Annotated in this window: 44 protein-coding genes, 2 tRNA genes, 3 rRNA genes, 1 other RNA gene and 5 pseudogenes (2 of these 55 cut by a window edge); 28 read left to right on the plus strand and 27 right to left on the minus strand. The window is 42.6% G+C overall.

What is annotated here, in order from left to right:
- The 4 genes in view from argC to argR are tightly spaced (at most 59 nt apart) and all read right to left on the minus strand, a layout consistent with a single transcriptional unit that may run on beyond the window.
- Positions 1-149 carry the 5' portion of an N-acetyl-gamma-glutamyl-phosphate reductase gene (gene argC / locus ACPYIV_RS00230; protein ID WP_293739665.1) on the minus strand. It extends 820 nt beyond the left edge of the window, so the window shows 149 of its 969 coding nt (coding positions 1-149); the start codon lies at positions 147-149; its stop codon lies off the left edge, out of view.
- Positions 146-1,345: an argininosuccinate synthase gene (locus ACPYIV_RS00235; protein WP_293732024.1), complete on the minus strand. Its 1,200-nt coding sequence runs from the start codon at positions 1,343-1,345 to the stop codon at positions 146-148. The genes argC and ACPYIV_RS00235 overlap by 4 nt, the downstream gene beginning before the upstream one ends.
- A gap of 59 nt (positions 1,346-1,404) precedes the next feature.
- The gene (locus ACPYIV_RS00240; RefSeq protein WP_293732023.1) at positions 1,405-1,983 is read right to left on the minus strand and encodes a GNAT family N-acetyltransferase; all 579 of its coding nucleotides are present in this window, start codon (positions 1,981-1,983) and stop codon (positions 1,405-1,407) included.
- Between the two features lie 28 nt (positions 1,984-2,011).
- Positions 2,012-2,455 (minus strand): arginine repressor, encoded by a 444-nt coding sequence (argR, locus tag ACPYIV_RS00245; protein WP_425884945.1) that lies wholly within the window; start codon positions 2,453-2,455, stop codon positions 2,012-2,014.
- Positions 2,456-2,637: 182 nt separating this feature from the next.
- Here argR and ACPYIV_RS00250 point away from each other — a divergent pair, with 182 nt between their 5' ends.
- Positions 2,638-3,429, plus strand: coding sequence for a M48 family metallopeptidase (locus ACPYIV_RS00250; protein ID WP_293739664.1), 792 nt, complete (start codon positions 2,638-2,640; stop codon positions 3,427-3,429).
- An 18-nt stretch (positions 3,430-3,447) separates the two neighbouring features.
- Entirely contained in the window at positions 3,448-4,065 is a 618-nt protein-coding gene (locus ACPYIV_RS00255; protein WP_425884947.1) for a porin family protein, read from the plus strand.
- Positions 4,066-4,281: 216 nt separating this feature from the next.
- On the opposite strand, the gene ACPYIV_RS00260 is transcribed toward ACPYIV_RS00255, so the two are convergent.
- The 3 genes and pseudogenes from ACPYIV_RS00260 to ACPYIV_RS00270 all read right to left on the minus strand — a co-directional run bounded on the left by ACPYIV_RS00260 (position 4,282) and on the right by ACPYIV_RS00270 (position 6,887).
- Complete coding sequence (locus ACPYIV_RS00260) at positions 4,282-4,698, minus strand: helix-turn-helix domain-containing protein (protein WP_293732017.1); 417 nt, start codon at positions 4,696-4,698, stop codon at positions 4,282-4,284.
- A gap of 11 nt (positions 4,699-4,709) precedes the next feature.
- Positions 4,710-5,002 (minus strand): annotated as a pseudogene (locus tag ACPYIV_RS00265) (type II toxin-antitoxin system HigB family toxin).
- A 73-nt stretch (positions 5,003-5,075) separates the two neighbouring features.
- Positions 5,076-6,887, minus strand: coding sequence for a MutS-related protein (locus ACPYIV_RS00270; protein WP_425884950.1), 1,812 nt, complete (start codon positions 6,885-6,887; stop codon positions 5,076-5,078).
- Between the two features lie 154 nt (positions 6,888-7,041).
- Between ACPYIV_RS00270 and ACPYIV_RS00275 the strand changes: the two genes are divergently transcribed.
- The 3 genes from ACPYIV_RS00275 to map all read left to right on the plus strand — a co-directional run bounded on the left by ACPYIV_RS00275 (position 7,042) and on the right by map (position 9,880).
- Complete coding sequence (locus ACPYIV_RS00275; RefSeq protein WP_293732015.1) at positions 7,042-7,902, plus strand: phospholipase A; 861 nt, start codon at positions 7,042-7,044, stop codon at positions 7,900-7,902.
- A 73-nt stretch (positions 7,903-7,975) separates the two neighbouring features.
- Positions 7,976-8,986 (plus strand): AI-2E family transporter, encoded by a 1,011-nt coding sequence (locus ACPYIV_RS00280; RefSeq protein ID WP_293739703.1) that lies wholly within the window; start codon positions 7,976-7,978, stop codon positions 8,984-8,986.
- A 33-nt stretch (positions 8,987-9,019) separates the two neighbouring features.
- Positions 9,020-9,880, plus strand: a complete 861-nt coding sequence (map, locus tag ACPYIV_RS00285) for a type I methionyl aminopeptidase (RefSeq protein ID WP_293732014.1) — start codon at positions 9,020-9,022, stop codon at positions 9,878-9,880.
- A gap of 80 nt (positions 9,881-9,960) precedes the next feature.
- On the opposite strand, the gene mscL is transcribed toward map, so the two are convergent.
- Together mscL and ACPYIV_RS00295 are read right to left on the minus strand one after the other, a co-directional pair.
- Positions 9,961-10,383: a large-conductance mechanosensitive channel protein MscL gene (gene mscL, locus ACPYIV_RS00290; RefSeq protein ID WP_293732013.1), complete on the minus strand. Its 423-nt coding sequence runs from the start codon at positions 10,381-10,383 to the stop codon at positions 9,961-9,963.
- A gap of 175 nt (positions 10,384-10,558) precedes the next feature.
- Positions 10,559-11,071 (minus strand): ferritin-like domain-containing protein, encoded by a 513-nt coding sequence (locus ACPYIV_RS00295; protein WP_293732012.1) that lies wholly within the window; start codon positions 11,069-11,071, stop codon positions 10,559-10,561.
- 632 nt (positions 11,072-11,703) lie between these two features.
- Here ACPYIV_RS00295 and ACPYIV_RS00300 point away from each other — a divergent pair.
- From ACPYIV_RS00300 to ssrA, 12 genes are all read left to right on the plus strand, one after another.
- Positions 11,704-13,230: ribosomal RNA gene (locus ACPYIV_RS00300) — 16S ribosomal RNA — on the plus strand.
- Positions 13,231-13,387: 157 nt separating this feature from the next.
- Positions 13,388-13,461: transfer RNA gene (locus tag ACPYIV_RS00305), tRNA-Ile, on the plus strand.
- 82 nt (positions 13,462-13,543) lie between these two features.
- A tRNA-Ala gene (locus tag ACPYIV_RS00310) sits at positions 13,544-13,617 on the plus strand.
- A 183-nt stretch (positions 13,618-13,800) separates the two neighbouring features.
- Positions 13,801-16,676, plus strand: a 23S ribosomal RNA gene (locus ACPYIV_RS00315).
- Between the two features lie 110 nt (positions 16,677-16,786).
- Positions 16,787-16,897: ribosomal RNA gene (gene rrf, locus ACPYIV_RS00320) — 5S ribosomal RNA — on the plus strand.
- The 16S, 23S and 5S rRNA genes sit together here with 2 tRNA genes alongside, the layout of an rRNA operon.
- Positions 16,898-17,347: 450 nt before the next feature.
- Positions 17,348-17,779, plus strand: coding sequence for a hypothetical protein (locus tag ACPYIV_RS00325; RefSeq protein ID WP_425884953.1), 432 nt, complete (start codon positions 17,348-17,350; stop codon positions 17,777-17,779).
- 181 nt (positions 17,780-17,960) lie between these two features.
- Complete coding sequence (locus ACPYIV_RS00330; protein ID WP_425883030.1) at positions 17,961-19,319, plus strand: transposase; 1,359 nt, start codon at positions 17,961-17,963, stop codon at positions 19,317-19,319.
- A 149-nt stretch (positions 19,320-19,468) separates the two neighbouring features.
- Positions 19,469-19,807: an IS66 family insertion sequence element accessory protein TnpB gene (gene tnpB / locus ACPYIV_RS00335; protein WP_425884955.1), complete on the plus strand. Its 339-nt coding sequence runs from the start codon at positions 19,469-19,471 to the stop codon at positions 19,805-19,807.
- A gap of 101 nt (positions 19,808-19,908) precedes the next feature.
- Entirely contained in the window at positions 19,909-21,489 is a 1,581-nt protein-coding gene (gene tnpC, locus ACPYIV_RS00340; protein WP_425884957.1) for an IS66 family transposase, read from the plus strand.
- 1,393 nt (positions 21,490-22,882) lie between these two features.
- Complete coding sequence (locus tag ACPYIV_RS00345) at positions 22,883-24,424, plus strand: arylsulfatase (RefSeq protein ID WP_293734485.1); 1,542 nt, start codon at positions 22,883-22,885, stop codon at positions 24,422-24,424.
- A 30-nt stretch (positions 24,425-24,454) separates the two neighbouring features.
- Positions 24,455-25,336: an alpha/beta hydrolase gene (locus ACPYIV_RS00350; RefSeq protein ID WP_293734484.1), complete on the plus strand. Its 882-nt coding sequence runs from the start codon at positions 24,455-24,457 to the stop codon at positions 25,334-25,336.
- A 59-nt stretch (positions 25,337-25,395) separates the two neighbouring features.
- Positions 25,396-25,796, plus strand: a transfer-messenger RNA (tmRNA) gene (gene ssrA / locus ACPYIV_RS00355).
- Between the two features lie 86 nt (positions 25,797-25,882).
- Here the strand turns inward: ssrA and ACPYIV_RS00360 are convergent.
- From ACPYIV_RS00360 to ACPYIV_RS00375, 4 genes and pseudogenes are all read right to left on the minus strand, one after another.
- Entirely contained in the window at positions 25,883-26,359 is a 477-nt protein-coding gene (locus ACPYIV_RS00360) for a GNAT family N-acetyltransferase (RefSeq protein ID WP_425886482.1), read from the minus strand.
- 114 nt (positions 26,360-26,473) lie between these two features.
- Positions 26,474-26,818, minus strand: a pseudogene (locus ACPYIV_RS00365) (GNAT family N-acetyltransferase); the annotation flags it as partial.
- Between the two features lie 23 nt (positions 26,819-26,841).
- Positions 26,842-27,153, minus strand: a complete 312-nt coding sequence (locus ACPYIV_RS00370) for a nitrous oxide-stimulated promoter family protein (protein ID WP_293734486.1) — start codon at positions 27,151-27,153, stop codon at positions 26,842-26,844.
- Between the two features lie 51 nt (positions 27,154-27,204).
- Positions 27,205-28,746, minus strand: coding sequence for a family 43 glycosylhydrolase (locus tag ACPYIV_RS00375; RefSeq protein WP_425884960.1), 1,542 nt, complete (start codon positions 28,744-28,746; stop codon positions 27,205-27,207).
- A gap of 82 nt (positions 28,747-28,828) precedes the next feature.
- Here ACPYIV_RS00375 and ACPYIV_RS00380 point away from each other — a divergent pair, with 82 nt between their 5' ends.
- A complete protein-coding gene (locus tag ACPYIV_RS00380; RefSeq protein ID WP_425884962.1) occupies positions 28,829-30,454 on the plus strand; it encodes a pseudouridine synthase in 1,626 nt (541 codons plus the stop codon).
- A gap of 18 nt (positions 30,455-30,472) precedes the next feature.
- Here the strand turns inward: ACPYIV_RS00380 and ACPYIV_RS00385 are convergent, their stop codons facing one another.
- Positions 30,473-31,306, minus strand: a complete 834-nt coding sequence (locus ACPYIV_RS00385; RefSeq protein WP_293734481.1) for an SDR family NAD(P)-dependent oxidoreductase — start codon at positions 31,304-31,306, stop codon at positions 30,473-30,475.
- Between the two features lie 223 nt (positions 31,307-31,529).
- On the opposite strand from ACPYIV_RS00385, the gene ACPYIV_RS00390 reads away from it, so the two are divergent.
- A complete protein-coding gene (locus tag ACPYIV_RS00390) occupies positions 31,530-32,381 on the plus strand; it encodes a TIGR01777 family oxidoreductase (RefSeq protein ID WP_425884965.1) in 852 nt (283 codons plus the stop codon).
- 15 nt (positions 32,382-32,396) lie between these two features.
- On the opposite strand, the pseudogene ACPYIV_RS00395 reads toward ACPYIV_RS00390, so the two are convergent.
- Together ACPYIV_RS00395 and ACPYIV_RS00400 are read right to left on the minus strand one after the other, a co-directional pair.
- A pseudogene (locus ACPYIV_RS00395) lies at positions 32,397-32,823 on the minus strand (TrmH family RNA methyltransferase); the annotation flags it as partial.
- A 94-nt stretch (positions 32,824-32,917) separates the two neighbouring features.
- Positions 32,918-33,064 (minus strand): annotated as a pseudogene (locus tag ACPYIV_RS00400) (alcohol dehydrogenase); the annotation flags it as partial.
- Positions 33,065-34,496: 1,432 nt separating this feature from the next.
- Here ACPYIV_RS00400 and ACPYIV_RS00405 point away from each other — a divergent pair.
- From ACPYIV_RS00405 to ACPYIV_RS00420, 4 genes are all read left to right on the plus strand, one after another.
- Positions 34,497-35,870: an ATP-binding protein gene (locus ACPYIV_RS00405; protein ID WP_425884967.1), complete on the plus strand. Its 1,374-nt coding sequence runs from the start codon at positions 34,497-34,499 to the stop codon at positions 35,868-35,870.
- A 907-nt stretch (positions 35,871-36,777) separates the two neighbouring features.
- On the plus strand, positions 36,778-38,169 hold the full coding sequence (locus ACPYIV_RS00410; protein WP_425884969.1) for an ATP-binding protein: 1,392 nt from the start codon (positions 36,778-36,780) through the stop codon (positions 38,167-38,169).
- 17 nt (positions 38,170-38,186) lie between these two features.
- A complete protein-coding gene (locus ACPYIV_RS00415; RefSeq protein ID WP_032539502.1) occupies positions 38,187-38,804 on the plus strand; it encodes a hypothetical protein in 618 nt (205 codons plus the stop codon).
- Positions 38,805-38,901: 97 nt separating this feature from the next.
- Complete coding sequence (locus tag ACPYIV_RS00420; protein WP_425884971.1) at positions 38,902-39,177, plus strand: hypothetical protein; 276 nt, start codon at positions 38,902-38,904, stop codon at positions 39,175-39,177.
- Positions 39,178-39,309: 132 nt separating this feature from the next.
- Here ACPYIV_RS00420 and ACPYIV_RS00425 read toward each other — a convergent pair whose 3' ends face one another.
- From ACPYIV_RS00425 to ACPYIV_RS00440, 4 genes are all read right to left on the minus strand, one after another.
- On the minus strand, positions 39,310-42,735 hold the full coding sequence (locus ACPYIV_RS00425; protein WP_425884973.1) for an HD domain-containing protein: 3,426 nt from the start codon (positions 42,733-42,735) through the stop codon (positions 39,310-39,312).
- 19 nt (positions 42,736-42,754) lie between these two features.
- A complete protein-coding gene (locus ACPYIV_RS00430; protein ID WP_286335201.1) occupies positions 42,755-43,432 on the minus strand; it encodes a hypothetical protein in 678 nt (225 codons plus the stop codon).
- A 5-nt stretch (positions 43,433-43,437) separates the two neighbouring features.
- Positions 43,438-44,478: a toprim domain-containing protein gene (locus tag ACPYIV_RS00435; protein WP_425884976.1), complete on the minus strand. Its 1,041-nt coding sequence runs from the start codon at positions 44,476-44,478 to the stop codon at positions 43,438-43,440.
- A gap of 317 nt (positions 44,479-44,795) precedes the next feature.
- Positions 44,796-45,017, minus strand: coding sequence for an antitoxin VbhA family protein (locus ACPYIV_RS00440; RefSeq protein ID WP_121772242.1), 222 nt, complete (start codon positions 45,015-45,017; stop codon positions 44,796-44,798).
- Positions 45,018-45,141: 124 nt separating this feature from the next.
- On the opposite strand from ACPYIV_RS00440, the gene ACPYIV_RS00445 reads away from it, so the two are divergent.
- The 5 genes from ACPYIV_RS00445 to ACPYIV_RS00465 all read left to right on the plus strand — a co-directional run bounded on the left by ACPYIV_RS00445 (position 45,142) and on the right by ACPYIV_RS00465 (position 52,019).
- Positions 45,142-45,345, plus strand: coding sequence for a helix-turn-helix domain-containing protein (locus ACPYIV_RS00445; protein ID WP_032539496.1), 204 nt, complete (start codon positions 45,142-45,144; stop codon positions 45,343-45,345).
- A gap of 1 nt (position 45,346) precedes the next feature.
- Positions 45,347-48,577, plus strand: a complete 3,231-nt coding sequence (locus ACPYIV_RS00450; protein WP_425884979.1) for a type I restriction endonuclease subunit R — start codon at positions 45,347-45,349, stop codon at positions 48,575-48,577.
- 5 nt (positions 48,578-48,582) lie between these two features.
- A complete protein-coding gene (locus ACPYIV_RS00455; protein WP_227073566.1) occupies positions 48,583-50,241 on the plus strand; it encodes an HsdM family class I SAM-dependent methyltransferase in 1,659 nt (552 codons plus the stop codon).
- Between the two features lie 94 nt (positions 50,242-50,335).
- Positions 50,336-51,337, plus strand: a complete 1,002-nt coding sequence (locus ACPYIV_RS00460) for a virulence RhuM family protein (protein ID WP_224203987.1) — start codon at positions 50,336-50,338, stop codon at positions 51,335-51,337.
- A 76-nt stretch (positions 51,338-51,413) separates the two neighbouring features.
- A complete protein-coding gene (locus ACPYIV_RS00465) occupies positions 51,414-52,019 on the plus strand; it encodes a restriction endonuclease subunit S (RefSeq protein ID WP_425884982.1) in 606 nt (201 codons plus the stop codon).
- Here the strand turns inward: ACPYIV_RS00465 and ACPYIV_RS00470 are convergent.
- The 7 genes and pseudogenes from ACPYIV_RS00470 to ACPYIV_RS00500 form a co-directional block, all read right to left on the minus strand.
- Positions 51,943-53,247, minus strand: coding sequence for a restriction endonuclease subunit S (locus ACPYIV_RS00470; RefSeq protein WP_425884984.1), 1,305 nt, complete (start codon positions 53,245-53,247; stop codon positions 51,943-51,945). The genes ACPYIV_RS00465 and ACPYIV_RS00470 overlap by 77 nt on opposite strands.
- Before the next feature lie 58 nt (positions 53,248-53,305).
- Positions 53,306-54,298, minus strand: a complete 993-nt coding sequence (xerA, locus tag ACPYIV_RS00475; RefSeq protein WP_425886483.1) for a site-specific tyrosine recombinase/integron integrase — start codon at positions 54,296-54,298, stop codon at positions 53,306-53,308.
- 183 nt (positions 54,299-54,481) lie between these two features.
- Positions 54,482-55,045: pseudogene (locus ACPYIV_RS00480) on the minus strand (restriction endonuclease subunit S); the annotation flags it as partial.
- Positions 55,046-55,119: 74 nt separating this feature from the next.
- Positions 55,120-55,518 (minus strand): hypothetical protein, encoded by a 399-nt coding sequence (locus tag ACPYIV_RS00485; protein ID WP_425884986.1) that lies wholly within the window; start codon positions 55,516-55,518, stop codon positions 55,120-55,122.
- A 35-nt stretch (positions 55,519-55,553) separates the two neighbouring features.
- The gene (locus ACPYIV_RS00490; RefSeq protein ID WP_425884988.1) at positions 55,554-56,495 is read right to left on the minus strand and encodes a relaxase/mobilization nuclease domain-containing protein; all 942 of its coding nucleotides are present in this window, start codon (positions 56,493-56,495) and stop codon (positions 55,554-55,556) included.
- Positions 56,485-56,793: a MobC family plasmid mobilization relaxosome protein gene (locus tag ACPYIV_RS00495; protein ID WP_425884990.1), complete on the minus strand. Its 309-nt coding sequence runs from the start codon at positions 56,791-56,793 to the stop codon at positions 56,485-56,487. The genes ACPYIV_RS00490 and ACPYIV_RS00495 overlap by 11 nt, the downstream gene beginning before the upstream one ends.
- A gap of 137 nt (positions 56,794-56,930) precedes the next feature.
- Positions 56,931-57,671, minus strand: partial view of a DUF6371 domain-containing protein gene (locus ACPYIV_RS00500; RefSeq protein WP_425884992.1) — the 3' portion only. It continues 339 nt past the right edge of the window; 741 of the gene's 1,080 nt are visible here — the last part of the coding sequence; its start codon lies off the right edge, out of view; it ends in the stop codon at positions 56,931-56,933.

Below are 57,671 nucleotides of genomic sequence, written 5' to 3' on the forward strand. Positions count from 1 at the left end.
TACAATCCGCTGTGTACGTCCGTGACCTTATTGCCGGCATTGCTCGTACTGTTCACAAATGCAATCTCGGCGTCCGGATGGTTCAGCAGCAAGCGGATCAATTCGCCTGCCGTATATCCCGCACCACCTATAATTCCTATCTTGATCATATCTCTTCTTCCTTGTGATTGTTATAATAAACACGCAACGGAGTGGAAGTAACCTTGATGAAGCCTTTTGCATCCTCGGCTGTCCAGCCCTTCTGCATTTCTCCGTATTCGCCGAACTTGGTCTTCACCAGGTCGTCTTTCGAGTCGACGCCGACGGTAGAGAACGACAGCGGGCGGAGTTCCAGGATCACCGTTCCGTTTACATTGCGTTGCGATTCCTGCAACATTGCTTCGATGTCGCGCATGACCGGTTCGAGGTACTGGCTTTCGTGCAGGAACATCCCGTACCAGTTGGCAACCTGGTCTTTCCAGTATTGCTGCCATTTGCTCAGTGTATATTTTTCAAGGAAGCGGTGAGCACCGATGATCAGCATCGGAGCGGCAGCTTCAAATCCTACACGTCCCTTGATACCGATGATCGTATCTCCAACGTGCATATCCCGGCCGATGCCGTAGGCAGCACCGATTTCTTCCACTTTCTGGATAGCGGCAATCTTATCTTCGAATACTTCGCCGTTCACAGCATGGATTTCACCATTCTTAAATTCGAGACGGAGCTCTTCGCTGCCGGTCTTCTTCACCTGTTTCAGGTAAGCGCTTTCCGGCAGACCTTGTGTGGAGTCGAGGATTTCGCCACCGCAGATGGAAGTTCCCCACAAACCTACATTATAAGAATATTTCAGTTTCGTGAAGTCCGCTTCAAAACCATGTTCTTTCAGATAGTTGATTTCGTAGTCGCGGCTCAACGCCATATCGCGTGTCAGGGTGATGATCTCGACATTCGGAGCCAGTACTAAGAATGTCATGTCGAAACGGATCTGGTCGTTTCCGGCTCCTGTGGAACCATGGGCGATCGCGTCGGCTCCGATCTCGTTTGCATAACGGGCGATTGCCAGCGCCTGGAAAATACGTTCCGAGCTAACGGAGATCGGGTAAGTCCCGTTGCGGAGCACATTGCCGAAGACCATATATTTCAGACTCTTTTCATAATATTCTTTTGTAACGTCGATTGTCACATATTTAGTTGCACCCAGTTTGTAGGCGTTTTCTTCATTCTGTTTCAGCTGTTCTTCACTGAAACCGCCTGTGTTGGCACAAGCTGCATACACTTCATATCCTTTTTCCTTTGCCAGATACATAACCGTAAAAGATGTATCCAATCCTCCGCTGAATGCGACTACTACTTTTTTCTTCATTTTCGTATATCTATTTTATTGTTATTCTATAATTATATGACCTCTTTATCATTGGCACATTATCTCTTTTCCCTTGCCTCCCTCTCGGCCCGATGAGGATCGTCCGGATCGAAAAGCATTCCTGTGCAAATGCAGTAACGGCGGCCGGTACGTTCGAGAACATCGTGGTTGACACAACCTTCACAGCCTCTCCAAAACGATTCGTCGTCCGTCAGGTCGGCAAAAGTGACCGGTACATATCCCAGCTCCGTATTCATTTTCATAACGGCAGCACCCGAAGTAAGACTGAAAATCTTGGCGTGCGGCCATCGCATACGGGCCAGCTGGAATGTCATCTCCTTGATCTTCTTGGCTATGCCCAGTCCGCGGAAGTCCGGATGCACGATCAGGCCGGAAGTGGTCACATACTGTTTGTTACCCCAAGACTCGATATAGCTGAAACCTGCAAATTTGTTGCCTTCCAGGGCAATGACGGCTTTTCCTTCCTTCATCTTCTGGGCAACGTATTCATGCGTACGCTTGGCGATACCGGTTCCGCGCACTTTGGCTGCGGCCTCGATCGTCTCGAGGATAATATCCACATATTCCTCGTGGCAAGCTTCAGCAATCATCACATCAATTTTTCTTTCTTGTTCCATTTTATGTTTGTTCTTTTATCTTCCGTTATTAAATGAAATGCTCCAACGCTTTGATTATCCTGTCTTTGTTAACCCCGTCGCGCGGGATGATCAGGATGGTGTCGTCTCCGGCGATCGTGGCCAGTATTTCATGGGGCGCATGCGTATCGATATCCGAAGCGATTCCCATTGCATATCCCGGACGTGTCTTGACGACGGCCAGGTTACCCGAAAACTCGATGTTGGGATGATGCTGCGTCTGCTCTTTCACAGGTCGCTTAAGTGCGGGATAATCGGGCAGACGATATACATAGTTCCCGTTTTCGTCATGTACTTTGACGACTTTCAGTTGCTTTATGTCGCGTGACAGGGTCGCTTGGGTAACCTGGAATCCGCTATTCTCCAATTGTTTAAGCAGCTCTTCCTGATTACCTATTTTCTCAGCCTGTATAATGCGGCAGATGGCATCCAATCGTTCTTTTTTTGTACTCATACTTGTATATTTATGCAACAAGGCTGCAAATATAAAGAGTATAATTGAATAATTATGCAATCTGCTGTTCTTTTTTTGCATAAATCACCATAATCATCATCTATTGAGCAAAAAGCCTTTGCGAATTGTTTATTATCAATAGAAATCATACTTTTGCAAACAGTATAAATAAAGGATAAAAAATGAAGAAGATTACAGGTTTATTCGTCGCAATGTTACTGTTGCTAAGCAGTTGCGGAAGTGTTCCGCTGACTGGAAGAAGACAAGTATTGCTTGTTTCGGATCAGGAAGTGTTATCGTCCAGCCTGACCCAATATTCCGATTATATGAAATCGGCTAAGAAGTCATCGTCAAAAGACGGAGCCGCCATGGTGACACGTGTCGGTAAAAGGATTGCTGCCGCTACCGAGCAATATCTGAAAAACAACGGATTGGAGAGTGAGATCAAGAACTTCGCCTGGGAGTTTAACCTCGTGAACGATCCGCAGGTTAACGCGTTTTGTATGCCGGGCGGAAAAATCGTTGTCTATGAAGGATTGATGCAACTGGTCTCATCGGACGACGAACTGGCTGTCGTGGTCGGTCATGAAGTGGCGCATGCCGTAGCCAAACACAGCAACGAGCGTATGAGTCAGCAACTGATGGCTCAATACGGTGCGCAGATATTGGGGCAGGCGTTAAGCAATAAATCGGCTGCCGTCCAGCAGATCGGCACTTCTGTTTACGGTCTGGGTGCTCAATATGGTGTCATGTTGCCTTTCTCCCGTAAACACGAATCCGAAGCTGATTATATGGGACTGGTCTTTATGGCAATGGCCGGCTATAACCCCGAAGTCGCCGTCAATTTCTGGCAAAAAATGTCCGCCGGCAAATCCGGCTCCACCCCCGAATTTATGAGCACGCACCCCAGCGACGCCACCCGTATCAATGAGATTAAGCGGCATTTGCCGGAGATAGAGAAGTACAGGAAATAAATATAAAACAGAGAGAGTATGAATGTAAGAAAATCATTGTTCTCAGTGATTCTCCTGTTTCTTTTCTTTCCTTTATATGCCCAATGGTCTGCTGGAGGTAAAGTTGGGCTGAATGGTTCAACTGTTCATTTCCCGGGTGGTGGCACGGAACTTGATAGTAAATACTGTATGGGGGTGAACGGTGGTTTCTTTGCCCAATATCACTTCAATCCTTATTTCAGCTTGCAAGCTGAATTGTTGTATATGAAGAATGGGTATAAGTTGAAAGATTGGATTTATGAATATGAAAATATAGATGAGGTTCCATCGGATATGGATATCGCCTTGCATTATCTGGAAATCCCTCTTTTGGCCAAATTTACACATAAGACAGGGCTGAATCTCCAGTTCGGGCCACAGATCGGTTTTCTGCTTAAAAGAAGGTTGAGGTATGGTGAAGAGGTACAGCCGCAGGAGTTGATGGGAAAGAAACAACCGATCGATTTCAGCCTCGTCTTCGGTGCAGGATATGAAGCCAACAACGGACTTCTTCTTGATTTCAGGTATTTATTGGGATTGACAAGCGTTTATAAAGATGTGGCAGGGTTCCAAAACAGGACTTTTTATATCTCATTAGGTTATAAGTTTGATTTATAAGAATACGAATCGTTTGGCATAAGCATGAGAAAGTTGTCATATAAGCATGGAACTGTTTTCTCGTAGGCACGGGTATGGATTCCCATGCCTATGAGAAAGTTTTCCCATGTCGATGAGTATTTATTCTCATGCCTGTGAGAAAAAGTTCTCATGCCTATGAAAACAGTGAGAATTGGGAATGCTGGCTGCCAGTCGTTTATGCTTTTGAATGTCGTATTAAGCAAATCTTAAAATCAGTGCAGGGTCGATATTTAGTTTTTCATATAACCGTTTTGCCATGCGCATGGAAACTGGTCGTTTACCTGTCATGATTTGACTGAAAGTTGATTCTTTCACCTCCAAAAATTCGGCTGCTTGGCGTTGTTTTAATGAACGTTTTTTTAGCTCTATTTCTATTGATGTTATAAGAGGCGATTTAAATTTCAATGATTTAGCCTTATAGTTCAGAGCCTCATAATCTGCACACATACTACCTATACGTTCGATCTCATGCGTATATTCGTTGTCAGTATCCGGATCACACAATGAGCCATTTGTAGTAGCTTCATGAATAAGAGTATCTACATAGGTCATTGCCTCGTCATATAATTCAGGAGTGTCTATACATTTAATATGTTCAAGTTTCTTTTCCATCTCTTTCCTTCTTAAATAGTTGAACAATTAATTCGATCATATTCTTCATGTGTTCCAATAAATTGTATCGTCAAAATACCAGCAACAAAGATAACTACTACTACCATTCTGTAACTGTTGCCTTTTATATTGAACACATACCTGCTATTTCCTACATAGTCGGCAGAGGGAAAATCCTGTTTTAAATCAGCGTGATTTTTCCAAGAAGCATCTTCTACGATATCCACCCAGCGCTGAAGACTTCTTACAGAATCCGCATGTTAACTGAAAATTTATCAATGCGTTCTCTATGCAGTATATTCATTTCATTTGTTCTTTACCTACAAAAAAAGAATAAACTTCACAAAATGTAAAGCCTTTGTGTCGAAAAAATCTCTTTATTCTTCTGAAGATTGAGCAATTGTTATCCCCATCTTCTTCATCAGGAAGCAAGCATTCATATTCTGGGCCACACCTTCCCGCAATTGGTAGGAAAAGGTCAGTTCGTTGTCTTGGATGTCGGCCTCGAAGCGGTAGTTCTTGATCTGATTGGGGAATTCCTGTTCCAATTCGCCTAATGCCAGATCATGTGTGGCAATGATACCGCAAGCCTGGTTCGCCACTAATTGCTTCATCAGGGCGAGAGAACCTTTCTGCTTGTCGATCGAATTGGTCCCTTTCAGGATTTCATCCAGAATGATGAAAAGCTTTTCGCCCTGTTGCAAGCGGTCGATAATCATCTTTAACCGTTTCAGTTCGGCAAAGAAATAAGATTCGTTGCTCACAAGCGAATCGGAAGTACGCAGGCTGGTCACCATCCGCGCCGGATACAAGGTCAACGACGCTGCACAAACCGGAGCACCGATGCAACCGAGCAGATAGTTGACGCCGATTGTGCGCAGGTAAGTGCTTTTTCCCGCCATATTCGCCCCCGTAATGATCAGGAACCAGGGACTTTTCCGGATGTCGATGTCATTCTTTACGCATACATCCCGGCGTAGCAACGGATGTCCGAGCGCCTTACCTTCCATTTTGAAATACGTGTCTGCTATCTCCGGATAAATATATTCCGGGTGATTGAAAGCAAACCCGCTCAGCGAACAGTAAGCATCGAACAAAGCCAATGCCTCGAACCAGTGTTCCGTGTCATCCCCATGTCTCATCTTCCATTTTTCCAGCTTCATCGCCATGCGGGTATCACGCAAAGTGAAAATATTCAGTATGACGCCGATTGTGCTGAAACGTTGGTTCAGCGCACCGATATGGGCGGATAGTTTTTTGATGATCGAGGAGGCCGTTTGCCCGTCGCGCGCAAAGCGGTTGCGGATGTCGGTTAACTCGGCGGATTGGAAATTTTCACACTCGATACATTTGATCAGGTTGGAATACGTGTGCAAGATCTGTTCCATCTTATCCAATGAATTGTGCACCGTTGTGATCTGCTTTGCATTGATGTAAGCGGCAAGGAAAGAAAATCCGAAAAACACGCCGGCTATCGATATCGGGAGCAGGTTCAGGGCGCATCCTATCGCGATCAATACCCAGATGGAAGGGATCAGGTAGATGAGCAGTTTCCACGTTTTGCTGTCCGTCAGGCTGGGGGCCGTTTTGCCTAATAAAGAGACAAGTTGTTGATCGCCCTTGTTTCCCGGATGGAGGACGCCTGTCACATAGAAATGTTGCCGGAGCTGTGTGAACGATTCCAGTTCGCGAATCGCTTCTTGGCGCCTTGCTATCATAGTCTTGTCGGTGAGCGGCTGCATAAACCAGCCGGCCAGTATCTCTTTTCCCATAAAGGTGACCGTACGGTTGATGGACTGGAAAAGAGAATGGTCTCCAAACAAATCCAGGTCAAGGCTGAACGAGTGTTCTGCGGAGCTTTTCTCCGGTGCTCCGTCGAACGCGCTGAAATCGTAATCCAATCCGTTCAGTTCGTTTTGGCAAAGTTTTGCCAGTGCTTCGGCATAGCATTTCTTGGCAAACAGTTTGGTGTGCCAGACCATCAAGGCGATAAACGGGATAATAAACAGGACGGCGATCCCGGCCAGCACTTTCCAGTCTTCGGATTTGAAAAACCAGATCATGGCGATCAAACCGGCTACTAACAATAAACGGATGCTTCCGAGCAAATGAATTTTTTTCTTCAGACTATCGGCTCTGCGGGTGTATGCCGTGACAATATCCTGGTAATAGTTTTTTATCTTTTCCATGCGTGCAAAGATAGAAAAAATGAACTAACCTTTCGGTAATTGGTTTTATTTAAAAGAATGATAACGAAATGACCAATATCGGTGCTAAACAGGCGAATTATCATTCTTTGATTCGTATATCTTTGCTGGAATTTTTATCGACTCAATAAACTTGATGCATTTTATGAAGAGAATCGTGATGCTCCTGCTTTTGTCAGTGATGGCCTGTACCTTGCCGGCACAGGAAAAGAAGGGAGAAACTATCGGAGAAAGAATTGTGGCGAATGCTTATAACGCCGACAGTATCCGGGCTATTTTGGACAAGATGCCGTATTTCACTTTGTTTAAAGACAATTATTTCATAGGAGGGACGACTCTCGGGCATAAACCGACTGCTGCCAATTCGGATGTGAAATTCCAGTTGAGTATCGCCCAGAGACTGACAAAAAGTAAATTGCCATTCGATTCTTATTTATTCATTCAGTACACCCAGAAGGCTTTTTGGAATGTCTTTCAGGAATCGTTGCCTATGAAAGACCTGAATTTTAATCCCGGCATCGGCTTGGGGCATCTGATCGTCTACCATAATAAATATATAGGTAAAGGATATCTTATGCTCGAACATGAATCGAACGGGAAAGACAGTACCGCTTCCCGAAGCTGGAATAAAGTCACTTTTGCGGTTGCGATCACCCTTTCGCCGAACTGGGAGGCACAGTTCAAGACCTGGATACCGATTGTGGACGGCAAATACAACAAAGACCTGCTGAAGTATAACGGGATCTTTCAGGTGGCGGCCAATTACCGGACCAATAACCGTCGCTTTAATTGCGGTGTGATCCTGACCAAGCGCAAAACCTGGACCAGCTTTAACACCCAGGTGGAACTGAGTTACAAGTTCAACAACAATGAGAATCAATATTTCTTCCTCCAATATTATAATGGCTTTGGAGAGAATCTCCTGGATTATAATAAGTTTAAAAGCATGATAAGGATAGGCTTCGTAATCAAACCCTCCGATTTCAGCCTATATTGACAGGTGCAAATAAACAACCGTTCTTCCGTATTGTTATGTATATATATGATGTATAATGATGCAAAATAACAAAATAAACGTAAAGGAACAATATTGGAAATACTCTTTGGTTACGATTATCATCGTGTTGGGAGTAATTCTTTTTGTTGAATTCATTCCTTTTCTGGGAGGTATACTGGGAGCGTGTACTATTTATATATTGGTAAGGAAACAAATGTTGTATCTGACAGAAAAGAAACATTGGCGGCGTAGTTTTGTCGCTATAATCCTGTTGTTGGAGACGATTCTCTGTTTCTTGATACCGCTTTCGCTGGCTGTCTGGCTGTTCATCAATAAGCTGCAAAATTTCAACTTGGACCCGACCCAATTGATGAAGTCGGCGGAGCATATCGCGAACCTGATCGAGCAACGGACCGGATATGACGTGCTCGACACTTCCAATATCATGTCTGCCGTCTCCATCCTCCCGAAGATAGGGCAGGCGCTGATGGGGGGAATCAGCGGTTTCGCCATCAATGTGGCCGTTTTGGTGTTGATACTCTATTTTATGCTGATCGGCGGCGCCAAGATGGAGAAATATGTTTATGGCATTCTGCCTTTTAGCGACGAGAATAAGAAGAACGTCCTGAGCGAAATCAATATGATCGTCACCTCCAATGCGATCGGGATTCCGTTGCTGGCCATCATCCAGGGGTTGATTGCCCTGCTCGGGTATTGGATCTTTAATGTGCCGAGTCCTTTCCTTTTCGGTTTTCTGACCTGTTTTGCCACGATCATTCCGGTTGTGGGTACCGCATTGGTATGGTTGCCGCTGGCTCTCTATATGGCGTTGACCGGTGATTGGGTGAATGCTGCCGGACTGACGGCTTATGCCCTGATTATTATTACGAATGTGGATAACCTGATTCGCTTTATCTTACAGAAGAAGATGGCGGATACCCATCCGCTTATCACCATATTCGGTGTCATCATCGGTCTGTCTCTGTTCGGTTTTATGGGGATTATCTTCGGGCCGCTCCTGATCTCGATCTTTATACTTTGTTTTAATATATTCAAGGAAAAGTATCTGGATAATGCCCGATAACCACTACCTTTGTATGGATAAATAAACAAAGCCATGCATAGCAGAAGAATTAAAAACAATTGGCACGTCATTAAAGGGCAGCCACTAACCGAATTAGACAAAAAAGTACTTTACTTTCAGAATAAAGGCCATCTCGTGCCGTCCCGCAAATTGATTAAGACAGCAGAGCAGATTGAAGGCATTCGCCGGAGTAGTGTGGTGAATACAGGTGTGCTCGATTTGGTTGCAAACGAGGTTAAGGCCGGTATGTCTACCGCCGAGATCGATAAGTTGGTATATGATTATACCGTTTCGCACGGAGCTATTCCGGCGCCTCTTAATTATGAAGGATTCCCTAAAAGCGTCTGTACTTCTATTAATGAAGTGGTCTGCCACGGCATTCCCAGCGAAGATGAGATATTGGAAGAAGGGGATATTATTAATGTAGACGTTTCGACTATCTTAGACGGATATTACTCGGATGCTTCTCGTATGTTTATCATTGGTGAAACGACTCCTGAAAAAGAAAAGCTGGTGCGGGTGACGAAAGAGTGCCTCGAGATCGGTATGCAGGCAGCGAAACCGTTCGGTTTTGTCGGTGATATCGGTAATGCCATCCAACGCCATGCGGAGAAGAACGGCTACTCTGTCGTCCGCGATTTGTGTGGGCATGGTGTCGGACTGGAATTTCATGAAGAGCCGGAGGTTTGCCATTTCGGGCGGAAAGGGACAGGGATGCTTCTGGTCCCGGGTATGGTATTCACGATCGAACCGATGATCAACATGGGAACCTGGCAGGTTTTTATCGACGAAGAAGACGGATGGACAGTCGTTACCGAAGACGAACTGCCATCCGCACAATGGGAACATACGTTCCTGATGACGGAAACTGGGCTTGAAATATTATCCTATTAATTATTTGCCGGCAGGAGTACTGTCTCCATGCCTTATGAGTTGGCGGAAGGATGCCCTTTTTCGGCATCCTTTTAAATTTATTATTTCTTGTCTTTTAGTAAATCACGTATTTCTGTAAGCAACTGTATATCGGCAGGAGGTGGAGCCGGAGCAGCCGGTGCTTCTTCTTTTTTCTTGTTCAGGGCGTTAATCCCTTTTACTAACATAAAAATAGAAAATGCGATAATGATGAAATCGAAAGTCACCTGCAAAAAGTTTCCATAGTTGATGGAAACTGCCGGCGAGACAACTTTGTCACCTTCCATTACAGCCTGTTTCAGTACGATCTTCAAATCGGTGAAGTTTACGCCCCCGATCAGCAAACCGATAGCAGGCATAATAATGTCGCCTACAGCAGATGATACGATCTTACCGAAGGCACCGCCGATAATGATACCCACCGCCATGTCGATCACATTGCCGCGCATGGCAAATTGTTTGAACTCTTGTAGAATCTTCTTCATAATTTAGCCTTTTTATATTATAACGACAAAAGTATACGTTTAGTTGTGGATATCCAAGACAATTCTCTGATTTGTACAATAATCAATCAGATATGGCAGTTAAGGTAAATAGAAAAATAACCCCGCCAATTCATAAATAAAATGACGGGGTTATTTTTCTGCAAAGTTCCTAAGTTTACTTGCCTAAGAGAGATTGCTTCATTCTTGCAATGTCCTGCAGATAATCCTGCAAGTCTTGTTCGTGTTCTTCTTCCATAGACAGGATATGCTTGGCGATGTCGCAGGTGGTGAAGTCTTTACCGTCTGTGAATTCGGCGATTTCCTGGTAACGTACGATAGCGCAACGTTCGGATGCAACATTTTGGTTTAGCAGATTAACTACATCAAAGTCTGTCGGAATACTGTATTTGCATCTGGCAAGATCAGACCATTTTTTCGGGTCTAATACAGGAACACCTTCCAGTTCGATAATGCGGTCTGCCAGCAGTTTGGCATGCCCCAGTTCTTCTTTGGCGTGTTCTTCAAATTCAGCCTGCACGTTTGCTCGCATAGCTCCTTCTGCTACAAGGGCGCCAATCCAATATTGGTAGTAAGCTAACCATTCTTCGGATAATGCAGCATTCATTTGTACTAACAAGTTGTCTACATCTAATTTGCCCTTAAGGATCTTAACACTTTCTTTTGCCATGATTGTAAAATTTAGTTTAGTATAGCGCATAAATACATTTTAGGAACAACTGGCAAATGTAATTGTTCATGCTTTGTACCAGATATTATTTTTAGATTGTTTCTGTTTTTCGCTTCTTTTTGCAGTCTTTCTTCTTTTGGATAAGGCCCGCTTTCTTCTTGCTTTTTTATAATAGTCTCCTGGCAAAGTAAAAAAAGAGCACAAAACCTTTCGTGTGTGCGTACCTTTAATAACCAATATCAGTTGTGGAAAAAAGATGAAAAAAAGTCTCCAAATTATTTGGATAGTATGTTTAGAAGTTCTACTTTTGCACCCGCATTCGAGAGAGAACGGCAGCAGTCAACATGATGATAGAAGGTAGCCCGGATAGGGGGATGAGGTTAGCAAAGCTAAGCGACATATTCAACCGACCGGCGGCTTGAAAAAAACTTTCCGAAATTTTTCTTCGAAAAAATTTGGCAGTTAAAAAAAAGTCCTTACCTTTGCAGCCGCAATCGAAAGATAGCATAAGTTCTTTGAAAGATTTACATATCAACAAGTAGTACAAGAGACGTAGTAGAAATACTAAACATACCGTCAAGGAACTACAATAAAATAACGAGATTCTGAGCGAAGATATAAAAAACAATTTAACAACGAAGAGTTTGATCCTGGCTCAGGATGAACGCTAGCGACAGGCTTAACACATGCAAGTCGAGGGGCATCGGGGTGTAGCAATACACTGCCGGCGACCGGCGCACGGGTGAGTAACGCGTATGCAACTTACCTATCAGAGGGGAATAGCCCGGCGAAAGTCGGATTAATGCCCCATAAAACAGGGGTCCCGCATGGGACTATTTGTTAAAGATTCATCGCTGATAGATAGGCATGCGTTCCATTAGGCAGTTGGCGGGGTAACGGCCCACCAAACCGACGATGGATAGGGGTTCTGAGAGGAAGGTCCCCCACATTGGAACTGAGACACGGTCCAAACTCCTACGGGAGGCAGCAGTGAGGAATATTGGTCAATGGACGTGAGTCTGAACCAGCCAAGTCGCGTGAAGGAAGAAGGTTCTATGGATTGTAAACTTCTTTTATACGGGAATAAAGTGCATCACGTGTGGTGTTTTGTATGTACCGTATGAATAAGCATCGGCTAACTCCGTGCCAGCAGCCGCGGTAATACGGAGGATGCGAGCGTTATCCGGATTTATTGGGTTTAAAGGGTGCGTAGGTTGTTTTTTAAGTCAGCGGTGAAAGTTTGTGGCTCAACCATAAAATTGCCGTTGAAACTGGAAGACTTGAGTGTGTTTGAGGTAGGCGGAATGCGTGGTGTAGCGGTGAAATGCATAGATATCACGCAGAACTCCGATTGCGAAGGCAGCTTACTAAACCATAACTGACACTGAAGCACGAAAGCGTGGGGATCAAACAGGATTAGATACCCTGGTAGTCCACGCAGTAAACGATGATTACTAGGAGTTTGCGATATACAGTAAGCTCTACAGCGAAAGCGTTAAGTAATCCACCTGGGGAGTACGCCGGCAACGGTGAAACTCAAAGGAATTGACGGGGGCCCGCACAAGCGGAGGAACATGTGGTTTAATTCGATGATACGCGAGGAACCTTACCCGGGTTTGAACGTAGTCGGACCGGCCTTGAAAGAGGCCTTCTAGCAATAGCTGATTACGAGGTGCTGCATGGTTGTCGTCAGCTCGTGCCGTGAGGTGTCGGCTTAAGTGCCATAACGAGCGCAACCCTTATCACTAGTTACTAACAGGTGAAGCTGAGGACTCTGGTGAGACTGCCAGCGTAAGCTGTGAGGAAGGTGGGGATGACGTCAAATCAGCACGGCCCTTACATCCGGGGCGACACACGTGTTACAATGGCATGGACAAAGGGCAGCTACACAGCGATGTGATGCTAATCTCCAAACCATGTCTCAGTTCGGATCGGAGTCTGCAACTCGACTCCGTGAAGCTGGATTCGCTAGTAATCGCGCATCAGCCATGGCGCGGTGAATACGTTCCCGGGCCTTGTACACACCGCCCGTCAAGCCATGGGAGCCGGGGGTACCTGAAGTCCGTAACCGCAAGGATCGGCCTAGGGTAAAACTGGTGACTGGGGCTAAGTCGTAACAAGGTAGCCGTACCGGAAGGTGCGGCTGGAACACCTCCTTTCTGGAGCTTGAATCTGGTTAAAGTAGGAGAATGACAAGTATGTAGTTCTCGTGTACTACGGTTGAATATGTATTCATATATGATCTTAAAACTGGACAACCAGTAAAGAGAAAGATGAAGCTGAGATGAGAAACTCTCAGGCAACACAACAGTTGACAGTCCTATAGCTCAGTTGGTTAGAGCGCTACACTGATAATGTAGAGGTCGGCAGTTCAACTCTGCCTGGGACTACTTATGAAGTTGAAAGTTAAGAGTTGAAAGTTGAAAGTTAAGAAACTGTCCACTTTTCCTTGTCCACTTTCACCTGTTATACGGGGGATTAGCTCAGCTGGCTAGAGCATCTGCCTTGCACGCAGAGGGTCAACGGTTCGAATCCGTTATTCTCCACATGAGATGAGTGGTTTTTAATTATTAATTATTAATTATTCATTAAACAAAAGATCTTTGACGTATTGGACAACTTCAAAAAAGTTAAGTAACGAATAAATAAGAGCAAACTGAAGATATATCAATCCGACGCGCGATGGATAAGTAATTGCAAAATTGCGAATCCGTCAAGTGTCAGTGATAAAGAAAGTAAGTAAGGGCAGACGGTGGATGCCTTGGCTCTCGGAGGCGATGAAGGACGTGATAAGCTGCGATAAGCCTGGGGTAGGTGCAAATAACCATTGATCCCGGGATTTCCGAATGGGGCAACCCGGCTGGTTGAAGGCCAGCCATTCCGTAAGGAAAGCGAACGTGGGGAACTGAAACATCTAAGTACCCATAGGAGAAGAAAACAAAAGTGATTCCGCAAGTAGTGGCGAGCGAACGCGGAATAGCCCAAACCGTCAATGTTTAGGCATTGTCGGGGTTGTAGGACCACGGCGTAGCAAGAAATTAAGGAAGTAGAATATCTTGGAAAAGATGGCCATAGACGGTGATAGCCCGGTATACGACTCCTTGACGAAGCTTAGTGGTATCCTGAGTAGCGCGGAGCACGAGAAATTCTGTGTGAATCTACGGGGCCCATCCCGTAAGGCTAAATACTCCCGAGAGACCGATAGCGAACCAGTACTGTGAAGGAAAGGTGAAAAGCACCTCGAACAGAGGAGTGAAATAGTCCCTGAAACCGTCTGCCTACAAGCGGTCGGAGCATCGTAAGATGTGACGGCGTGCCTTTTGCATAATGAACCTACGAGTTACTTTCTCCGGCAAGGTTAAGGACTTCAGGTCCGGAGCCGAAGCGAAAGCGAGTCTGAATAGGGCGCCATAGTCGGAGGGAGTAGACGCGAAACCAAGTGATCTACCCTTGGTCAGGATGAAGGTTAGGTAACACTAACTGGAGGTCCGAATGGGTATACGTTGAAAAGTGTTCCAATGAACTGAGGGTAGGGGTGAAAGGCTAATCAAACTTGGAGATAGCTCGTACTCCCCGAAATGCATTTAGGTGCAGCCTTTATTAAGTATAGTATGAGGTAGAGCGACTGATTGGATGCGAGGGCTTCACCGCCTATCAAGTCCAGATAAACTCCGAATGCGTGCTATATATTGATAAGGAGTGAGGGCGCGGGTGCTAAGGTCCGCGTCCGAGAGGAGAAGAATCCAGACCATCAGCTAAGGTCCCCAAATAACAGTTAAGTTGAACTAACGAAGTCAGACTGCAGAGACAGCTAGGATGTTGGCTTGGAAGCAGCCATTCATTTAAAGAGTGCGTAACAGCTCACTAGTCGAGGAGTCTGGCGTGGATAATACTCGGGCATAAACTGTTTACCGAAGCTATGGATGTAGTAATACATGGTAGGGGAGCATTCCATGTGCGTCGAAGGTAAGGGATAACCGTTGCTGGAGCGCATGGAAAAGCAAATGTAGGTATAAGTAACGATAAAGGGAGTGAGAAACTCCCTCGCCGAAAGACTAAGGTTTCCTGATCAACGTTAATCGGATCAGGGTAAGTCGGGACCTAAGGATAAGCCGAACGGCGATTCCGATGGAAGAATGGTTTAATATTCCCATACTACTTTATGGAGCGATGTGGAGACGGAGAAGTGACAGTCCTGCCATCTGACGGAATAGATGGTTGAAGGGTGTAGGCGTCGATCGGGGTAGGCAAATCCGCCCCGAGAGTTGAACCTGACAGTATGCCGAGTACTTGTACAAGGCAATATGGATGTAATCAGGCTCCCTAGAAAATCCGCTAAGCATATTCATAAAGTACCCGTACCGTAAACGGACACACGTAGTTGGGTTGAAAATACTGAGGCGCTCGAGTGATTCACGGTTAAGGAACTAGGCAAATTGACCCTGTAACTTCGGGATAAAGGGTCCCAGCTGTAAGGCTGGGCGCAGAGAATAGGTCCAGGCAACTGTTTAACAAAAACACATGGCTGTGCGAAATAGAAATATGAAGTATACAGCCTGACACCTGCCCGGTGCTGGAAGGTTAAGAGGAGAGCTTATCGCAAGAGAAGGTTTGAATTGAAGCCCCAGTAAACGGCGGCCGTAACTATAACGGTCCTAAGGTAGCGAAATTCCTTGTCGGGTAAGTTCCGACCTGCACGAATGGTGTAATGATCTGGACACTGTCTCAACCGTGAGCTCGGTGAAATTGTAGTATCGGTGAAGATGCCGATTACCCGCGATGGGACGAAAAGACCCCGTGAACCTTTACTATAGCTTTACATTGAATTTGGGCAATTGATGTGTAGGATAGGCCGGAGACAATGAATCAGGCACGCCAGTGTTTGTGGAGTCGCCGTTGAAATACGGCCCTTTGATTGTTTGAGTTCTAACTCTTGGAAAAGAGGACACTGTATGGTGGGTAGTTTGACTGGGGTGGTCGCCTCCAAAAGAGTAACGGAGGCTTCTAAAGGTACCCTCAGACCGATTGGTAACCGGTCGTAGAGTGTAATGGCATAAGGGTGCTTGACTGGGAGACTCACAAGTCGATCAGGTAGGAAACTAGAGCATAGTGATCCGGTGGTTCCGCATGGAAGGGCCATCGCTCAAAGGATAAAAGGTACTCCGGGGATAACAGGCTGATCGCTCCCAAGAGCTCATATCGACGGAGCGGTTTGGCACCTCGATGTCGGCTCGTCACATCCTGGGGCTGGAGAAGGTCCCAAGGGTTGGGCTGTTCGCCCATTAAAGTGGCACGCGAGCTGGGTTCAGAACGTCGTGAGACAGTTCGGTCTCTATCTATCGTGGGCGTAGGATATTTGAGGGGCTCTGACACTAGTACGAGAGGACCGTGTTGGACAGACCACTGGTTTACCGGTTGTTCCGCCAGGAGCACCGCCGGGTATCTAAGTCTGGATTGGATAAGTGCTGAAAGCATCTAAGTACGAAGCCAGCCTCAAGATGAGATATCCCTCAAGGGTCGTTGTAGACTACGACGTAGATAGGCTACAGGTGTAAGGGCAGTAATGTCGAAGCCGAGTAGTACTAATAGCCCGGGACTTTCAAATCATGTAAGGGTTGCTATATAGGCAGTATGCTTGAAAAGAACATAAGAGTTACAAGACAAATCCTTGGGGTTGTCCAGTCAAAAATCTTAATATATAAGAAAAAAAGATATTAAGGTGGTTATAGCGTTGGGGATCCACCTCTTCCCATTCCGAACAGAGAAGTTAAGCCCAACCACGTCGATGGTACTGCGTAAAAGTGGGAGAGTAGATAGCCGCCGTTTTAGAGCAAGAAAGCCGATCCAGTTTTGGGTCGGCTTTCTTCGTTTAAGAAGGTCGGTGGAACAGAAGAACCACCGATTAATATATTTCAGGAGTTAACAATCTTAATTTCGAATATTGAAAAATAAATTGATTTTAATTTGTTTATCCCAATTAAATAGTCGTCCTTTGTAACATCATAGAGGGAAGAGAATAAAATTAAAGATCTTCTCCACATTTGACCAAAGTCAGACTATGATTTGTAATGATTAAGAGGTGGGTAAGAGCGGGCCTTCAGATTTAAGTGAAGAGAACTTCATTTTAAGTCTGTTAATTTAGTCAAAACGATAACTATGAAGTTGGCGGGAGTATAGAAATTTTCTATCTCCCGCTTTTATTATATTAATCGTAAGCGTCTCCGCGATCCCCTCTTTTCCCCTTATAAAAGAGTCTCTACCTTTGTCTTAAAAAAAATGGAAAGAAGAAGTATTCAAGAGTATGCAGAAGAGTATAAAAATCGTCTAAAAGCAGGCGAAGATTTAGACTTTGTAGCTTATTGTCGTAGCTATGGCTTGCGTGCGGATAGCGTTCGTCAATGGATGCGCCGCCATGGCATGGATCCCAAGGCCATTCAACTGGGAATAGTATTGGAACGCTACCATTGTAAGCAGTTGGAAGATCAGGCCGTCTGCCAGAGTGAAGCGGGAGAAATGATCCCGCTTCAATTCACAGGGCGTGAAAAAGTAAAAGAGACCCGCTTAGTGGATGCAGAGAAACTGCTTAAAGGGATTCATATCACATTCCCCGACGGGGGAATCATCCAGATAAAAGAATGCGTTGCCGAAACATTGTGCCATTTTATCCACCTCTATTACGGAAGAAAGGAGGACACATGTTCGCGCTGACCGAGTCGTTAAATTACTATTTATGTCCCCGCTATGTAGGGATATTCAGTAAATCCTATAAAATTAGCCAACTAATTCATACTAAAAGTATTGCGAATTAGTTGGCTTTTTTGTATCTTTAGGTATTCCCCCGTAAAATACGGTTTGACGGCCAAAACGGGGGAAATATCCACACTAAGATATGGCGAAGATACAAAATATTTCAGAAATTCACCCTACTTTAGGGTTTACAGAATTCGATATTCTGGAAAAATATCGTAAGAGTTTTCATGCGAGTGAACTTGGCAGTCTTCATTCCGTGTTTCCGTTCGAGAGCATAGCCAAAGAGATAGGCCTTTCACAATCCCGCTTGGGTCGCAGGAACAGTTTCAGTCCTTCCTCGAAGATAGCCCTTATGGTACTGAAGGCTTACACCGGATTCTCTGACAGGTTATTGGTAGAACATCTTAACGGAAACATACACTATCAGTTGTTCTGTGGTATCATGATAGACCCGTCCTGCCCTATAACGAACTACAAGATAATCAGTGCTGTCCGTAATGAGATAGCATCCCGTCTTGACATCGACTCCCTTCAGAAAATCCTTGCCTCACACTGGAAGCCTTATCTTGAGAACCTTCACGTATGCATGACCGATGCCACATGCTATGAAAGTCATATGCGTTTCCCTACGGACATGAAGCTCCTTTGGGAAAGCATCGAATGGCTCTACCGGCATATCCGCATACATTGTGGGCAACTCGGCATAAGGCGTCCCCGTAACAAATATGCGGATGTTGCGGTATCCTATCTATCCTATTGCAAGAAAAGAAAGAGGAAGGCTTCAAGGACAAGGATGCTGAGGCGTCGCATGATCAGACTCCTGGAAAAACTCATCATACAACGGGATGACATTCACAGAGAATACGGCTCTTCACTCACATATACACAGGATTATCAGAAGCGGCTTTCCATCATCAGAAAGGTCCTTGTACAGGAAAAGGAACTCTTTGAAGGCAGGAAGGTCAGTGACCGTATTGTCAGTATTGACCGTCATTACGTACGCCCTATCGTAAGGGGCAAGGAGGTAAAATCTGTAGAGTTCGGCGCAAAGGTTAATAACATACAGATAGACGGGATCTCGTTCATCGAGCACGTCTCTTTCAAGGCATTCAATGAGGGCATACGCTTGAAGGATTGTATCCGTATGCATCAGAAGTTGATGAATGTAAGGGTCAGGTGTGTGGCCGCCGATTCCATATACGCCAATAATGCCAACAGGAAGTTCTGTACAAAATATGGGATATCAACCTCCTTTGTACGCAAGGGAAGGGTCGCGAAGGATGAGCGGGTGAGGAAGGTTCTCAGGAGTGAACTCTCAAGGGAAAGAGCCACCAGGCTTGAAGGCAGTTTCGGTACGCAAAAACAGCATTACTCGCTATCGAAAGTCAAAGCACGGAACAGGAAAACAGAAATCCTGTGGATTTTCTTTGGAATACATACGGCAAACGCCATATTGATGATTGATAAAATCAAAAACAGACAGAAGAGAGCTGCATAGCATAAGTATAAAGAATCTATTAGAAGAAGTCCCAGGCTTCTTCCGGAACATCGTGCCCGAAAGGAGAAGATTTTAGGTCAGAGAGAAAAAATTGATAATAAAAATGGCATATGAGATGATATGAACAAAGCATCTTCATATGCCATTTTATGTTTTTAAAGACATTTACTGAATGTCCCTATGTAAACATGTGTTCAGGGATCAATGCCTTGTCCGTGATTGTCCGGAACGATCTCAAGCGTAACCCCGTATCGGGTGAAGTATTCTTGTTCGTTAACAAATCCCGTACAATAATCAAGCTCCTGCACTGGGAAAAAGGCGGTTTTGTCCTTTATCAGAAACGTCTGGAAGAGGGGACGTTTGAAATACCTTGTTTTGACCCCGGCAGTGGCCGTTATCAGATGAGGTGGGAAAGTTTCTTTTTGATGATGGAGGGGGTGAGCCTGAAAAGCGCACGGTTCCGCAAACGCTTCAAGGGACCTGTCTAATGGCGTCCTTTATATCACATATATCTATGCCACAGTTATTTACAAGTAAAATAATTGTGGCATAATTATTTAATTCCATTCCCTTTTCATATCTTTGCGGCATGACAGGGAAACAGAGGACAAACATACTGCAGGATACCATTACTTTCCTCAGGGATCAACTTTTGGCTGCCGGCAGGCGGGAAGAAGAGTTACTTCGGCAAGTGGAGTCCCTGACATCCCGTGTGAGCGAACTTCAGGCAACCCTCCAGTCCTTAACCTCCTCTTTTCAGGAAAGCAAAGCAGACGCCAACAGGCTGAAAAACCAGAAACGCGCATTAGGCAAACTGCTGGAAAACAAGTCCGAAAAGATAAACCGCAAGCAAGAGGAAAAAGAGGAGGCAAAGAATATCCCGGAGGAACCGAAGTTCGATCCCAAAAGCCGCGGCAATAATGGGGTGAAACGTAAAGAGTATTTCAATGTGGAAACCCGTTTGCACGAGATCTATCCTTGCGATCCGGACTTCGACCCTCTTAAAGCCAGAATAATCAGTCACACTGATTCCATCCGTTACTCTTACCACCCGGGTTGGTTTGAGAAACATATCTATCGGCAGTACAACTGTGTGCAAGGCGATAACATATACAACGGCAAATCCCCCAAAGCTCCCCTGCAAAACTCTTCCTATGATGGCAGTTTCCTTAGCGGCATATTGCAATTGCGCTATATCTATTCCCTGCCGGTGGAAAGGATCGTCAAGTTGTTCAACGAGCAGGGCATAGCCCTTTGCAAACAAACGGCCCATGGGTTGATTGCGAAATCAGCCGGTTTGTTGGAGCGTATGTACGAAGTGCTGAAAAAGTCCATACTGGAAGATTCCTATCTGTCAATGGATGAGACTTATTACAAAGTGCTTGTCAATGAAAAGAATGAATCGGGCAAGAAAGTCCGTAAAGGATATCTCTGGGGCATGTATGCCAACCATACGGAATTAATCGCTTTTATTTATGAAAACGGCTCCCGCTCTAAAAGCATAGCCGAAAAGCTGCTTACTGATTATAAAGGGGCTTTACAGACAGACGGATATGCCGCTTACGCCGACTTTAGGAAAGAAGAATATCCTGACATCATCCCCCTGGCATGTTTCCAGCATTGTAAAAGGAAGTTCCTGGATATGAAGGAGGATAGGCAAGCGCAGGAAGTAGTCGATATTGTCAATGAATTATATCAGAATGAACATCTTATCCCGCCCGATTGGGAACCAAAACAGATACTGGCCTGGCGCAAAAAATACGCACCTCCTATCCTCGGACGCTTAAAGGCCAAATTGGAAAGTATACAATCCGATCCGCAAACTTTGCCCAAGTCGCTTATGGGGGAAGCGGTTCGCTATACCCTCAACCTGTATGATGTTTTATGCAATTATATAAAATCAGCGGACTACCAATTAGACAACAACCGCATTGAACGGATAAACCGTTACATCAGCCTGAGCCGCCGCAACTCACTTTTCGCCGGTAGCCATGCCGGGGCACAGAGAATGGCTCTTTTTTATTCTCTGGCTTGTTCGGCCAGACTTCACAATCTTAATACTTTTGATTATTTCACGGACTTGTTCAACAGGTTGGCCGATATACAGCCAACAGCACAGGATTCGGTCTTTAGAAATTTACTACCGGATAAATGGACTCCTTGTCATTGAATAACTAATATACAGGAGGGGATCGCGGAGACGCTTACTATTAATCCATTTTATCACATAATAAGAATCAACCTGAAAGTGTTTTGGCCCATACCGGAATCTTGAGGGAATGAAAAAAGATTATCTTAGCTCTAAACCTATGCATAAGGACTATACTAAATTTCTTCGCAATAGCCAGAAAAATATGTGAGCCGCAACTGGAAGTTTGTGGTGGAAGATATGCAAATCTCAGTGGATTTTACGTCTTTTTTAAGCATTAGATGGACTCTCGCACTAATGCGCATTAGTTCACTGGCAGATCACTATGGTATGAATAGTAAACAACTGGAGACTCAATACAAAAACCGTCTGAGTGATTTTAGGGGTTGGAATCGACTTCCACTTGCAGAGTATTGGTTTCTATTCGAGAACAATATAGGATACTATGTAGGTATGGATGGAACCTCTCTCTCTTCTGGTGATCTTTATACGATTTTAATCAATAAAGAGGCAAAGGGTAAGCGAGACAGTCATCATAGCCTAGATCAAAGAGATATGTGCTGAAAAAGTATCTGAAGTCCTCTTACTACTTTCTCGTCGTCATCGTTTTCAGGTTCGTGAGATAACATTCGACATGGCGCCCAATAGAAAGCTGCCTTTGTTTTCCTGCTGCTAAAAACTTCTTCTTTGTTTTTCGGTATGAGCCAGTGAAATCCAAATATTTTCAGGGTTTAATAATCTTAAATTCGAATATTAAAAAAATAAATTGATTTTAATTTGTTTATCCCAATTAAATAGTCGTTCTTTGTAACATCATAGAGGGAAGGTAATAAAATTAAAGATCTTCTCCACATTTGACCAAAGCCAGACTATGATTTGTAATGATTAAGAGGTGGGTAAGAGCGGGCGTTCAGATTTAAGTGAAGAAAACTTCATTTTAAGTCTGTTTATTTAGTCAAAACGATGACTATGAAGTTGGCGGGAGTATAGAAATTTTCTATCTCCCGCTTTTATTATATTAATTCATTTTATCGCACCTATAGTATTGTACTTATTAAGTGAAAGTATATCAATGTGTTATGTTTTACATCCCCCTTTTGAAATGTATATAGTGCGGAATATGCGAAAACTATAAGGGGCACGCATAAAAAAAACGCCGATAGTTTCTGGAAAACATGGGCGGTTTTATTCAGAAAGATGTAAGTCTTTTGGGAAAGATTTTTTTAGGAATTACTTTGACATAGGGGTATACAAAGGCTTCATTGTGGAATATCTTATGGAAAATGGGCTATAAAATTGAATATATTCGTTTAGTAGTAAGATGTCTCTGATAAATAATAACGTTTTAATGTAGAATTATCAAATAAGATATTTATCTTCGCTATTCAAATCTATATGCAGAAAAACATCTAAAATGAAGAGAAGAACGTTTCTTGAATCATCACTATTAATGACTTCCGGGTTAGGTTTAGATACTTACGCAAAAGGAGAAGCCAGAGAGGAAAGCGCGCAAGCCAAAAAGCCGCATGTTATCCTGATTATGACTGACCAACATCGCGGAGATGCTCTTGGCTGTATGGGAAATTCCGCTGTTATGTCTCCTAATCTCGATAATCTGGCGAAAGAGGGAACTTTGTTTGTCAATGCCTATTCTGCTTCTCCAAGTAGTACACCTGCCCGTACCGGGCTATTGACAGGTATGTCTCCTTGGCATCATGGCATGTTGGGATATGGCCAAGTAGCGGAAAAGTATATATATGAAATGCCGCAAATGCTTCGTAATCTTGGCTATTATACATTTGGTGTCGGGAAAATGCACTGGTTTCCACAAAAAACTCTTCATGGTTTTCATGCTACACTGATCGATGAGAGCGGACGTGTCGAATCTAAAGATTTTATTAGTGATTATCGGGAATGGTTCCAGCTCCATGCGCCCGGAGAGAATCCGGATTTGACTGGTATCGGTTGGAATGCTCACGCGGCCGGTATCTATAAATTACCGGAAAATTTGCATCCGACGGCCTGGACCGGTCAGACCGCTTGTGAATTGATTCAGAATTATAATTGTGATAAGCCTCTTTTCCTGAAAGTCTCATTTGCGCGTCCTCATAGTCCTTATGATCCTCCTAAGCGTTATCTGGATATGTATAAGGATGTCGATATACCTAAGCCGTCTGTCGGTGATTGGTGCGGTAAGTATGCAGAACGTTTGGATCCGGAAAAAGCAGACCCCACCGCTCCCTTTGGTAATTTCGGCGATGAATATGCCGTTAATTCTCGTAGGCATTATTATGCGAATATTACCTTTATCGATGATCAGATCGGACAGGTTATTGCAGCATTGAAGGAAAAGGGAATGTATGACAATGCGATAATTTGTTTTACGGCCGATCATGGAGATATGTTAGGCGATCATTATCATTGGCGGAAAACATATCCTTATGAAGGTTCCACCCATATCCCTTATATTGTAAAATGGCCTGCTGGAATGTCTAAGACGGTTCCTTCGGGTACAAAGATCGAACAGCCGGTCGAACTTCGTGATTTTTTGCCTACTTTTATCGAGTTGGCAGGTGGAGCCGTACCTCCCGATATGGATGGCAAGTCTTTGTTGAAGCTGGTTCAGGGCCGGCAAAACGAATGGCGTAAATATCTGGATATGGAACATGCCACTTGCTATAGTCCGGATAATTACTGGTGTGCATTGACGGATGGTAAGATCAAATATGTTTGGAATTTCCATACCGGAAAAGAAGAATTGTTCGATCTTCAGAAAGATCCGAAAGAATTGGTGGAATGTTCCGGTAAACCGGCCTATGTAGCCCGTCTTAAGGAAATGCGCCAAGCAATGGTCGAGCATCTTACGGAACGCGGCGAAACTTTCGTGAAAGACGGAAAGCTGGTCGCGCGGGAGACAACAATGCTCTATAGTCCTAATTATCCTCAAAAAAAATGATTCGTATAAATTCTTTAAATTGTGTATGCTATGGTAAGAAAATGGAAACTCCTGCTTGTAGGAGTGAGTTGTATAATGGGTACAACTATGGCACAAAATAATCCTATTTTGTTGTTTCCGAAAGGTGCGCCGGGCGAAACAACCAAGTTGATTGAAAAGGCGGATGCCGATGGTGGAAAGACCGGAGGCGAAACAGTTCTTCGCATCACGAATGTAAGCGAACCGACAATTACCGTTTATCCGGCTCCTGACGAAGTGGCAACGGGTGCAGCCGTTGTGGTTTGTCCGGGTGGTGGCTATAATATCCTGGCTTATGATCTGGAGGGTGACGAAGTTTGTGAATGGCTGAATAACTTGGGGGTTACTGCCATTTTGCTGAAATACCGGGTTCCCCGTCGTGAAGGCCGTGCCAAACATGAGGCTCCTTTGCAGGACGTGCAACGTGCGATCGGATATGTCCGAGCCCATGCGGAAGAAATGAATCTGGACCCGCAACGGATCGGCGTAATGGGATTCTCTGCCGGCGGGCATCTTTCGGCGATGGCAAGCAACACCTTCGATAAACGTACTTATCCGGCCGTGGATGCGGCAGACAAAGTAAGTTGCCGTCCGGATTTCTGTCTCTTGGTCTACCCAGCCTACTTGGATGGTGAAAACTTCCAGTTGGCCCCGGAAGTAAAAGTATCATCTGCTACTCCTCCCACAATGCTGGTTCAGGCCGAGGATGATAAATCGTATATCAATAGTAGCCTTTTTTACTATTATGCATTGAAAGAAGCAGGTGTGCCGGCATGGATGCATTTGTACAGTAAGGGCGGTCATGGTTATGGCCTGAGAGATACAGGGGCGGCTGTCAATGAATGGCCTGACAGAGCTGAAGACTGGTTTCGTGAGATTGGTGTGATAGAATAAAAAAACTAAATAGAGTACAAAGATCCCCGATTTTTCGTATCTTTGTACTCACAAATCATGGGGATGACCGGTTTTGACAGCGGGTAGAAGTGGTTTGTAAGCATGTAGTGCGTGGTCGGCTTGCACTTAAATCTCAGACGGCGAACAATTAACTGGCGAAAACAATTACGCTCTCGCTGCTTAATCGAAGTATAGTAGATTCAAGCTTAATCCCTGCAAAAGTTGCGGGGACGTGACATCACCCGGATGCTGTGGCTCCGAAGCGTTCCGATCAGGTGGTGCAGCAATATCGGAGATAGTTTGAAGTAAGCCTCGGACTTCAGGCGAAACTTTAGAGGATAAGGTTCAAGTGGGTGGCTTCGGTCTTGCTTGTACCCGACAATCGAAGGCGAAGATAAACATGTAGAAAGCAGATTAGTTCCTCGTTTGGACGAGAGTTCGAATCTCTCCATCTCCACAAGAAAAGGCTGATAGTTCCGACTATCAGCCTTTTTCTATTATTTGTGATTGTCTATATCCTGGATCGGTTTTGTTACTATTTTGTTATCAGGAAAGATCTTTTCGCAAGTAAATCATATCCACTAATTGCTTGCCATCTTCATACATCGGATGGTCATAATTGTCGGTAAAGAAATTCTTGATACGGTGTGAATATCTGAATCCGTTATGTTCATAGAATGGAACGGTCAGCGGACTTTCGCCTGTGCCGACAAACAGGGTGTTGTATTTCCCCGCATAATGTTCGGAGAGGAACCGGATCAATCTTTTGCCATATCCCTGTTTCTGGTATTGCGGATCGGTTGCAATGTTTTTGAGTTCGATTGTTTTGTTCCCTTCATTCGTGACAACACAAATTGCTCTTAGTATATTTCGGTCGTACAAAGCAAACATTTCTCCCCGTTCAAGATAGCGGTCTATCATCGATTCCTGTTCATCGGCTAATAGCAGGAGATCGAGAAAACGTTTTTTGCGGAGGATGATTTGCCGGATTTCAAGGGATTTACCTGAGATCTGCAAAGTCATTTCTTTGAGTGAAAGATGCAGAATCGGGAACGGATTGCCACTTGGATCGGTTTCATCTCTTCCGGTAATATCAAATCCTCTGTTCAAGTAGAAAGAAGTAGCTTTTTCGTTTTGTTCGTTGACGTCTACTTTGAAGATATGTTTGCTGTAAATGGCAAATTCGATTAACTGCTTGCCATATCCTTTCCCCTGTTCTTCCGGATGAACGAAAAGCATTTCGATTAATTCGTCACTTAGCCCCATAAATGCGGCTATCCGGTTTTGCTCATTCCAGATGGTGTATAATTCGACGGCCGGGATATATTTATCCCGGACTAACGGCTTGAAGAATTGGATATCCTTTTCGGTCAGGAAATGATGTGTGCTACGGACGGAGGCCTCCCACACTTCAACCAATTCGTCTTTTAGCTTCTCTGACTCATCAGGACTCATTGCGGACCAATCTATTTTCAATTGCATGGATTTCTAATAACAATGGATTTTTACTTATGGAAAAACTCTTGAACCAAATGCCGGATAGCGGCTACCGGATGATACAACATCATTCTGGGGCCGGCAAAACGCATCACTTCTTGCATCTTCTTGCGCATATCCGGTTTATAGCAATGAACGGGGCATAACCGGCATGTCGTTTTCCCCTCCCCGAAAGGGCAACGCGAAAGCCTGGCATGAGCATATTGCAAAAGCTCTTTGCAATCCGGACATAAGTCCGTATGTCCTTCTTTCCGGCGGCAATAGAGACGGATCATTTGCCCGACGATCTCTTGTTCTTGACGGATACGGGTTGATAGCATAATCGACATGAAGATATTTTGAGGAACCCGGCAAATGCCGGGTTCTAATTTTTACTGGTAAGATAAAGAACAATATTCGAATACGGCAGGCGCTTTTTCGTCCCCTTCATGATAAAGTCCCGGACGTGCCACCCGGTCCCAACGAATAAGGGAGCGTATGGCTTCTTCCGATAGTCCGTGGCCCACCTGAACCCATTTTTTACCATCTTTGCTCCAGGCAAATTGATAAGGGAGCCCATCTTTCACCTGCATGCGGAGATGCAATGCAGGGGCGGGAAGAGGCAGATCGGCCAGTTGTTGTTCCTTCCCTTCGCGGACGAGCTTGATCTGCAACCGGTCGCCGACACAACCGTAAGCGAGATAGTAGCTATTGTCTCCGTAAAGCGTGATTCCTTTCCAGCTATCATTCCGGTTTGTGATGCCGGCATCCAATGTATAGCCCGAAGATGCCGGACGCAGGCAAAGCGCCTCTCCGGTCTTGAATTCCGGCTTGGGAGAACCGCTCAGCCGTAGCCTGCCCGCTTCGGTTTTCGCCTGGACATTCGAATACGGATAGTTCCAACTCCACTCCGGACGCAGGTTCGAACCGGCAAAATTGTCGAAGAAACCGGTTACCGGCTCTTGCACACAATCGGTAAAAGGCATTGGCCCCGCCAGGCGGGCATATTCACCGGTGACGAAATAAGGCCAGTTGTCCTCCCCGAACCGTAACTCTTGGAGATGGGGTTGGCGCCCTAAAAAGAAATCGCTACCTTCCGAATAGGCGTGACATAGATAAAACATACGTCCGTCAGGCGTCGTCGTCAGCGTGCCATGACCGATAGATTGTATCTCGTCGCTCCCGTGCAGGATCGGATTCCCTTCATACTTCTCGTAAGGCCCTTCGAGCTTCTTCGAGCGGGCGACGGCTACGGCATAGTCGCTATTGGGGCCGCAACAACCATTAATCGCATAGATCAGATAGTAGTAACCGTTTCTTTTGAACCAATGTTGCCCTTCCATCCCTCTACGTTCGTCGTCGCGGAGCAGGCTGAACGGCTTATCGGTCAATTTCAACCCGTCTGGAGTCAACTTGCCGGCAAGGAGTTCGATCGGCCGGTTGTCCAGCCCGTAGGCTTTCCAGCTAATATATAAATCACCCTTGTCTTCGAGGATAAAAGCATCGATCGCTTCTGTTCCGAATTCGACTACCGGCCCGTGATCTTTGAATTTGCCTGTCGGGGAGTCGGAGGTGGCTACACCGATGTAGGACGTGTTGTTTGACTTCTTCCGCGCGGTATAATAAACATAAACCTTACCGTTATGATAATACCATTCGGGAGCCCAGAACGACGATTTGGTCCATTCCGGTTGTCGCTCGAATATATGTCCGGTTTGTATCCAGTTGATCAGGTCCTTGGAGGTGAATACCGGATAGTAGGGAGCCCATTCGGAGGAAGTCCCCGTTGCATAATAAGTATCGTCGATCCGTATGATGGACGGATCGGCGACATCCCCGTGAATAACGGGATTTGTGAAATAGGTCTGTCTCTGGGCCATACTTGCGCCGGAATACAGAACGGTGCCTAATAAGGCGGTGACGAGTCTGTTCATGGTTACAAATCTACTGGATAAAACGGAGCTGTCCAAAAAAAACTTTACTTTTGCCAGATAAACATTTTGATTCGGAAAAAATATGGACAAACTTCACTATTTTGCAGATTCGACTTCTCTTCTCTCTTTGCCCGAAAAGTTTACCTATCCGTTCTATTATACCCCGCATCCCCTTTGTGTGGCGGCGGCGGAAGAGGTCGGGCGCTATTTGGCGGCAAACGAAGAATGGCAGGAGGAATTGCGGAAAGGGAAGATGTTCGGCGTTTTGGTTGTCCGCACAGGTGAGGGGAAGATCGGCTATTTGGCAGCCTTTTCCGGCATCCTGGCTGGGAGGAACCAACACGCCTATTTCGTGCCACCGGTCTATGACGTGCAGGAGCCGGACGGCTTTTTCAGGATCGAAGAGGAGCAGATATCGGGGATCAACAGGCGGATCGAGAAGTTGCAGGAAGAGGAGCGATATAAGGATTGCAAGCGGCGGTTGGCTGACGAGACGATCCTTGCCGGGCAGGTCTTGGACGAGATGCGCCACCGGATGAAAGCGGCTAAAGAGGAACGTGACAAGCGGCGTTTATCCGCCACGTGGACCGACCCGGAGCAACTGATCCGCGAAAGCCAGTTCCAGAAAGCGGAACTAAAACGGCAGAAACAATATTGGGAAAACCATCTTGCCACCCTGCAAGCGGAGGTAGAGGTGTACGAGACGGAAATCGAACGCCTCAGAACGGAACGCAAGACCCGCTCGGCCGCCCTCCAGCAATGGCTTTTCAAACAATTCCGGATGCTGAACGCCCGTGGCGAGGAACGGAATTTGTGCGACCTGTTTAAGGACACCGTCCAGAAAACCCCGCCGGCAGGAGCAGGCGAGTGTGCGGCTCCCAAGCTCTTGCAATATGCCTACCGGAATGGCTGGCAACCTCTTGCCATGGCTGAATTCTGGTGGGGAGATTCTCCGAAAAACGAGATCCGCCGTCATGGGTATTATTATCCGGCCTGCAAAGGAAAATGCGGGCCGATCCTGAAACATATGTTGCAAGGCCTCGACGTCGAGGAAAACCCGTTGGAGACGGATGTGCACCGGGATGCGGAGTTGGAAATCGTGTATGAAGACGAATGGTTGTTGGTGGTGAATAAACCGGCCGGGATGCTCTCGGTTCCCGGAAAGTCGGATGTCGACTCCGTCTATCATCGGATGCGGCGGATGTATCCCGAAGCAACCGGCCCGATGATCGTGCACCGCTTGGACATGGCGACCTCCGGCCTGATGCTTATCGCCAAGACGAAGGAGGTGCATCAGAACTTGCAGGCACAATTCAAGGACCGGAAGGTGTGCAAACGGTATGTCGCCTGGTTGGACGGTATTGTGGAGGAAAAAGAAGGCCATATCGAACTCCCCCTTCGTCCGGACCCGGAAGACTGGCCGCGCCAGGTGGTCGATGCGGAACATGGGAAACCAGCCGTGACGGACTATCGTGTGTTGCGATATGATTTGGGCCGGACTCTCGTCTGCTTTATACCACGGGAAGGGCGTACACATCAATTACGTGTCCATTCGGCACATCCGCTCGGCCTGAACGCCCCGATAGTAGGGGATGAATTATATGGCAAGAAAGCGGACCGCCTGTATCTGCATGCCGAATACCTGAGCTTTCGGCATCCCGTTTCCGGCACGTATATGGAAGTGGAAAAGGAATCCGGCTTCGAATAGTTTTTGGGGAATCCTCCGTTATTCGATATAGATCATTTTCTTCGTCATCCCTCCGTCGATCGTTATGTTCTCGCCGTTGATAAAGTCGTTTTCCTCCTGGCAGATGAACAGGCACATGCGGGCGATGTCTTCCGGGCGGCCTACTCGTCCCGACGGATGTTGGGCGTGGTCATCCGGACGAAGTTGTTCGTAGTCGTGCGTTTCGATCCAGCCCGGCGAGATCGAATTGACCGTGATATGCCATTGGGCAAGCGAGAGGGCAAGAGCATGCGTTAGCGAATAGATGCCGCCTTTGGATGCCGCATACCCTTCGCTTCCGGGCTCACTCATCAGGTAGCGGGTGGAACAGATGTTGACAATCCGGCCGAACGGATTGGGTGTCTCCTGCGACTGGCGGTGAATGGCTAACCTGCGGGAAGTGATGAAAACCGGACGTAGGTTCACGGACAATATCCGGTCGAAGTCTTCCACGTTAGTTTCCGTGATCGGGGAGAAACGGCTGATTCCCGCATTGTTGACCACGATGTCGATATCGCCCCATTCCTCGAAAATCTGTTGCATACATTTCTCAAGTGCTTCCTGCTCGCTTACGTCCAGATGAAAGAAAGAGGTTCCGGTCTGCAACGCCGTCTCTTTTCCCGCCGCCTCGTTCCGGTCGCAAAACGCCACGCGGTGTCCGGCGGACCGGAAGGCCCTTACAATCGCTTTGCCAATCCCCCCGGCACCTCCTGTCACAAAGACCCTTCTGGTTTTATGGCGGACGGCCGCTTTTTTGCCATTGCCCGCTTTTGTTCCGGAAGACTTGCGGGATTTATAATCTTCATATTTCTTTTCCAGGTAGTTGTCTGCCATGACTTGTCGCTTTTTTAATAGGAAGACAAAAGTAATCATAATTCAGGGCAATCGAACCAAAAATTGACAATAATAATGTGCCAATAGGATAATGTGTCAATATGCCAATGGAAGGTTCACGTTTTTCTTCAAAACGAATCTTATTGTCATCTGTTACTTATTGTACGTTACCGGTAAACGATATGCGGCCGGAATCGGTTTATATATATAAAGATCAATCGTTATGAAAATAGCAATTACCGGAGCAAGCGGATATATCGGCGGCCATCTCACCCGTTTTTTCGAAGAGAAGGGGGACGAGGTTGTCCCTTTGGGAAGAGATTTGTTTAAGGAGCAAAACTTTGATGCGCTTTGCCGGAGCGTGGAAGGGGCTCATGTGGTGGTGAATCTTGCCGGTGCTCCGATCAACAAACGGTGGACCGAAGCATATAAACGGGAGCTATATGAAAGCCGTGTTCCGGTCACCCGCCGGCTGGTGGAGGCTATTGGCCAAATGACCGTCTTGCCCGAATTGTTTATATCCGCCTCTGCCGTGGGCTATTATCCGGCATCGGGCGAGTATGACGAGCATACTGAAAAGCGAGGTGATGACTTTCTGGCCCGTCTGTGTGCCGCCTGGGAAGGGGAGGCGCGCCGGTGTCCGCCGGGAACGCGCCTCGTCCTGACCCGCTTCGGAATCGTCCTTTCAAAAGATGGCGGGGCTTTGAAGCAGATGCTTCGTTTGCAACATCTTTCGCAGACGGGAGCGGTGATCGGTAGCGGCAGGCAACGTTTCCCGTGGATCAGTGCGTATGATTTGTGCCGCTCTTTTGAGTTCATCATAAGGAAGAGACAATTGCGGGATGCGGTCAACCTGGTTTCTCCCCAGAGCATCACTCAAAAACAACTGGCTCATGTGCTTGCAAAAGCTGACGGAATCCGCTGGACTATTCGTTTGCCCAAATTCTTTTTCCGGTTGATGTTTGGCGAAGGAGCCTCGTTTCTGACAAAGGGGCAGAATGTCCGTCCCGCTAAACTCTTGGAGTCCGGCTTTACATACGTATATCCGACGATCGAGAAACTGATGGGGGTATAGAAGAGATCGGCAACCTGCCCGAAGCTGCCAGAAAGCCACGGCCGTCGCGGTTGCCACATTGAGTGAGTCGACACCGTGCGACATAGGGATGCGGACTACATAGTCGGCTTCGGCAATCGTTTCCGGCGGAAGTCCGTCCCCTTCGGTCCCCAGTACGATAGCCAATCCGGGTTCGGTTGCCAGGACAGGATTATCGATGGAAACAGAGTTGTCCGTGAGCGCCATGGCAGCCGTACGGAAGCCCAGTTTGCCCAAGTCGCTGAGAGGACCGTCAATTACGACGATGCGTCGTGCCTCCCAGAGCCCTTGTGATAACCTTTGGACTCTCTACGATAAAAATACCCTTGCCGGACTCGATCCGATTGCTCAACTGAGCTTCGGTAAGGGTACAGAACATTTCGACTCCGGGATGAGATAAAGAGGATATTTCGATAACAGGCATTTGACAAGTCTTTTAATAAATAGCAACTTTGATGATACCGTCCGGTTTGTTCTCAAAAACACGATAGGCCTCCCCAATCAATTTCTTCCCATACATGTCCGACTGTTGTTCCGGGTACTGCGCGCGGTACACTTCCGTGCTTGATGTGCAGGTCACTGGTGCAGATGCTATTCAAGGTCACACGCACGATCGCATCCCGTGCATCCGTAATTTTCGGTTTCGTTTTTTCTTTTAAACCAAATCATCCATCATCAAGTTTTTGAAGAACAGGATTAAGAAAGTCATATCTGAGTTCACCCGATATTTCATGTAGCAAGATCCCTTCTGATTATCAAAATTGAAGAAAAGAGTGCATATCCTTTTTGTAATAAGCGTCCATCTTTTTACCTCAAAGCATCCACTCTCGATTCGTCGGCTGCAGAACCGGATAGCCTAAAGTTGGCAAGAAGTGAAACCGTCTTTTTGAAATGTTAAATCATACAAGAACCTCCCCTAAAAGGTAAATGTGTATATTTGTTTGTTATCCAGTGTTTTATATTATTGCAAGTTTCTTAAAAAATATTACCCGCAGGGGTAATTTGAAATAGATGGGGTAGAAAACCAATTTTTATGCGCTACTGTTTCGATTTGGACCAACGGGTATTTCGGGAAACTGTACAAGAAGCCGGGGATGGCAATGAAAATAATGTGTCAATTGGATAATGTGCCAATAGAAGAAATGCGAACGCCATAAATCATCATCGTTTTTCCATCAAGGGAGTTTGTATGTTACTGCCTGATTTGTTGCAAATATATTTCATTTACTGTCGTTTTGGTTTGTTTTGGATCATTTTACTAACATACATATTCGTGTTTTTATGCTTTTTAGCCTAAAGACTGCTTGTTCTTGCGCCTTTTTCTTCAAATCATCTAAATGATTTTTCAAATGATCTGAATGCTTTAGGAAAAACATTTGGATGTTTTAGGTAAACCATCCTGATGAATCCGGAAAATCATTTAGATGATTTTGCCAGGCGAACTGAAACAAAAGAAAAAGGAATCGTGAGAAGGCTACCGAAAGCACTTAAATACTATTTTAACCCTTCACAAGGCTTATAGCGAAGATTTTTTCTAATTGACGCTTTGACAGAAATCCGCACTTTTGGCCGACACTCCTGTTCATTCTTCTGCACTATTCCGGTTTCCCGGCGATAGAAAATAAACTTTCCATTGATCCGAAAAACAAAATGACAATCACAAACTCTATTTCCTTGTCCTATTTGCATTCATCTGCCATGACGGACGCATACGGACGAATCTGAGGATGGCAAATCTGACATTTTAACAAATTGTCTTTTTGGATATATACAACACTGAATGGTTGGAAAAAATAGGGCCTGTTTCCATTAAATATCGGGTGATACCATATCTGGTTCAATGCCTTTACGCACATTGCGCTAATTGGCACGAACCAACGCATTGTAAAAATACCAAGAATGTTCAGCAAATAAATCATTATTCACATCAAAGCCGATACTTCTATGATGTAGTGTATTAAACTGGTTGATTGTTAGCGTATTATCGGTTGATAGATAGGCGCTTCTAAAATGCTTCTATTAGGATAAAAACAGGACTTGAAATTTTGTATTATGCTGGAAAATCATTATGTTTGTAATGCATAATGAATAAGGCGTATGAAATTCGTTGATAGAATAGATGAAGCAGCACGTTTGAAGGATGCTCTTGCGAGAGAGAAGTCCTCGTTAGTTGTGATGTACGGTCGCAGACGATTGGGAAAGTCAACGCTTATCAAAAGAATGTTGTCGGACAATGATGTTTATTTTCTCGCCGACCGTTCCGAAGGCCAACATCAGAGAATGTTGCTTGCTAAAGTGATAGCACAAGTGTTTCCAGATTTCGATAAGTTGACATATCCGGATTGGGAGTCTATGTTTCGTGCGGTTACTTATCGAACAGATAAACGTTTTACATTATGCTTGGATGAATTTCCGTATCTTGTGGAGCAATCTCCAGAGTTGTCGTCTGTTTTGCAGAAATTTGTTGACGAGAAACAACTGAAGTATAACCTTGTGCTTTGTGGTTCATCACAAAATATGATGTATGGGTTGTTCCTTGATTCTACTGCACCTTTATATGGCCGTGCTGATGAGATAATGAAGCTTGCACCGATACGTTTACCGTATATTCAAGAGGCTTTGAGTCTTAATGCGATGAACGCCATTGAAGAGTATGCTGTATGGGGAGGTGTGCCACGTTATTGGGAACTAAGGAAAAACAGAAACTCGCTTGATGATGCGTTGTGGCACAATATCCTTTCTGTGAATGGCACTCTTTACGAAGAGCCTATAAAACTATTTCAAGATGATGTTAAGGATATTGTCAAGACTTCGACAATAATGTCTTATATCGGTACTGGCGCAAACCGTCTTTCTGAGATTGCTGCACGATGTAATGAACCGGCAACAAATCTATCACGACCATTAAAGAAACTTATCGATCTCAGATTCTTGGAGAAAGATGTTCCGTTTGGGATTGATGAAAAGAATGCGAAAAAGAGTCTTTACAAGATAGCCGATCCGTTTATGGCATTTTACTATCAGTTTGTCGTTCCTAACCGTTCGTTTATTGAACTTGATCGTCGCTTGCCGATTGAACAGGCTTTGAACGCTCATTTCTCTGAATATGTGAGTATGCAATGGGAAAAATTATGCCGGGATGCTGTAACAGGTAATCTTGTCAATGGAGTAGTTTATGGCAAGGCAAAACGTTGGTGGGGTCCTGTTCTCAATGAGGATAAGAAACCTGAACAGGTCGAATTTGATGTAATGGCAGAATCACTTGATAAGAAGTATCTGTTGGTCGGCGAATGCAAATGGACAACAGGGGAGAATGGTAAACAGCTAACAGCCGAACTTCTCCGTAAAGCGAATCTATTGCCGTTTGCCAAGGATTATATTATTGTTCCGATGCTGTTTCTTAAGAATGCTCCGAAAGATGATGTAGGGAATACCATGTTGCCAGGAGATGTAGTCGGGTTAATGAGGTAACAAATTCGTCATTGTGTTGGGTAGGTGAAAGGCTGGCAAGAGTTGGCTGTATAATTAGTATTTCTGAAGAAATGGATATGTTTGCCGGAGGTTGTAGGAGGTAGCATTTATAAAGCTGATAGTTATTATGTTGGCTCTTCTGCTGAAGGGGAGAAATAGTTTTTGGTCGATTGTTATCATGTTTTCAATAAGGTAATAATCAAGAAAGTTTGTATCAAGTTTGTAAGCGGCGTTAAAACCATATTCGCCGTTTTGAAGTTCAACAACCCGCTTGGCTCTGATAGTTTCTGCGAGTTGAAACGTCTGTCGGTTCTGTTGCTGTTTTCGATTTGAACAACAAAATGACAACAAAAAATGATAAAACGAATATAATCAATGAAAAATTATAGACTCAATTTGATGTTAGTTGAGATGTTGATTTATTAGTAGTTATCTATCATTAATTATATCCGTTTTATATGTGAATTGATTAAAAATTCTTACTTTATTTGCCGATGCAGCATATTTACATCACTGATTATCAGTGACCATTCATTTTAATCGGTACAACCTCTGTTTTGACAAATACACAGAATGTGGGAACAAATGCAAACCGTTGTATTTCACGGTTTTGCATATACGTGTTGTACCGCCTCTTTTCAGCCCTTTTGTGGAATGTCCGCTATCAGATACAAGGTATTGAGTGATAGGGTATTTCCATAGGTGTGTTACAGAACGCTTGTTGAATACAAAGGTAGTGGTTTTCTTGGGATTTCTGTGGTTTGCACCAGATTTTTGCACGAAAAATATATGATTGGCTTGAAAAAATGTAGCTACATGTGATTTATTCGTTTGGAAAAGTGTATTGGTTTGAATGTTATTCGCTGGGAAAAGTGTAACTTTGCCATTGGAAGAATATGATTGCGCTATGCTTAAAAGGAAAATAGAAACATATTTAGCTAAGTGGAAAGAGTCTGAGGATAGAAAGCCCCTTGTGATAAAAGGTATCCGCCAATGTGGAAAGACATACATTGTTCAGAAATTCGCAAGAGAGAATTATGAGAGTGTGGTCTATATGAACTTCATACTTGAACCGGATAAGAAGTCCGCTTTTACGGGCAATATAGATGTCGATACCATTATTCTCAACCTATCTGCTTTGATTCAAGGTAGTCGTTTCATAGAGGAGAAAACCTGCATTATCCTTGACGAGATTCAGGAGTGCAAAGAAGCGAGGACAGCCTTAAAGTCATTTCATATAGACGGGCGTTTCGATGTGATTGCTACTGGTTCTCTTTTGGGAGTGAAAGGCTACGGAAAAAGCAAGAAGAAAAACGAAGAGGAGGGGCAAGATTCCGTTCCTGTCGGATACGAAACCGTGATAGATATGTATCCGTTGGACTTTGAGGAATTTCTATGGGCAAACGGAATAGGTGAGGCGGTTATTGATTCTGTCAAATCATGCTTTGAAAACGAAAAGGTTGTTCCCGATGGAATTCACAAGGCAATGATGGAGCTGTTGTATAGGTATGTCATAGTCGGAGGTCTGCCGGAAGTGGTGAACTGCTTTCTTGAAACCAAGAATATCGAACTTATATATAAGGCGCAGCGCAATCTTATTGCCGAGTACGAAGAGGATATGGTTAAATATGTGGATGATGCGGACAAACCTAACATCCGAGAATGTTTTGAATCTATTCCGAAACAATTAGCCAAAGAGAACAAGAAATTCCAGTATTCCATCGTCAAGAAGGGTGGAAGGGCTTCGCAATACATCGGTAGCATCCAATGGTTGGAGGATGCCGGGATAGTCCGTAGATGCTATAACACGCAGATTACAGAACTGCCGTTAGAAGGTAATTCTATTAAAGAGTGTTTCAAGGTATATACTACCGATATAGGTATCCTTATGGCAATGCTTGATTATGGAATACAGGCAGATATTTTGAAGGGGAATCTTCTTGGATACAAAGGAGCTATCTTTGAGAATCTGATGGCTGATTTCTTATGCAAGTCCGGGCAAAAGCTATACTACTTCCATAAGGATAGCGGGCTTGAGTTGGACTTTTTGGTAAAATTCAAAGGTGAATGCGTTATCCTTGAAGTCAAGGCAAAGTCGGGAAAGGCAAAAAGTATGACTACGGTTCTGAAGAACAAGGATGTGTATCATGTCAAGAATGCAATTAAGTTGGGACAATATAATGTAGGATGTGAGGGAGATGTACTCACCATTCCGCTTTATATGGGATTCCTTATTGAGGATAAGCTTGCGGATGTTATCATTCCTGATGTTGATTTAAGTTTATTGACTACCATTTAATTATAAATAAAGACATTATGGCAAAGCAGATATTAGTTGGAATTAAAGAGCAAGATTTGAACGAGGTTGCTCACTACCTTATGATATACCTCCCATACAAAGAGGATTTGTGTAGTTATACCGATAATTGGTTGGGTGAACTTTATGAAAACAAGTACCCTTTGGTATCTAAGGGGATGTGGTCAGCTATAATTGACTTGAAAACGCATAAGCTCTTGAATTGGAAGCAAGAGTATGGAAGTTTGTATTTTCAAGCCAAGATATGCGATAGCGGAACCTATTTCTTGCTTGATAAAGACAAAAAGGTGGTATGTAAAATTGCCGATTATGTGCCTAATGGTTTAATACCGGAAGCGGATGATTGTGGGGATTATATACGCCTAAGAATCAACTATGACGGCACGATAGAAAATTGGCCTGAGGAGCCAGACTTTTCCGATTTTATAGAGGGGGCTGGAATCGTTGAGAAAATTGATACGAGCATTGAAGAAGAACCTATATTTGATACCAAAGTTGAGTTTACTTATAGCCAGCTGATGACAAAGTTACTTCGTCTTCCTAAATATCTACAGATGGAGATAGGAAAAGCACTGATTGCTAATGCGTCAGAAGGGTTTGAGGAGGAAGAAGAATAGTATTGACTGAACATATTTTATAAGACAATTATTATGGATACATTAAATCTAACCAAAATAGCATCATTGTTCATCCTAACTTTAATAGAAAGAGATGATGGACAAAAGAAACAAATTTTGGAGACGCCAACAAATGGCTCGTGTGTTTAAGGCTCGCATGGTTCTTTATGCCGCTTATGGGTATTGTATTATTCGTGAGGATGGAAGCTATTATGAACACCCTCATTGGTTTGAGTTGGCAAAAGACAAATGGGCACAAGTATACAAAACGACAGGTACTCCGTGTAGCTGTTGGATGTGTAGAGGATTTGAATATGATCGCAAGGAGTATAAGAAAGAAACTTTGCGGATTATTCGGGAATCAATGGAGTAGTTTAATGAGGACTGAATCTATACATGAATGATATAGGTTCAGTCCCTGATTTCATAACTTATTGACTAAGCTCCTTGATTACGAAACAGCTTCTGCTTCAAACACGAAGATTTGCAATAAACTTCGATAACCTTATCTACTCAGATAATTCTTAACATCGTCAAAAAACTCAGAGTCAAGTTTGTGGGTATTATTATAGAAAAATCTAACTGAAATATCTGATTTTATCAGTTTTGAATTGACGGAATTCAGATAATGTTTGAGTTTGCCAAGCTCAGAGAATAACCACCAATGCTTGTCGCTCATCCATAGACAAATGAATGGGCAACTATGAGAATCTCCATTTCGTTTGCACATATTTGAACAGCAGGGTTCATCATCTTTCCCTACCTTAAATTCTAGGCATTTATATTCTGTATCGTTCTTTGGAATCTTATTTTTTCTACGTTTGGTAAGTTCTGCTTGAAATCCTCTGCAACACTCTTTATGCACTTCTATATTTGCAAGAATCTCTGCATTTAAGAAAATATCAAGATGTATCAGTTCTTGGATAGGTTGATCTGTTAGTTCCTTTTCATTAATGATTTCGTAATCAACATCCAATTCATATCGCTCAGTTATCAGATGGGAAATCCAATGGTATCGTGAAACCGGACTCATCTGCGAACGATTTTGCTTCAGTAAGAAATAATCTATTCTATCATTTGCCAAGTCGAGCAAGTCTGCCAAACGTATGAGAATCATCATGTACTTCAAGCTGATTAACTCTTCCTTCGCTGAAGATTTCATTTCATATACATCTGTTGTATTCCATCCATGACTATCGGATATTGTAGCTATTGTTTCAGCTTCAAGCTCTGATAGGAAAGACAACATATCTTCTTGCCAATGACGGATAAACATAGCACTTTCATATGCGTGAGGTGTACGCACACGGTTCTCAAAGAAGTCAAAAATATCTTGAAATACCTCAATCAAAGACAATCCCATCTCTTTCCTAATCCGATGAATCTCGTCCATTGCGAATTTGTTTGATTTATAGGCATTGTCAACTTTTTTGTTAAATGTCAACATACGATTAAGCCACTTACTGATTAATTGTTCAGACTTGACATTAGAATCGTTAAACGAGGATACACTCGGATGTATAACCATGCTTATATCATGTAGATAACATGCATTAAATAGCAAGAAGAAATCATTAGCCTTCAAATTCAAAAAATCCACATTATTCACGAGCCTAACTACATTCTTTATTAGATTGATAGCGTGCTCGTGATTGTGTAATGTATAAGCATTCAAGAATTTGGAACCATTATGCCAAAGGCTTTTAACAAGTCTATGTGTTTGGATTAATCGGTCAATCTTTTCAGGATCTTGAATCTTTTGCCGGTATATACCGAGCCCTTCAAGAATTCCGAGATCTATATCCATCCTCTCGTTCAAATCTTTTGGATCAAGAGATCTCACAAACTCAAAGAAATCGCAAATTTTCAAACGATAATTCCTGAGCATTGAAATAATTCTTAACTCATAGTATTTTATTGGCTTAATGTCAGACCTCAAAATTGATAGATTATCTCCAGATTGAATGTTGCAAGCGAATGAGAAACAGCAATTCAAAATTTTACGTCTGAAGTTCTCTGAATTTCTGAAAACAAACTCGCACCAAGAAGGAAATCCTGTTTTTGAATTAAGACATGGATTTCCGGAATCAGACACTCCTGTGATTGAATTTAGGAATGGGAACAATTCCCACACATCATTGGCATTATAAGATGTATTCTTTATAGCCTCAACAAATCTTTCAGAGTTACGGAAAGGACGTACACTTCGCACAACACGCGAAAGGGATTCATATTCGTCCACAGTGGCAACATCTGCACTGCATAACATCGAACTGATTCTATGGTAATACAAGTATTTATCAGACCTATGAGTGCTGCAATTATATTTTGACAGAGCGATATCATATTGTTGAATTTTGGCGCAGAAACCTTTTTTTTCACTGAAAGGCATATCTCTTAGAATCAACTCAAATTCAGATTTGAATATTTCTTCCTCAAAGACCTCAAATAAAACATTAATTAGTTCTTTTGAAGTCTTGTCCTGAGATGTAACATCGTCAATCTTGAATGTTTCGTAGAACTTCGCTTTTAGCTCCTTATCATATTTCCCATTCAAAAGAATTTGCAGTTTTCTTTGTCTAAATAGAAAATATCGTTTGTATCGTCTGAGCCACTTAAGTCGTTCTTCACCATAAGAATTATCTCCAAGTTTAGTTCTTTTCGAACGGAGTTTATTTATCTCAAGATTAACGACATCCTGTAAAGCCGTTAGCTTTTTCAAGGCTACGTTATCGTCAACTTCATCAATATTTCCCTTTATCCATCCGCCCATTGACACAGGTCGTTGAACTAGAAACAGACCATCCATACCTTTAAAAGAGTCATTTATATCACAAATTGTACTCTTTCCATTAGGATGAAACTGTATGTTATAATTTATATCCATTGCTTGTGACAGTAAATCCTGACCTATAACTGGATATTCCTCCCAATCTTTTTTGGCTTCAGTAACCGAATTATTGAGTCTTTGGATTAATTCTCCAAATAAATCCGAATTAATGTTTTTGGCAAATACGACTGAATCATCCACATAGAAATACGAGTCTGAATCCATTAATTTATCGACATGACTCATACAATCAGCGACTTCTATCATGCATAAATTACCAAAAAAGTATGATTGTGGTAGTCCTTGCGCTATTCCCCGGACAGGATAGAAACCGTTAACCGATTTTACATTGTTATGTTGTTCCTTATAATATACATCTTTCCATTCCCGGAGGTTTTCCTCGGGAATTTTAAAATATAGAAGTTTAGATATAATGGTCTTCAGACACTTTTTATCAGTATCGTCTTTATATTTACTCGAAACAGCATTCCAAATAAAATTCAGAATCTTCAAAGGATTGATAGATGGGAAAAAGTCTTTAAGGTCAAAACTTATTTCTTTATCATATTCGCGTGTCTTGGAATATTCCCGACAGCGAGTCGTTACTATTTGAGAATATTGGCGGTATTTCTCTGTCCAATTCATAAAGATACTACCTATATTACAACTTGGAATATTACCATAGAAATTATGAGGTAGCATACGTGATAATTCCGATAGATTCCGTTTCCCATTAGAATCGTCAAACATTAAAGGCATAAGCATTGATGCCATACAAATCTGATTGACGAGGCTAGCCGTGTGCAATGGGCGATACTCCACAACTGTATTTCCTTCGGAACTCAGTTTCTTGATTTTAAAGAAAACATTGACTTCTAGCAATTCGTTTTCATCGTCAAGTAATTGGGTTAGAGTTTTCTTACATTTTTCAATAGTATCAGAAACAATGCCATTAAAGTCATATTTATCCCTTAGCCGAAGAAATGTATCCAGATCTTCGGGGCTAAGCAAATCACGCTCTGATATATATGACTCCATAGCAAAAATTGCCTTATAGATATTCTCCTCTGATAGTATTTGTTCTCTTAATTTGGTGCTCATAATTCTATGTGTACTAATTTTATTTTGACGATAATGTCTGTATTAATCGATTAAGCTCTGAGAATGCCTTATATAAGTCGCTCTGTAGTCCGCTCCCATCGCTTTTGCCACACTCAAATGTACCCTTATCAACTCTTATACAAAAGTCGTATTTTTGGGGCATTTCTCTAAATAACCTATCAAAGTTATCCATGTTAATATTCACATTGTAAATAACATCCTTTGATAACGTAATATTAAGAATTTCTCCAAATTCAACAGCGATCTGCTGGTCCAGTTTGATAATAGGAAGAACTTTGATGTCAGATATAACTGCGTTCAGGAATTTACACCATTGTCCAAGCATATTATCAAATGATTGTATGTTGTCTTTAAAATATCCAAACCCATATTTGAAATGATGATTCGAAGCAATGTATAGAAGAAGGCCGTTCATATAATCATACTTGGCGTTTTTCCTTCGCTCTATCTGATTTTCCAAATCATAATCCATCAATAAATTCAAGAATAATAGCTTCTCTACTCTATGTCTTACCTCTCTCTCTTTAGGCGATGACTGTACTCCTTCATCAATCATACCTATCTCATCTACATCCATTGATTGGGCATTACTATTGATGAACAATTTGTATAACACCTCTCTATTCAAGTCCTTAAATAAAACTTGTTCGAGATTGCTGGGGTATATGTTTTCCATATTGTTTAATCCTTTGTAGTCTTTAGATAATAATCGCAAAAATCTTTAACACCGCTTGGAAGTTTAATTCTTTTTACTTCGCACCCGAATCTGAGCATAAGTCGATATAACTTTATGAAAGCATCATTTCCTGCCTTATCTTGGTCAGCTATCATATAAAGATTATAGCTTTTTAGTTTGGTAAGGTCTTCAGTTGGTAACGAAGTCGCACTAGGAAGTGCTACACTATTATAACCTACTGATAACATGGCTAAACAGTCAGTTATGCCCTCAGTAATAAAAAGTCTTGCACCATGTTGCATTGATTTCAAAATAGGGAGGTTATATAATCTAATTGATGAGCCACATATTCTTTTAAATCTTGGTATGTGAAAATCTGGATTATCTTTTCCCAAATATCGAGTCTGCAAACCTATTAGATTATTACTCTCATCATAGTAAGGAATGATTAATGAGGGTGCATCAATAGTTAGATATTTTCCATTTGATGTTAAAATCTTCGCTGTTTTTAATCGATCTATTCCGAATCGAACTTGTATTATATCTTTTAAACTATTCACACCATCAATAGAATGAATCTTGGAGAACTCAATTACATCACTTTTAATGTTTCTCTGATTTCGTAAAAAATTAATTCCGGCCTTTGTCAGGATTGTGTGTTCCATTATAAATTCAGCAACCTCTCGATCGAAAAGAGGTGAAACGTCATTAGTTGATTCCCTTCGTGGTAGATTTATAACAGAATCTTTCCATTTTGCAGACCGTCTTTCAACAGAAGGGATGTGAACACCATATTCATTAGCCAGAATTATACAAGCCTCAACGAAAGATACTGAAAATTTTTCTTGAATAAAAGTTATTGCGTCTCCTCCTATATCGCATGAAAAGCATTTCCAATGATTATTTCTAAAGCCAAGACTTGCAATACGGTCATTATGCTTAAAACAATGAGCCATATGTTTTTTGACATCAAGTCCAAAGCGTTTGGCAGCATCTTCACAGTTAATTTCGTGAAGTTGTCTAATTATTTCATCCGGTATTCTCATTTTGATATTTATTTAAATTTTTAGATACCTATTCGGGAATAGATGAGCTAACCAATATTTATACTTTTCTCGGTATCTGTTTGTGCATCTCGACGCAAGAGCAAGGGAGGAGATCCTTCGACTGCGCTCAGGATGACAGATAGTCTGTCAACTCAATGAATGCACAAATTCATCCCGATTGAAGTATAAACTAAACTATTATGAGGGTTATTACTTATTCGGTGTAACTTTTTACTATATCAGTGTGATGATTCTGATCTTTTAGCCATTCGAAAATATCGAATAACTGAAATGCAACAATATTGTATGTGAGTATTTTAGTCATTTCTTAGTCGTTTTTGTGCGTAATGCTCTTCTATCATTTTATTGACTTCATCCATTGATATTTCTCCCTCTATATGTTTACGTGCCATTTCAATAAGGAAGCCTGAAACCGTGAGATTATCAACAGCCTGTAAACCAATAGATGTTCGCCAAAGTTTGGCACGTTCACGTTTATCTACGTTTTCATCATTTAAGTATTCGTCAAATATATGCATGATCTTATTTGTTCTTTTTGAGTTTTATGCCCAAAATTGAGCTACGTATGATGCAAAAGTACAAAAACGATCCCGATTATCGAATATAATTCGCTATATTTGCATCATAAAATTAAATTAAAGAATGAAACTGAATAGAATAAAGGCTGTCCTTTTGGAAAAAGGTATTTCTCAAACATGGTTGGCGAAGAAACTTGATAAGAGTTTCAGTATGGTAAATGCCTATGCATGTAATCGGATTCAGCCTAATTTGGAGACCTTACAAGAGATAGCAGAGATACTACAAGTGGATTTAAAGGATTTGATAACCGACAAAAAGGATAGGTGACATGAAGCAATTCTCGGAGGCTACACGGGTACAGATGCCTGCAATGGTTCATCTTACTCGAATAGGATATACTTACTTCGGTAAGTTGAGCGAAGATAAGAATAGCACTGTATATGACGGTGATACGAATATTCTATTGCCAATTTTTGAGCAGCAGTTCAAAAGACTGAATCCTGAACATGAGGGTGAGTATCTTCAAGTCTTGAAAGATATTCGTAAGGAACTGAATGATGATGACCTCGGTCGTGGGTTTTATAACCGTCTGAAAGCCGTATCTCCTGTAAAGTTGATTGACTTCGACAATATCGGAAACAATACCTTTCATTTCACAGCCGAATTTACTTGTAAGAACGGACAAGATGAGTTTCGACCTGACATTACTTTGTTTGTGAATGGCTTGCCACTTTGCTTTGTAGAAGTGAAGAAGCCCAACAATCAGGGTGGAATGTTGGCGGAGAGCGCACGAATGAACAAAGAACGTTTTCCAAATAAGAAGTTCCGTCGTTTCATTAATATCACGCAGTTAATGATATTCAGCAACAATATGGAATATGATGCACTTGGTGGCATTGTACCCATACAAGGGGCTTTCTATTGTACTGGAGCACGCTCATATTCTCCCTTTAACTGTTTCCGTGAAGAAAATCTGTCTGCACAAAAGATTGCACCTTTCCATCGTGATTATCCATATAAGGACATTGACAAGACAGCGGAAAAACAGATATTATCAGATTATAATTGTCAAGTCATTCATACAAGCCCAGAATATCAAACCAATCTCGATTTCAATACGCCTACTAATAGGATGCTGACTTCCATGTGTTCACCGGAACGTTTACTGTATATTATTAAATACGGTATAGCATATGTTAGAATGGAACGAGAGGTAGATGGAAAGATTGAATCTACCGACCAAAAACATATCATGCGTTACCAACAATTGTTTGCATCATTGGCTATTCGCAAGAAACTGGCCGAGGGTGTAAAATCTGGTGTGGTATGGCATACACAAGGTAGTGGAAAAACGGCCCTGTCTTATTACTTGACATTTATTCTCAACGATTTCTATTCTAAACAGAACAAGGTGGCTAAATTCTATTTCATAGTTGACCGCCTCGATTTGTTAGAACAAGCTACACAAGAGTTTGAAGCTCGTGGATTGGTAGTATCGACTGCTAATTCAAGGGCTGAATTGATGGCGCAATTCCGTAGTAATCAAGCACAGCAGGGGGTAAGTGGTCAGGCTGAAATAACGGTAGTAAATATACAACGCTTTGCGGAGGATAAAGAAAAAGTACGTATCAACGACTATGCTACCAACCTTCAACGTATCTTTATTCTTGACGAAGCACATCGTGGGTATAAACCCGGTGGCTGTTTCCTTGCCAATCTGTTTGATGCGGACACTGATGCAATAAAAATTGCACTTACAGGTACTCCGCTATTGAAGGAAGAACGTGCCAGTTGTAAAGTGTTCGGAAACTATCTGAACACTTATTATTACGATAAATCCATTGCGGATGGTTATACGCTGAAAATCATTCGTGAAGATATTGAAACATCATATAAGGAACGTCTTTCGGATGTGTACGACAAACTAGAGACATTAGTACAGAAGAAAGACATCCGCAAATCGGAAATCATAGAGCATCCGAGTTATGTAAACGAGTTGGCTCGTTATATCATGACGGATTTGAAAGAATTCCGAAAAATACAAGGGGATGACACTTTAGGCGGTATGGTTATCTGCGAAACTAGCGAGCAGGCTCGACGACTTTATGATGTATTCCAAGAGGAATGGCAAAAATACCAACCGAAGCCCATCAAGATTAAACTTCCTGATGGTTCGTTTATCGTGGGTGAACCTGAGGTGGATTACAAATCAAAGTATAGACCGCTGAAAGCCGGAATCATTCTTCATGATACAGATGACAAAGAAACGAGGAAGCAAATAGTCAAGGACTTTAAGAAGAATATGACGGTGGATATTCTCATTGTCTTCAATATGCTTCTGACTGGTTTTGATGCACCTCGCTTGAAGCGTTTATACTTTGGTCGTAAATTGAAAGACCATAATTTGCTTCAAGCTATTACTCGTGTAAACCGTCCTTATCCGGGGATGCGTTACGGTTTTGTCATTGATTTTGCCGATATTAAACGTAATTTTCAAGAAACGAATGAAGCGTATTTGCAAGAGTTGAATCGGTTTAACGATGTGGATGAGACAGGTGAAGAAGCTGTTACCGATACATTTACTCAAGTCATAGAGGATAAAGAAGAGATTTTGAAGCAAATGAAACAGGTGCGTCAGACTCTTTTTGATTATTCCTATGACAATGCAGAAGAGTTTTCCTCTGAAATTTCAACGGAAGAAGATAAGGCTGTGCTGCTTGACTTGAAACAGGCGTTAGAGGCAGCTAAGAACATGGCTAATATCGTGCGTACTTTTGGCGATGAGGATATGAAAGAGCAATTTGCTAAACTTGAAATTACCAAACTGCCACAACTGTTATCCGAAGTACAAAGGCGCATTGGCATCATCAATCAAAAGGAAGCGTTTAGCGTAGGGGAAGAAACAAAAACGCTAATCAATGAAGTGATGATGGATATTGAGTTTACTTTTTCCAAAATAGGGCAAGAAGAAATGCACTTAATATCAGGGGGAATAGAACTCAAAGAAAAATGGCAACGAACAATTACTTCATTTACGCAGAACTTTGACCAAGACGATCCAGAGTTCATATCGTTGCGTGATGCTTTTATGGAGCGGTTTAAAGAACACGGATTTGTAATTGATTCCATTGCTAAGTTTAATGAGGAAACCCAAGCATTGGATGAAATTATAGTTCGTCTGCAAGACCTACAAAAGCGGAATAATGCATTGATGAAAAAGTATAAGGGCGATGAAAAATTTGCCCGTGTACACAAACGCATACGAGAAGTAAATAAACAGAGGGAGGAGAAAGGACAAAAGCCGATGTTTTCTTTCCTTGACGAAGAGATTGCGGCCATTCTCAACATTATAAAAGAGGATGTGGATGCCAAAGTCTACGACCGTAATGACATTCTAAAAAAGGATGCTTATTTTAATCGTACGGTGATGGCTCTTATCAATGGATGCTTGTATCATTTCCCACAGATTAAGCCGGAGATGGACGATTACAAGTTTATCCAAACACGTATTTCACAACAGTATATCAACCAATATAGCGCCACTTACGGCATTGCATAAAGATTATGTCAGATATTAAAGAAAAAACATTAAAACTCATCGATGGTCTTAAAGCCACCTGCCAGTCATACGGTATGGGTAACGATGGTAACGAATATAAAATTATCACTCAGGTATTTCTCTATAAATTTCTGAATGATAAATTTGGTTATGAACTAAAAAATGCGAAGAGTGAGATTGCCAAGAAATTGACGGGAGATGTAAAATGGGAGACAGCATACGAGAATCTTTCTGATGATGAACGTATGCTTATTCAGAGTGCCATTTCTCCGGATGTTCCGATGCTTGAACCTTACCACCTGATAGCCAATCTTTGGAATCAACAGGGGAAGGGGGATTTTGATACCATCTTCGATTCTACTATGACCGATATAGCGGAACAAAATGCGGATATATTTTCCACACAGACCACAGCCAACACAAAAATACCTTTGTTTGAGGCGTTGACTCCATTTGTGACCGATACAGCACAACGTGCCCCATTCGCTCGTGCATTGGTGGATAAATTGGTAAACTTCTCTTTTGAAGAGGCGTTTGCGCAAAACTACGATTTCTTCTCCAGTATCTTTGAGTATTTGATTAAGGACTACAATACCGCCGGAGGAGGAAAATATGCGGAGTATTATACACCTCATGCCATAGCAACGATTATGGCTCGTCTGTTAGTGGGGGATAATGCCGATTTGCATAGCATGGAATGTTATGACCCATCGGCAGGAACAGGTACACTTCTGATGGCACTCAGTCATCAAATAGGTGAAGACCGTTGTACCATCTTCTCTCAGGATATTTCCCAGCGAAGCAACAAAATGTTGAAACTTAATTTGTTGCTTAACGGACTTGTATCTTCGCTTGATAATGCCATTCAGGGTGATACTCTTGTTAGCCCCTATCATAAGAGCGATGATGGACAACAGTTGCGTCAATTTGATTTTGTGGTAAGTAATCCGCCTTTTAAAATGGATTTTTCCGATACCAGAGAGAAAATAGCTGCTATGCCTGCTCGTTTTTGGGCTGGAGTCCCCAATGTGCCAGCTAAAAAGAAAGAGTCTATGGCAATATATACCTGTTTTATCCAGCACGTTATCAATTCGTTGAAAAAAACAGGGAAGGGAGCAATTGTTATTCCAACAGGCTTTATTACCGCAAAAAGTGGTATTGAGAACAAAATTCTTCATAAGATAGTAGATGACAAAGTGGTGTTTGGCTGTGTTTCCATGCCAAGCAACGTGTTTGCCAATACGGGTACGAATGTCAGTGTGTTGTTCTTTGATAAATCTGCCACTGCCGAAAAGGTGATTTTAATTGATGCCAGCAAATTGGGCGAAGAATACAAGGATGCCAACGGATTAAAAAAGGTACGACTGAATGATGATGAGATAGAGAAGATTGTCGGCACATTCCAACGAAAGGAAGCTGTAGAAGATTTTTCCGTGGCTGTTACTTACGATGAGATAAAGGAAAAAGGATATTCTCTTTCTGCCGGACAATATTTCGACATCAAGATTGATTATGTAGATATAACCGAAGATGAGTTTAATTCCCGAATGGCGAACTACAAGCAAACCCTTTCCGAGCAATTTGCAGAGAGTCATCGCTTGGAAGAAGAAATAATGAAACAGTTGGATGCTTTGCATTTCAACGCAAACGTAGGTAACGAATAAACGAGGTATTTATGTTTTGTCCCACGAAATGTGGGACAATTAGAAAATTGCCACAATTGTTTGCCAATTATAAAAATAAGAAATTGAACTAACAATGAGTAACGAAATTCAGTTTTTACTATATAACCTCCCTGATGAAGAGGGGAAGGTACAGGTCATTATAAAAGACGAGACCATTTGGTGTACGCAAAAGGCTATGGCAGAGCTTTTCGGTATTGACAAATCGGGTATTAGTCGGCATATAGCCAATATCTTCAAGGATGAAGAACTGCAGCAAGATACGACAGTTGCAAAAATTGCAACTGTCGTAAACCGAGGTATAAGAGGCGAGGTGGAAGATTTGGTCGATTTCTATAATCTTGATATGATTATTGCAGTTGGTTACCGTGTTTCTTCCCCAAAAGCTACTAAGTTTCGTCAGTGGGCAACCAAGATTCTCAATGAGTACATAAAAAAAGGGTTTGTGCTTGACGATGAGCGCTTAAAGCAGGGAACGGCGGTATTCGGAAAAGATTATTTTCGTGAATTGCTGGAAAGAGTACGCTCTATTCGTGCCAGTGAGCGACGTATCTGGCAACAGATTACCGATATATATGCAGAATGTAGTATAGACTATGATAGGAATTCGCCTACAACTCGCGATTTCTATGCCATGATACAGAATCGTTTTCATTATGCCATTACCGGGCAAACGGCAGCAGAGATTATCTATACAAAGGCAGACCATAACAAAGAACACATGGGGCTGACTACATGGAAGAATGCACCTGATGGACGTATCTTGAAATCGGATGTGTCAATAGCTAAGAACTATTTACAGGAAAAGGAAATTCGCCAATTGGAACGTGCGGTCACTGGTTTCTTTGATTATATAGAAGATCTTATCGAGCGTGAGAATACATTCAACATGTCCCAATTTTCTGAAAGTGTCAATGAGTTCCTCACATTCCGCCGTTATCAAATTTTGCCGGACAAAGGGCGTATTTCAGCATCACAAGCCAAAGTGAAGGCAGAAAGCGAATATGATATTTTTAATAAAACGCAACGGATAGATTCTGACTTTGACAAAGAAGTTAGGGGTATATTGGATAAGTAATTCTTCCAAAAGTTGTGGAAAATTTATTTATCCAATAACTGTATGAAGCGAAGTTGGGTAAGGAATTAAACGAAAAATGATGGAATTGAAAAAATATAATGCAAATCACACTAAAGTTCTGAAAATAAATCAAATTGTGCGTACAGTTTCAGACACTCACAGATTTGATAAAGATAAACTCATTGCCATAAATACATCTGATGTAGAAAATGGGGTAATGGGTAGCGGTACGCTAACTTCTGTAGATGAGCTAAAAGGCCAATTTAAGAAGACCATAGTAAAGGACGATATTTTGTTCAGTGAAATACGTCCTGCTAACAGAAGATTTGCTAAAGTTACAACAGAAGATACTAAAGACTATGTTGTATCTACCAAATTAATGGTATTGCGAAAATATAATGAAGATGTTGATTTAGAGTATTTTTATTATTGCTTGACAAATCAACCTTTTCTTGATATACTCCAACGAAGAGCCGAGAATCGGATAGGTTCATTTCCTCAAATTACATTCGATTTGCTTTCGGAATACGCTTTCCCAATACCACCAATCAGCGAACAGAAAAGAATATCAAGTGTGATATCTACGTTAGACAAAAAAATAGCTCTTAACCGTGCGATAAATCAGAATTTACCGATACTTGACCATTCATTAAGAGAGGCAAGAGTTCGTCTCGTTGCTTAATCAATGATATAATTTCATTGGTTAAAAGTTCTTTTTGATTAAGTATAGATTTCTCTATAATAGAGAATGTATCCATAACGTTTTTTGTTGGAACAACAATTGGAAGTCTATATAAATCTTCTTGATACAAAGCAATGACGGTTGTCGTTCCTTGCTTTAAGCCATCCATTGCTCTATACATGAAATCTGTATTAAAAAGTAGGTTCATGTAAAACGATGTAACTTTGTCAAAACTCATTCGCACTAACATATGATTAAATAGTGTGTTTTCTTCTACATAATCAATAAGGCAAGTTTTACCAACTATTTCTTTGCTATTACGTACATTTATTAAGAAATCACCTTTATGTAATGAAAATAAGAAAACCTCTTCACTTGTAGCATTTGTACGGGCTAATTTTTGTAACGAGTACTGTCCTTTACCATCTAAATCGCCCATTTTTAAATACCCAAATTCAGAACTATCAGAAAGCTGATTGTTTGATCGAATCAGCCCTTGTTGATATGAAGTTGTTATCTGACCTAAATTTAGGACTTCCCATTCTTTTGGAATCTCTCTCTTGAGCTTCTCATTCCAAACCATTTCACCCCCGCTTGATTTGTATGGTTTGCCCTCCTCATTCGGAAAGTCAAACTGCACAAACCAGTAGTCATATAGCTGTTTTGCCATTGCTTCTAAATTCTGATTTATCGCACGATTAAGTTCAATTTTTTTATCTAATGCAGAGAATGTTTCGCCAATTTGTTTTTGTTCTTGCAATGGAATTACTGGAACAGGAAAGGAATTGAGAGCTTCTATGGATAACGCATAGCGTTGTCCGCTTCCAGAGGCATTACAAGCGAAATATTTCTTTGCATAGTCTGTTTGTAGAAGAGCGTTCAGATAACGTCCATCTAGAATGTCTTTGTTTGGAGTAATCAGAGCGCAATGGTAACCCAATATGACATCGTCAAAATCATCGGCAATATAAGTAGGAATGCCAATGTCGTCACGGGTTTCACTGTCCTTAGTTAAGGCTACTTGACCTTTCTTCAATTGGAATTTGGAAATTTCATTGGAACGGGCTGTAGCAAGCATAAAACTATCATACTGAGCTGCGGTAATAGCCCAGTTATAATAAACATCTACAAAGTTACAAAGACGAATTTCTTTTTCTCCGTCTTTCATTTTCTTGTCTACTCCACTGATTTCAACAGTAGTGATGTCTCCCAATTTATATTTTTCCATTTGCATCCAGTTTTGGATGCAAAGTTACGCATTTTCAGGCAGAATCCTGTATGATTACTTATCCCAAGTACTTCTTATGAGCTAATTTTACATTGTTTTGGTTCACAATCGCATAATGCAGTGTCGTGTCAATACGTACATGTCCAAGTAAGCGTTGCACCTGTTCAATAGGCATACCTTTGTCGATAGCCATTGTCGCAAGGGTACGACGGAACTTGTGAGGATGAACTTTAGGTATAGAAAGTGCTTGTCCCAATTTCCGGATTTTTACTTCTACGCCACTGATAGTAAGGCGTGTGTGAGGAGAATGGAGTGAGACGAATAAAGCAGGATTGTCGTCAGTACGCCCATTGAGGTATTGTTGCAAATGCAGTTTGGTTCGGGCATTGAAGTAAACAACACGTTCCTTATTTCCCTTTCCGAATACCACACACTGTCGTTCGTGGAAGTCTATATCTGCTCGGTTCAGTTTTACCAATTCTCCTACACGAATGCCAGTAGATGAAAGAAAGTCTATAATGGTAAGGTCTCGTTTGTTAGTGCAACTATCTCGAAGTTGTTCCAACTGTTCGTCAGAAAGAACCTCTTTTACAAGTGAATCTGTTTTAACCTTGTGGATGCGTCTGACCGGACTTTTGGCGATGTAGTCTTCATCTTCTAACCATGCAAAGAAGCTGGAAAAGATGCGCCGCATATTGTCAATGGTAACTTTGCTGGATTGATGTTCTTCTTGATAATCGGATAGATAAGAACGAATGTCGGATGTGGTAATATGACAGATTGCTACTGAGAGTGTAACTAATAGCCGTTCAATGGTATTACGGTAGTACGCTAATGTCTTATCCGAACACCCCTCTATTTTCTTTGCTGATATAAAGGAATTTAAGAATTGTTCGTTTTCTTGTGTTTGTTGGTACACACACACACCTTTTTCGATAATCTCAACGTTATGCAGTTCTGATGTAAGCACAGCTTTAAGCTGCGCCATTTGTCGGCAATCTAAGTCACGCTGCATCTTCGCAACTATCGCCTGAATGATGTTCTCTTTCATAATTCTGATATTTATGTCTTTATATATAATATAAGAGACCGCTAAATCAGAATTTACCGATACTTGACCGTTCATCAAAAGCGGGAGAAGTTCGTCGCGTTGCTTAGTCAAATTTGATATTTCCTCTTGCAACTTCACTATCTGCTCAAAGATCGGTGATATCAGTACCTCAAATCTATACGCAATATCTTTATTATCAGGTATGGCGATTGTGCTTTGTTGTAAATGGTCTTGCGTAATATGTCCCATCGTTGTTTTCCTTGCTTCTGCCATTTTCTTGAATACATCGACATAATACAAAAGTTGAAAATAGTAGAATGATTTCGGGAAATCATTTGCAGATGTAACCTTAAAGATGTGCTGATTAAGTCCTCCAAGTCCATAAGCCCAGAGCATAACTTCCAGTGATGCCGACCATGAAAATAGCACATCACCATTATACACCTTTACTGACTCTGGTATATTTGACGTTACCTCTTCAGTGTCAACAGAAATTCCATCGTGCATTTCTCGTATCTTGATAACAGGCAATGACACTTCATCATCCTTTGGTCTGAATTTCTGACAAGCCAAACCATTTGTAAAAACAGCAATTTCAAAGAGGCTTCCACAATGCCAGCCAACAGGAATGTTGCGTTTCAGTTTCTTATTCCACACCATTTCGCCTCCGCTTGACTTATATGGTTTACCCTCCTCATTCGGGAAGTCAAACTGCACAAACCAATAGTCATAGAGTTGTTTTGCCATCGCCTCTAAATTCTGATTTATCGGTATATAAGAAAAGGAGAGGAAAATCCCCCTCCTTAACTCTAAACCATGTCTCAGACATTCAAATCCTTCAGTGTTAACGCATAATTGGGACAAAAACCGTCCATTATACACTTCAAACCAAGTGTCTGATAATACTTGTGGTCATCATCTTCGGTACAGAGGTATTTGTAACCGTAGCGTGGCATGTACTCCTTGAAGAAGCGAGCCAAGTCTTTCAGGCTTTCTTCTTGGTTCTTCTTGAAGTTGCTGCGCACAATGATGATAGACCAGTCGGGGAAGTTGCCTCTTCCACAGCTATACTCCCAGAAGCGGATATAGCAGTCTAAGTCACGTTCACGGATGTCCACACAAAAGCCATTGGCATGTGTCATTACGCTACAGCTTTCTCTGTAGCCAAATTTCTCACACAAGTAGAGATTGAAATCAAGAATTAAATCTTTTTGTGCCATAAATAATTGAATTTAAAATGTTAATAAATAAATGATTATAAATGAAAGCCTCGCTTGCGCTTAACCTTTTTCTTTTTCATCAGGCGATTGAACTCTGCTTCTTCTGCGGCAGTGGCATCGTAGGATGAACTTCCGTTTAGCAAACCGAGACTGAAGCCAAAGCCATCATCGGAATGGGAAACGTTTTGCTGTGTCTCTTCTTTCTGCTGTTTAGGTTCTTGTTTGGCAGACTCCAACAAGGATGCACAAGCATTCTCTTCCAGTCGGTTGTCGATATTTAGATAGCTAAATTCTCGGCTGACCTTTGAACCGGAGAAAGAAAAACCGTTGTGTTTAAACTTGGCACCTTGTATTTCCCGTGTAGTCCGGCTGACCTTGAATTTCATATCAATGTCTCGGTCAGCAAGCGCATCTTTCAAGTCATCCCAACTATGAACTTTAGGCAATTCTTCTTTCAATGCCTTGTATATCTCATGCTTTGCCTTATCGTAGGGACGTAAGCGTTCCTCTTTGATATGGTCTTTACCATTGGCAAAGTGCAAGTGATATTTGGCGGTCAGCATTTTGCAGACTTTCTCATTCCTGCGGAAGTCATTCTTGTCGCTAATCGTTTTGCCGTCATTGTTCACTCGGTTGAAAACGATATGGCAATGTGGATGCTCACGGTCGATATGCCGGGCAATGATGTATTGCGTGTTTTCAATACCCATCAGTTTCATATAGTCGTGCGCTATGTTCAGCATCAAGGCATCATCGGACTTTAGCCTTGCACTGTCTTCCGGTGAAAAGTTGAGCGAAGTATGTCCGACAATATTCTTTACCTTGTCGTTGAGTAATGCTTGTAACTCAAATTGCTCTACCATCTGTTCGGGTGTGCCTTCTACTCCGACCGCTTCCAATAGTTTGGATTTTTCCTCTTTGAGGACATAGCGAACACACCCACCGAATGACGTTCCTTTAGTCTGTTTACCTATCATCTTTCAGTCGCTTTATAAGTTGATTAATGTGCTGAGCCATTTCCTCGCATTTGTCAGCAACGGCAAAGAACCCGTAGGTGTTCGCTTGTCTTGCCAACTGGTTAAGATTGGTGCTTTCGCCAATCAATTGCCGGATGATGTGGATATGCTCTTGCGTGATTCGTTCACGTACCGAACCATTCTCGATGAGTGAACGGATGACTTCGCTCTGAGTCTGCTTGCTCCGTCTGCAAAGCGCACCAAGCCATGCGTGTTGCTGATATGACAGACGGAGTGTTATTGTATATTTCTTTTCCATGTGAATTGTTTTTAGTGAATAATTTGTGACCATCGGGAGCCGCCTCCTCAGACTTTTTGAGGAGCAAGTGGTCGGGAAATGTAATACACCGACATTAACTTGCTACAGTAAAAAAGTCTCGATTTCTCTCCCTGTGTTCAAAGTCTGAATCCTCGTTTCTTAGGTGGTGAAACCTTCGGCTGTGGAGTGCCTTGTTGTACGCTGACGAGCTTCAAATCGAATGTTTCTATCAGTGTTTTCAAGATAGGATTCTTCCTTATCATCTGTTGGAAGATAGCTTCGTCAGGCTTCACATTGAGCAGATAATCGGCTATGTCGTACCCCTCTTTTCGCTCGTTTTCGGTGGCATTGGCTTCCAGATAATCGAACATACGCACCTCAATTCCGTAGCTTTTCATCAGACCGATTTTGCTCTGCCAATAGTCGGTCGCTCCCAAATCAGGGAATAACACAACGCTTCTTCCTGCCAGAACGGATAGGTTGTTAGCATTGAAGCAACCATTCTTTCCCCCCGATGCTATCCATAGGAATTGCGGTAGATAGTAGGAAGCAATGAGTGCCGTTTTTTCGCTTTCGACCAGTGCAACAGGACGGCTTTTGTCTTCAGGAAGCAAATGCTCACCGAAGAAGCATTGCCTCAAATTGTAATCGCCCTTGTGCAGTACGGAGTGTACCCATGTAACATGATTGTATGGTTCTTTTATCCGCTTACCTGTTTCGGAATTGTAAAGCATTATCTTACCCGTACGGACTTTATTCTGATTGTCCGTCTGCCAGAATACAGTTGCACCGTCCCAATACTTGGATGTGCCAACCTTGTATCTCTTCATAAGTTTCAATGTTTCTGTTTCTCCGAACTGGGCCGATAGAAATTGAAA

Origin of the sequence: Parabacteroides vesiculifaciens (assembly GCF_049860805.1) — a bacterium.
Lineage (GTDB): Bacteria > Bacteroidota > Bacteroidia > Bacteroidales > Tannerellaceae > Parabacteroides.

Bases quoted from the DNA above. Each gene is read 5' to 3' on its own strand.
- ACPYIV_RS00345 (WP_293734485.1), top strand. From the start codon at position 22,883: ATGAAGAGAAGAACGTTTCTTGAATCATCACTATTAATGACTTCCGGG.
- ACPYIV_RS00380 (WP_425884962.1), top strand. From the start codon at position 28,829: ATGGACAAACTTCACTATTTTGCAGATTCGACTTCTCTTCTCTCTTTG.
- ACPYIV_RS00360 (WP_425886482.1), bottom strand. From the start codon at position 26,359: ATGACTTTGCAGATCTCAGGTAAATCCCTTGAAATCCGGCAAATCATC.
- ACPYIV_RS00410 (WP_425884969.1), top strand. From the start codon at position 36,778: ATGCTTAAAAGGAAAATAGAAACATATTTAGCTAAGTGGAAAGAGTCT.
- ACPYIV_RS00485 (WP_425884986.1), bottom strand. From the start codon at position 55,518: ATGGCACAAAAAGATTTAATTCTTGATTTCAATCTCTACTTGTGTGAG.
- ACPYIV_RS00435 (WP_425884976.1), bottom strand. From the start codon at position 44,478: ATGAGAATACCGGATGAAATAATTAGACAACTTCACGAAATTAACTGT.
- ACPYIV_RS00430 (WP_286335201.1), bottom strand. From the start codon at position 43,432: ATGGAAAACATATACCCCAGCAATCTCGAACAAGTTTTATTTAAGGAC.
- ACPYIV_RS00255 (WP_425884947.1), top strand. From the start codon at position 3,448: ATGAATGTAAGAAAATCATTGTTCTCAGTGATTCTCCTGTTTCTTTTC.
- ACPYIV_RS00445 (WP_032539496.1), top strand. From the start codon at position 45,142: ATGAAACTGAATAGAATAAAGGCTGTCCTTTTGGAAAAAGGTATTTCT.
- mscL (WP_293732013.1), bottom strand. From the start codon at position 10,383: ATGAAGAAGATTCTACAAGAGTTCAAACAATTTGCCATGCGCGGCAAT.
- ACPYIV_RS00415 (WP_032539502.1), top strand. From the start codon at position 38,187: ATGGCAAAGCAGATATTAGTTGGAATTAAAGAGCAAGATTTGAACGAG.
- ACPYIV_RS00455 (WP_227073566.1), top strand. From the start codon at position 48,583: ATGTCAGATATTAAAGAAAAAACATTAAAACTCATCGATGGTCTTAAA.
- xerA (WP_425886483.1), bottom strand. From the start codon at position 54,298: ATGAAAGAGAACATCATTCAGGCGATAGTTGCGAAGATGCAGCGTGAC.
- ACPYIV_RS00325 (WP_425884953.1), top strand. From the start codon at position 17,348: ATGGAAAGAAGAAGTATTCAAGAGTATGCAGAAGAGTATAAAAATCGT.
- ACPYIV_RS00495 (WP_425884990.1), bottom strand. From the start codon at position 56,793: ATGGAAAAGAAATATACAATAACACTCCGTCTGTCATATCAGCAACAC.
- ACPYIV_RS00330 (WP_425883030.1), top strand. From the start codon at position 17,961: ATGGCGAAGATACAAAATATTTCAGAAATTCACCCTACTTTAGGGTTT.
- ACPYIV_RS00460 (WP_224203987.1), top strand. From the start codon at position 50,336: ATGAGTAACGAAATTCAGTTTTTACTATATAACCTCCCTGATGAAGAG.
- argR (WP_425884945.1), bottom strand. From the start codon at position 2,455: ATGAGTACAAAAAAAGAACGATTGGATGCCATCTGCCGCATTATACAG.
- ACPYIV_RS00450 (WP_425884979.1), top strand. From the start codon at position 45,347: ATGAAGCAATTCTCGGAGGCTACACGGGTACAGATGCCTGCAATGGTT.
- ACPYIV_RS00385 (WP_293734481.1), bottom strand. From the start codon at position 31,306: ATGGCAGACAACTACCTGGAAAAGAAATATGAAGATTATAAATCCCGC.
- ACPYIV_RS00370 (WP_293734486.1), bottom strand. From the start codon at position 27,153: ATGCTATCAACCCGTATCCGTCAAGAACAAGAGATCGTCGGGCAAATG.
- ACPYIV_RS00390 (WP_425884965.1), top strand. From the start codon at position 31,530: ATGAAAATAGCAATTACCGGAGCAAGCGGATATATCGGCGGCCATCTC.
- ACPYIV_RS00440 (WP_121772242.1), bottom strand. From the start codon at position 45,017: ATGCATATATTTGACGAATACTTAAATGATGAAAACGTAGATAAACGT.
- ACPYIV_RS00490 (WP_425884988.1), bottom strand. From the start codon at position 56,495: ATGATAGGTAAACAGACTAAAGGAACGTCATTCGGTGGGTGTGTTCGC.
- ACPYIV_RS00260 (WP_293732017.1), bottom strand. From the start codon at position 4,698: ATGGAAAAGAAACTTGAACATATTAAATGTATAGACACTCCTGAATTA.
- ACPYIV_RS00420 (WP_425884971.1), top strand. From the start codon at position 38,902: ATGGACAAAAGAAACAAATTTTGGAGACGCCAACAAATGGCTCGTGTG.
- ACPYIV_RS00465 (WP_425884982.1), top strand. From the start codon at position 51,414: ATGATGGAATTGAAAAAATATAATGCAAATCACACTAAAGTTCTGAAA.
- ACPYIV_RS00470 (WP_425884984.1), bottom strand. From the start codon at position 53,247: ATGGAAAAATATAAATTGGGAGACATCACTACTGTTGAAATCAGTGGA.
- ACPYIV_RS00375 (WP_425884960.1), bottom strand. From the start codon at position 28,746: ATGAACAGACTCGTCACCGCCTTATTAGGCACCGTTCTGTATTCCGGC.
- ACPYIV_RS00295 (WP_293732012.1), bottom strand. From the start codon at position 11,071: ATGGCAAAAGAAAGTGTTAAGATCCTTAAGGGCAAATTAGATGTAGAC.
- ACPYIV_RS00250 (WP_293739664.1), top strand. From the start codon at position 2,638: ATGAAGAAGATTACAGGTTTATTCGTCGCAATGTTACTGTTGCTAAGC.
- ACPYIV_RS00240 (WP_293732023.1), bottom strand. From the start codon at position 1,983: ATGGAACAAGAAAGAAAAATTGATGTGATGATTGCTGAAGCTTGCCAC.
- ACPYIV_RS00270 (WP_425884950.1), bottom strand. From the start codon at position 6,887: ATGGAAAAGATAAAAAACTATTACCAGGATATTGTCACGGCATACACC.
- ACPYIV_RS00350 (WP_293734484.1), top strand. From the start codon at position 24,455: ATGGTAAGAAAATGGAAACTCCTGCTTGTAGGAGTGAGTTGTATAATG.
- tnpB (WP_425884955.1), top strand. From the start codon at position 19,469: ATGTTTTTAAAGACATTTACTGAATGTCCCTATGTAAACATGTGTTCA.
- ACPYIV_RS00425 (WP_425884973.1), bottom strand. From the start codon at position 42,735: ATGAGCACCAAATTAAGAGAACAAATACTATCAGAGGAGAATATCTAT.
- tnpC (WP_425884957.1), top strand. From the start codon at position 19,909: ATGACAGGGAAACAGAGGACAAACATACTGCAGGATACCATTACTTTC.
- ACPYIV_RS00405 (WP_425884967.1), top strand. From the start codon at position 34,497: ATGAAATTCGTTGATAGAATAGATGAAGCAGCACGTTTGAAGGATGCT.
- ACPYIV_RS00235 (WP_293732024.1), bottom strand. From the start codon at position 1,345: ATGAAGAAAAAAGTAGTAGTCGCATTCAGCGGAGGATTGGATACATCT.
- map (WP_293732014.1), top strand. From the start codon at position 9,020: ATGCATAGCAGAAGAATTAAAAACAATTGGCACGTCATTAAAGGGCAG.
- ACPYIV_RS00275 (WP_293732015.1), top strand. From the start codon at position 7,042: ATGCATTTTATGAAGAGAATCGTGATGCTCCTGCTTTTGTCAGTGATG.